Origin of the sequence: Bacillus sp. FJAT-28004 (assembly GCF_001280845.1) — a bacterium.
Classification (GTDB): Bacteria; Bacillota; Bacilli; order Paenibacillales; family Paenibacillaceae; genus Pristimantibacillus.
In genome coordinates this window covers 57,130-114,800 of the sequence record NZ_LGHP01000003.1, presented here as the reverse complement: position 1 = coordinate 114,800, position 57,671 = coordinate 57,130, and the positions used below count along the sequence as shown (strand labels likewise).

The window sequence follows — 57,671 nt, the reverse complement described above, 5'->3', positions numbered from 1 at the left end:
TCTTTCACCTGCAAGGAAGCAACCTCTAGAATCATCTTAATGTCTCCTTTCATTATATCTATCTAGCATGTCCGTTCGATAATAGACTAACCGGATAAATCTACAATATTGTTTTGAACGGTATATATAATATATTGATGATTCCATATTTCCGTTTACACCATTTCATATATATTATAAGTAATCCTGCACATAAGGCAAAGAGACATATTATCGTTGCTAGCGCAATCTTCCATTTTTTATTCTCTTTTCCATTCTACAACCCGCTTATCCTACATTCCTATTCGAGCTAATGAATCAATTCCCTTTTTCTTAAAATGAACTTATGGACGATATAATAAAAAAAGCCTCAGAGAGTGGTCTCTGAGACTTCTGTCGCGATATCTAGGTGGCTGTCTCCACTTTGGGAGCAATTTTCTGAATAAGAGAGATTTGACCTGCATGGATACCGGTGTGATACATTAAACGGCCAACAGCTTCAAGTGGCGTGGAAGCGCCTATCGGGCATTCTACAGTTTGATGCCATTTCTCTTCGGGAAGCTCGGTCATCGCTTTAATCAGATGGTCATTTGAGGATTCCAACAGCTCGATTAGCTCCTGCAAATTATGATACGTTGCTTTGCTCCCGGCAGCGCCCCTGCTTGTCGTGATTTCCAGTCCTTCCGGCATGCTTCTTCCGAAGAACCAGTCCGCGAACATATATTCAACTTCCGCATTGTGACGAAGCATATAACCTATTGAGTACGCCTCAAGCTTTAGTGACAAATCCTGCTCTGGCAATGCTTTGACCGTTTTATGAAATCTTTCCTGAATAGCACGCCAAACAGGCAGTACCGTTGTAATTGTCATAATAAAGTCCGCTCCTCTGCTCTTATTAAGCTTTCTTCGCTTGTGCGTGCCCATCTCTTGCAACATGCTCAAACTTCTCTCCTGACAAGTCGATGTCGTAAGCCTGACCGAAGCCTGCTACATAACGGCCTTCCGAAACCGTCAGCTCAAACAGCGAGAAATCGAGGCCACGAAGCATACCAATCATGTTTTTGCCGAAGGTTTGCTCAAACCGTTCAAATACTTCAATATGTCCTTCATTGCCAATATTGACCGCATTGCATACGAAGCGAGCGCGCTGCCTTGCAAATAAGTTCGTAGTCTGTGACTCGTCCTCGAGCAGCATAACGTCCACTGATGGATTGGCCTCCATGTACCGGAAATGATGAGCGATTCTACTGATATAGATGTAAAGCTTACCGTTGTACTTAACAAAGGGAGCATAGGAGACGAAAGGTTTTCCCTCATCGTCGATTGTACCCAGCACGACCGATTTCAAGCTTTCCGTAAAGTTCAAATAATTTACCTTAATCATTTCAATATCCATTGCCTTCATTCGTCATCCCCGCTTTTCTCATTAAATTTTCTTCAATACGTGAATTCGTGGGCTAGCGTTTTCGGGCATATGCTGAATCTCCGTTTCTACGCCATAGACGTTCCGAATCAGCTCCATCGTGAATACATCCTGCGGCTTGCCAAATACATGTTTATCACCATTCTTAATCACACAAACCCTATCGCTATAAGCGCTTGCATGATTCAAATCATGCAGCACCATGATAACCGTCAGCTTCAATTCACGATTAAGTCTCCGCACCAGCTCAAGCACTTCCAGCTGATGTGCGATGTCCAAATAGGTGGTTGGCTCATCGAGTAGAAGCACCTTAGGCCTTTGGGCGAGCGCCATTGCAAGCCATGCCTTTTGTGCTTCTCCTCCAGAGAGGGATACGATAAGTCTGTCTTTAAAATCCATCATACCTGTCTGTTCAAGCGCCCAATGTACTACCTTATAATCTTCGGCATCAAGTCGCTCATACCATTTTTTATGGGGAATACGGCCATAACCGACCAGTTCCTCCACCGTCATGTCTGACGGACTGACGTTCTTCTGACATAGCATACACAACATTCGTGACACTTGCTTTGTACTTAGAGCGCGCAGCTCCTGATCGGCTATGCATACACGTCCGCTCTCACAAGGAATCATTCTGGAGACCGCTTTGAGAATAGTAGACTTGCCGGAGCCGTTAGGGCCGATAATCGATACGACCTCTCCCTCATTCACATCAAGTGAAAAGTCGCTCACAATCGTACGATCCGCATAACGAATATACAACGATTGAACCTTTAACAATTATACCCCTCCCTTGCGCATCAAATAGAGAAAGTAAGGCCCTCCCGCCAATGCCATAACAATACCCGCAGGCACCCCTACAGCACCGAATGCGGTCCGTCCGATCGTATCTGCGACTAATAGAACTAACGCTCCAAGTATTAAGCTAAGCGGCATCGTATGACGATAATCTGTGCCAATCAGCAGGCGAGCCATGTGTGGTACGATTAAGCCGATGAATCCCACGAGCCCAACCGTCGACACGGAGACCGCAGCTAGAAATACAGCCACAAACGACAGCATAAATCGAATTCGACTAAGATTTTGCCCTAAGTTATGTGCTACCTGCTCGCCAAGGCGTAAAATATTTGCTTGACGTATGCACAGTAGAGCCGCAATCCATCCAGCGATAGAATAAGGCAATATAACTAGCACATCGCCCATTCCTTTACCAGATAAGCTTCCGTTCATCCATTGCAAAGCGCCTGGTAACTTATCACTGTACTTGATGGAGAGCAAGCCGATCACTCCGCCAAATACTGCATTTACAGCTACACCAGAAAGTATGATGCGAACCGGTGTGAATCCCGTTTGCTTGTTCCACGCCCATGCGTACACCATTCCCGCTGCAATGCCGCCGCCAATGATAGCAGCTAACGGAATCATCGAAGAGTAGCTGGGTACCACCAGCATAATGAATAATACTGTAACCGCCGCTCCAGATGACACACCCGTTAATCCTGGGTCCGCCAGCGGATTCAGCATAACGGCTTGAAGCAGCGCGCCAGATGCCGCCAAATTCGCACCGATAATTAGCGCTAGAAACACTCTTGGTATACGAATGTCCCAGAGTACTGAGTTTGAGGCTTCGTTCCCATTCCCCATAATGGCTCGCAAGGTAGAGACTAGGTCAAACTTCGCGCTGCCCAAAGCAACAGAAACTAAAACAGCCACTATAAGGAGCACAAACGAGAGAGCTAGAAGCGTCGTTGTTCTCGTCTTTTTGTTATCCGTCACCTCTAAGCTCCCCCTCATCAGTTGTACAAAATGCTAGCCAAATCTTGATAAGCTTTTGGCGCATTCACCAATGAAGCGATGCCATATAGATTATAATCAAGTGCGATCAGTTTGCCATTTTTGAAAGCGTCCAGCTTCTCCCATGCACCGTTTTTCTTCACATCTTCTTCAAGCTTCTTCGTTACAGCGGAAGGATCTCCGTGAGCAACCAGCAGGATCACATCAGGATTAGCAGTAACGATACTTTCCATATCAAGTGGTATGTATGTTTCTTTCATTTTCAACACGTCAGATAAAACATTGGTTGCGCCGAGTTTTTTCGCCAAGCTGCCTACGAAAGTGTCCTCGTTCATAAACATTAATGATTCAGCAGATCCAAATAACAGCATAACGCTTGGTGCATCTTTGCCTTCTGCAAGCTTAATTGCAGTATTCTCTTGTTCGATCAGCTTCAGCAAAACCTCGTTTGCTTTATCCTCTTTGCCATACACACGGCCCAGTACAACTGTACTAAGCTTCAACTCCTCCAAGGAATCAGCTGGCAGATAAGCAGTTGGTAAATTTGCGGGTTTAAAAGATTTATCAAGACTATCCTTGATTGAGCTCGGTCCAAGGATCACACTTGGCGTAAGCTTCGCAATTTGCTCCAAATCCGGCTGATGTGAGGAACCAATGCGCGGCAAGCTGTCAAAAGCCTCTGGCAATTTGCTCTTAGTCGTCGGTACACCTGCTGGCTCTATCCCCAGCTCATGCAGAAGCTCTGTTATCGCTACCGATATCGTCACGGTAGTTGCCGGAACCTGATTGTTGAACTGTGCAATCAATTCCGCTGCTTTAGTCTCGTCTACTTCTATTTTAGCCTCGGTTACCGGACTATCGCTAGCAGTTGGACTTGGCTGCTCTGTTGCTGTATTCTCAGTACCCTTCTCCGATGTACTCGTATTGTTACCGCATGCAACCGTAGTTGCCAATAATAAAGTCATAATTCCTATCTTCCAATCTGTCAATTTCACTTTACTTCCCCCTGTATGATAATGATAATTGATATCATTCATTTGATACCGTTTCTCATTATACAGCGAATGAAAATCATTTTCAATTAGTATTTTTCATAATAGATAATCCCTCTGAACATTCGTCACATCATACGCTAATCAAAATAAAAAAATGCCAAGGACAGTCGCCTGCTCCCTGGCATCATACAATATTTCTTTTCTTTTTTTCGCTAAAATTCTCTTCCTCGCCTAGCTGTGATCAAGCAACTGTACTGAACAATGCATGTCCATGTTGTTGACATCCTTGCTCTATTTGATTAAGCCTGCATGACAGATTGAGATGATTTCTCGTATGCCTCCGCCAAAAAAAACGTGAAATCCTCACGTTTATTCAAAAACTGCTGATATTGTACCAAAGCGATTTCATCATCCGAGTTTGTCTCCAAATAAATTTCCAACTCCGCTATCGTCTGTTCAATTTCATATAGACTGTCTCTGCTGCTATGACTCTTCTCCATGCTTAGCCGTAATGGCTTCCGTGCTTCGTTCAAATTATATGCCTCCTGCTGCCCTATTCTATTGTTTTGCAAAATAAAGGTGTACTTGCAACAATAGGGCTTCGTTTACTAAGATATTCAGAACTCCGGAAATGAGAACCTCTTTCGTAATAAAACGGGTTAAAACAAACTTTTTTTCTCATTGTAAAATAAAAGCAATGCCAATTCCGCCATTATCCATCTTCCTCATCACAGATTCAATGGTACAAATTGATTAGGTTACCATTTACCTATTTCGACTATTTCCCAAGAAATGATCGAAAAATATCGAGAAATGTACCCTTTTCTAAACATCATTGATTCATCTTCTGCCCGGCAGGGTATTCAATAATAACCAAATCACTGAAGGAGTGATTCAAATGACTACAAGGCAACAAAATTTAGAAATTGAAGAAAGACATGTGGAGAAAAAATCAGATTCAAGCTTAGTGGCGTCAACATTCATCAAATATGCTGCCTACATTATCATCTTCTTCGGGGCTCTTTACTTTCTGGTCCGTTATGTATTTCCGATGTTTTAAGCAAAATAAAAAACAGGCAGCCATCCAGCAGATTAAGCTGCTGGATGGCTGCCTGTTACGTATGTAGAAACAGGAAATTTGAAATAATTAATTTCATGAGACATAAGAAAGCGCGAAAAAACCATTGTAATCCATCGTTAACCTTCTAAAAAAAGAAGGTTTTTAAAACAAATCATCCACAGTTATTGGAAATGATGTTCGGTGCCCTGTTATAAAATACTCATACTTGCCAAACCGCGCCAACGCCGCACTATCCGCTTCCCATACCCACTCGTCTATTTCGGTTTGACAGCGATGCGCACGAAATGCAGCTAGCTTAGCCTCTAACTGATGACGCACATCGATTTTGACAATGTCCTGCTTCGTGTAACCAAATCGTTCCGGGGCATCCATCATATCGCCGAAACTGATGAAATAAAGAGCACCGGGCTGCTTTGTAAGGTGGAAAGCCGTAGTTGTAGCCTTACCGATAGCACAGTGATCAGGGTGCCCGCCTAAAGTTTCATGGAAAGTGAGTACAACATCCGGTTGAATCTCGTTCATTAGTACGCCTATTTTTTCAATGAGGCTCTCCGAATCGTAAAACTCAACCATTTTGTCACGGATATCAAAAAAAATAAGATTCTGAATGCGAAGTGCCTCGCAAGCGTTCCGCAGCTCTTTTTCCCGGATCTCCGGCATAGTTTCTCGATTTACATAGGGTGGGTTACCCATTCGGCGTCCCATTTCGCCACGTGTTGCACTTACGAGAGTTATTTCAACACCCATGCTTGCATACTTTGCCAGCGTTCCACCGCAAATAAAAGACTCATCATCAGGATGCGCAAATACAGCTAATAGCCTTTTAACAGCTTTTTCACTCATTCCGGAAACGGCTCCTTTCCGAGTTGCAGAGCAACGTTCATCCTGCCTTTATCATCATAACCCGCCAGTAAAAGCTTCACATCTACCGTTACTTCATAATGGGTAAGTGCTTCTGTACGCAGCCAACCAAGCTCATCAAACCGGAGAGCTATCCGGTACGGTCCCTCACCAGCTATATGAGCTTCAGTAAGGCTGACTTTGAAATTTCGGACAAAGACGAAGGAGGTTGCTTCACTGTGAATATAGACCTCCTGCGCTATAAATGCTTGAAACGCAGTTTTCAATGCTAAGCTATTTATTTTAATCATAGTCGCTTCATTCCAATTCTATAAATTGATAGGAGCATCTAAGTATGATGAGACCAAAAAAAGAAGGAGTTGTTTCATCAGACCAAAGGCCTTATGTATAAACTCCTCCTTTTTTATAATACGCTGCCTTTTATCGGCTTACGAAAAACGGCAATGTTTCGATTCCAAGCAAGCGCAAATAGATAAACAATTGACCTTTGTGATGAATTTCATGATCCTTGGCATTTTCGAGCAAAACGATTCCGGGCATAATCATGCCATGGAAATCGATCTCTTTATCCAACTGCTCATCCGAAAGAGATTCAAGCAATGCTTTTGTTGAAGCGGTATCCGCTGCTACGATCGTTTTCAGCTCTTCAATCGTTTCAACTTGTTTAGCTGTTGAAGGAGGAGTGAATACGCCGTTTTTCACCGTTTGTGCGAACATATCCATTGCTCCATTGATATGTAATACAAGTGTGGACAACGACATTGCTTTTTCCCAAGGCTTATATTGGATATGCTCATTTTGTACAGTATCTAGCAAAGCAAGCAAAACTTTACGATGGTTTAACCAGTTCGAAACAAAAACATTCATTGTTGTCATAGGATAATTCTCTCCTTTTTCAATCGAAAATTAATTAACAATAAAAAAAATAGTTAATAGCTTATTCATTATACAACGCTTATCCGACAATTGCATTTTTTCCTGAATAATCTACCTCTTATTAATATCCCGTTCGTTTTTAGTTACGGTCATCATCATCATCATTCCTTCAATTGTCCTTATCATGATCACGCCCTTTTCCTTTATCTTTATCATTTTCTTTCTTTCTATCCTTTTCTCGCTCTTTCCGCTCCTTCCTGTCATCCTTCTCTTTTTTCTTATCACGTTTCTTATCAGAATCATCTTCGTTCGATGTATTATTTTTCTCTTTATCCTTATCCTTATCCTTCTTCTTAGGCAAAAGATCCGGTGCCTTAGGAAACGGTATGACCGCCTCATCCTTCAATGCTTCTGCGAATATAGCTTGGAATACGACAGCAGCAGCCTTCGAGCTCGTCGACAAATAGTGGCTGCTGTCACTCTTATCGTATCCGAGCCACACCGCACCTACAAGCTGCGGCGTATAGCCGACAAACCAATTGTCTTTTGCGCCATATCCCGTCGTGCCGAGCATCTGCGTCGTTCCGGACTTTCCAGCAAGAGGGCGACCCTCGAGCAGTGCTGCAGTACCCGTACCTTCTTTGATGACACCCTCTAGCATGGCTGTCATCGTTCGGGCAATTTCAGGCTCTGTTACTTTCACACTGCCTTCGCTCTGCTTGAATTCAGCCAGCACGTTGCCGTCAGCGGATTCAATGCGTGTAATCGTATGCGCATGGTTGCGAACGCCATCACTTGCGAATACACCAAAGGCTTCGGCCATCTGAAGCGGCGATACACCTTCATGAAGACCGCCGAGTGCAAGCCCTAACGAGCGATCCTCATCTGTCAAAGGAATACCGAAACGCGCTGCGGCATCCCTTCCTTTATCAATACCCATTTCGTTAAGTAGTTTCACAGCAGGTATGTTGTAAGAGTTAATCAGCGCTTCATAAAGCGATACCCTTCCATGAAAGGTACCGTCTGCGTTCTGAGGCTCGTAACCGTTAATGTTAATTGGTTCATCAACAAGATTGTCGCTAGGCTTATAACCAAGCTCAAGTGCAGGCGTGTATACAGCGACAGGCTTGATCGTTGAGCCAGGCTGACGTTTCAGCTGCGTTGCTCGATTAAAGCCGCGAAACGGCTGCTCCCCTCTACCTCCTACGATCGCCCGAATCCCGCCGTCACGCGGATCAATCAGAACAGTTCCGCTTTGGATAAGCTGGTCTGCGGCACTTTTCGGGAATAGAGCTTTATTCGCATAAACCTTTTCCGCCGATTGCTGCATTTTCGTATCCAAAGCGGTATAGATCCGCAGTCCGCCCTGCAGCACTTCATTTTCCGATAATCCATATTGCGTCATAGCCTCGCGGATGATCTGATCCACATAATAAGGATAGTTGATGTCATCTACTCGGTTAGGCTTTGAGCTTAATAATTGTACAGGCTCATGAATTGCCTTATTGTAAACTTCCTCACTTATCAACGCTTGTTCTTTCATAAGTTGAAGAACCACATTTCTTCGATTTTGCGCTTTATCCAAATGCTTATATGGAGTTAATGCAGATGGAGCCTTAATCAGACCAGCGAGCAGCGCAGCTTCCGCTACGGTAAGCTGACTTGGCTGCTTGCCAAAATACGTTTTCGCCGCTCTATCAATTCCCCAGGCACCTTCGCCATAATAGATCTGATTGAGGTACATTTCCATAATATCCTCTTTGCTGTAGTTTTCCTCAATCTTCTTCGCAAGAAGCACCTCGTCCCACTTCCGCGACCAGGTTCTCTCATGCGACAAAAAAACATTTTTGGCCAGCTGCTGTGTAATCGTACTTCCGCCCTGTACGGTGCCGCCTGACGTCATATTGGTCCAAAAAGCCCGGCCGATTGCCCGCATGTCCATTCCTTCATGCTCGAAATAACGTCTATCCTCTACCGCAACTACAGCATCCACCATATGCCTCGGTATGTCTGCATAGTTGATTTCTTCGATTTTATTGAAAGAAATACGGGTTGCTTCCGTTCCCTGCTGATCATACAAAATCGTCGCAGCCGGCAATGGCACCTCAAGCTGCCCAATATCCTGCTTGGCGATCAGCAAACGAAATGCTCCCCATCCGCCCAGAACAGCGATGATAAGCAAAGCTGCACCTATGATCACAAAATATTTTATCCTACTCTTTCTCTTTTTCAATGTTTGATTCCTTCTCATCATTTCTCCCCCTTGCACTTGCTTCTCTCGGTTCTACAATATTCGCAGTAGGATTACATTTTTAGTACGTTAGACTCAATAACTGCCTATAGACACAAAAAAACCTCTGTTCCCAATGCCTCTCGTAAAAACGAGAGGCATTGGGAACAGAGGTTTACTAATTGTTGCTCACGCATCATATTAAAGATCAGCGAGCACTTGATACCAGACACCTTTTTTGGAATAAAGGTTTTCTCTAACCTCGGACCAGCCGCCTAAATAGGAAACGTCAAACAGATCATCCGGCACAACATAACGATCTTTGGTGTCCGCAGCTACCTTCTTGTCTACTGAGCGGAATCCATGCTCGACGAAGAGACGCTGCGCTTGCTCCGTTTGCAAATAGGCAATAAAGGCTTCGGCTACCTTGCGGACGCCATGCTTATCCGCATTTTTATCCACGATAGCTGCTGGATTCTCGATCAAAATCGTGCTTTTTGGAACGACGATGTCATAATTGACGCCCTTCTTAATTCGAGCGAGCAGCTCGTTCTCGTAAGTAACGATGACATCGCCAACGCCATATTCGAAAGCCGCCATCGATGCGCGTCCGCTCTTATCAAGCGACTCCACATTGGCATGGACTGCTTTTAGAAAACGTTTGGCATATTCGGCATCCTTCGTACCGGTCTTCTCTTCAGACTGCTTAAGGCCAGCGCCATATATGGCGTTAATGTCCCACTGCGCACCACCCGATGTTTTTGGATTCGGATACAGCACCTTCACGCTCTCGCGTGTTAAATCATCCCAATCCTTAATGCCGAGTGGATTGCCGGTACGGGTCCCTAATACAACAATGGAGTTCGTGATCATGCCGTTATTGTTCTGCGCCTTCCAGTCATGTGTAATGAAACCGGCACTGGCTATTTTGTCGAGGTCGCCTTCCATAGCAAGCACTGCGACGTCGGCTTCAAAACCTCCAGCTATCGATCGAGCCTGCGTTCCTGAAGCCTCATACGATTCCTGAAATACTACCTTCTGCCCCGTCTCCTGCAGCCAATATTTTTGGAATGCAGGCAGCAAATCCGCGAAAGCGTCCTTCACCACCGAATACGCACCGATTACAAGTGTAACATCGCCGTCCTGTACGGTAGACCCAGTCGCATTGCCGCTCGTCTGCTCATCTTTACCGCAGCCAGCCGATACGAGCAGCATAACCGCAGCAAGCAGCAGCACGAACATGCGCTGACTTGTTACCAGATTGATTTTCATATTCGCATACAACTCTTTCTTCATAGCATATTGGTTAAATATGAATAGGCATTGGGTCGACCTTCAATTTATTTTCCGCAATCCAGCTTTCGTTGTCATTGAACAAATAAGCACGATGCACGAGTACCCTTACCTGATCGCCAGGGTGCAGCACTTCTTTCTCAAGCGAACGGTACGTAATCAGCTTCGTATCGCCAACAAGCAGTTCAACCATCCACTCGCTGCCGCGGAAATGCAAATGCTTCACTTTACCGGCAAGCGTTGCGGAAGCCAGCTTGATTTCGCCCGGTTTGCCAATCTCAATGTATTCAGGTCTTATAAGTGCTTTTGTGCCAGGACGGCTTGCTGCATCCTCAAAACCTTTGAGCTCCGAGATATTGTCTACGATTGTAGATTCGCCAATAAAGCTCGCAACAAACGGTGTCTCTGGATTTTTGTAAATGTCCCATGGACTGCCCTTTTGCTCTAGCTTGCCCTTGCTTATAATCATAATCTCATCCGCTACTTCAATAGCTTCCTCTTGATCATGTGTAACAAAAATCGAAGTAATTCCGACACGCTCAATCATTTCCTTAAGCCATGTGCGAAGCTCAGTCCGAATCTTCGCATCGATAGCAGCAAATGGCTCATCGAGGAGCAGCAGCTGCGGCTCTGGCGCGAGCGCTCTAGCGAAGGCAACACGTTGGCGTTGTCCACCTGATAGCTGATGGGCGTAACGATGCTCGAAGCCTTTTAGACCAGTAAGTTCTACCAAGTACATCACTCGTTCGCGAATTTGCTCCTTCGACTGCTTCTTCACCTTTAAGCCAAACGCAATGTTGTCATACACGGTCATATGCTTGAACAAGGCATAGTTTTGGAACACGAAGCCAATGCCGCGTTCCTGCGGCGGCAGGTCATTCACACGTTTGCCGTGGAAAAAAATATCACCTGAGGAAGGAGACTCAAGCCCCGCTAGCATACGAAGTATGGACGTTTTACCACCGCCGCTCGGTCCGAGCAAGCCGATCAGATGACCTTTTTCGATTTCAAAGCTTACATCCTTCACTGCATGAAAATCGCCAAAGTTTTTATTTAAGTTCCGTACTTCAATATGCATGGCTTAATGCACTTCCTTTCGTTTTTTCGCCCATTCCATTAGCAGCAGCAGTCCGACTGAAAATGCCGCAAGAACTAGAGCCACGCCATTCGCGGCAACAACATTAAAGTTTTCAACATCTTGATAAACGAGCGTTGTGGCTGTTTGTGTTTTATTCATAATATTTCCGGAAACGACGAGCACAGCGCCGAATTCACCAAGTGATCGTGCTACAGTCAATACAACGCCGTAGATAACACCCCACCGGATCGATGGCCATGTTACCTTCCAGAACGTGTACCAGGAATATGCGCCAAGCGTAGATGCCGCTTCCTCCTGCTGTGCTCCAATCTCCTGCAGCACGGGCATAACCTCGCGTACCATAAGTGGGAACGTGACGAACAATGTCGCTAATATCATCCCTGGCAGCGCATATACGATTTTGAAACCTGCGTCCTCGAACAATGCGCCAATAATGGTATTAGGTCCCAAAATAAGAACGATCATCAAACCGCCTATAACCGGCGATACGGCAAAGGGCAAATCGACTAAGCTGTTCAGCAGCCGCTTCATCCGCTTTCCAATCCATTCGGCACGGACGAGATACATCGCAAGCATAATGCCAAACACCGTATTCAAGGCTGTAACGACAACAACGATAATTCCTGTCATCATAAGCGCATGCAGCGACTGCGGCCTTGTAATGCCTTCGATAAAGCCGCTCCAGCCATCTGCCCATGAACCTGTGAAAATTTTGATCAATGGCGCGATGAGCAGCAATCCAAAAATCATATAAGTTAATGTAATCCACAATCTTCTCATCATAGGTCACCCCTCCTGCCTTGAATGAGGTTGACCGTCCATAAAATGAGGAAGGACAATGTGAGCAGCAGCACTGATACAGCGGCAGCTCCCTGTGGATTACTGCTTTCAATTTCTCCGAAAATATATACGGATGCTATCAATGTCTTGCCTGGAATATTGCCTGCAACGAGCACGACTGCGCCAAATTCCGCTATTCCGCGAGAGAAAGCGAGCATCGCACCACTTAAAATTCCTGGCAGCATCGTAGGAAAAATAACACTAAAGAACGTTTTCGCGCGCGTAGCGCCTAACGTATATGCTGCTTCTTCCTCCGATTTATCCATCTCCTCAAGCAATGGCTGAATAGCACGAATGACAAAAGGAAACGTAACAAACAACATCGCGACAACAATTGCCGGTTCATGAAATACGATTTCGATGCCAATCTTCTGTGCCAAGCCGCCTACTAAACTATTTGGTCCAAGCAAGATCAGAATCATGAGTCCGCCTACTGCTGTAGGTAATGCAAACGGCAAATCAACTAGACTATTGAGCAAGCGACGTCCTGGAAAACGGTAGCGAATAAGCACCCATCCGATCATCGTCCCAAAAAAAATGTTGAGAACCGTTGCGATAACTGCTAATTTCACCGTAAGCAGCACCGCTTTCCAAGCCAGTGGATCGGATATACTATCCCAGAAAGGGGCCCATCCAAGCGAGAATGATTGCGTGTAAATGCCAACGATTGGTAAAACAATTAAGATGACAAAATAAAGCATTATGGTGCTTCGAAAACCAAAACTCCACCCTTTACCACGAAACAAAGCATTCACTGTGACTTTACCTCCAGACCATCGACTCGTGCCGTAGGTGTAACAAAACAACTAAGAACATAATTCCTATTAAAATACTAGGTATTGATAATGTAGCATCCAAACTGGGATTAAGTCAATAATAAATTTGGAAATTCTTATCGCTTTAATAGCTTTTTCTTATGCGTATTCATTATGTAGATATCCCCCTATACAAAAAAGAGGAGTATCAGCCTAAGCCGATACTCCTCTTCTTATTATTCACCTTCAATATAATAGACATTTTCACCTTCTGAGAGGATAGCTTGTCCTTGTGTCAGATCGGTTACCCAAGCAATAAAAGCATCTGCTTCAGGCTCTTCCGGCAAGCAGCGCACGATGACGCGATCTGTGAAATCCGTTCCGCCTACGCGTGTTCCCTTCGTATGCAGTACATTTTCCAGCTTGCCATACCATGTGTAGTCCACATCAACAAATACTTCGCGATGAAGCACATTGACGATTTCATCGGCTGCCTCGATGCCAGCAACCGCACCATCCGTGTAAGCTCTAACGAGTCCGCCTGCTCCGAGCATAATACCCCCAAAATATCGCGTCACGACGACGGCGACATTTTTAAGACCCTTATGCTTGATGACCTCGAGAATCGGTTTGCCCGCTGTACCGCTTGGCTCACCGTCATCCGATGCCTTTTGGAACTGGTCTCGCTCACCCACCATATAAGCCGAGCAGTTATGAGTCGCCTGCTTATGCAGCTGCTTGATCTCATTGATGAACGAAATAGCTTCCTCTTCGGATTCCACTGGCTTCGCGTACCCAATGAAACGGGACTTTTTAATTACGATCTCTGCGCTAGCCTGCCGCCTGACCGTTCTATACTTCTCAAGCATAGGCTATGACTCCCGTATACCGTTCAAGCCGGTTGATTACAGCCTTGCTTCCAGCTCGGCTTTTTCTTTCTCGAAGCCCGGTTTGCCGAGCAAAGCGAACATGTTCTTTTTATATGCTTCAACACCCGGTTGGTCAAATGGATTAACACCCATCAAGTAGCCGCTGATTCCGCATGCTTTTTCGAAGAAATAAACAAGGTATCCGAATGTGTAAGGCGTCATGTCTTTAATGTTGACGATAAAGTTCGGAACTTGTCCATCTGTATGAGCAAGAAGTGTTCCTTCAAAAGCTTTTTTGTTAACGAAGTCCATCGTTTTGCCAGTCAAGAAGTTCAGACCGTCAAGATCTGCTGCATCGTGTTCGATGGAGATGTGCTCAGCCACTTCTTGTACTTGAATGACCGTTTCAAAAATATTCCGGTTACCCTCTTGGATAAATTGTCCCATCGAGTGTAAGTCTGTCGAGAAATCTACAGCTGCCGGGAAAATACCTTTAAAGTCTTTGCCTTCGCTTTCGCCAAATAGCTGTTTCCACCACTCCGAAACGAAATGTAGGGAAGGCTCATAGTTCACGAGGATTTCCGTTGCTTTACCTTTGCGGTACAGCGCGTTGCGAGCTGCTGCGTATTGGTAAGCTTCGTTCTCAGCAAGATTAGGGTTGCTGTATTCTTTGGATGCGTCTGCTGCGCCTTGCATAATGGATTCGATATCAATTCCTGCAGCAGCAATTGGCAACAAACCTACCGCTGTAAGCACGGAGTAACGTCCGCCAACATCGTCAGGAATAATAAACGATTCATAACCTTCCTCGGAAGATAGCTTCTTGAGTGCACCCTTCTCGCTATCTGTCGTTGCGTAAATGCGTTTACGCGCTTCTTCTTTGCCGTATTGTTTCTCAAGCGCTGCACGGAATACGCGGAACGCGATCGCAGGTTCTGTAGTCGTGCCTGATTTCGAGATTACATTAATCGACCAATCGCGGCCCTCCACCAATTGAAGAAGGTGAGTCACGTAAGTTGAACTGATGTTATTGCCGGCAAACAAAACTTGCGGTGTTTTACGTTGTTCTTTTGGCAAAATATTATAGAACGAGTGCGATAGCGCTTCAATAGCCGCACGTGCACCGAGATAAGATCCGCCGATGCCGATAACGATGAGAACCTCGGAATCCGATTTGATCTTCTCAGCAGCCTTTTGAATGCGAGCGAACTCTTCTTTATCGTAGTTGGTTGGAAGGTCGATCCAGCCCAAGTAATCTGATCCTGTTCCCGTTCCGTTATGTAATTGCTCGTGCGCGAGGCGAACGGACTCTGTCAAATAATCGATTTCATGCTTGCCAATGAAAGTTAGAGCCTTGCTGTAGTCAAACTGAACTGTTTTACTCATGTAAATGTAAACCTCCTAAAAGATTTCTGAATTTGACCTTGATAATGCTTTTCAACTTAGCATCTACAATATCGGATTTACCTTATAAAAACAAGCAACAAACAATGAAAAGTTGATGAATAATCTGTATACTTAACTAAAAAACAGTTCAGAGCGGAGGAAATCTTCATGAAAAAGATCGGTTTTATCGGGTTAGGCGTAATGGGTCTCGGAATGGCGGCGAATTTATTGCGCAAAGGCTTCGAGGTAGCGGTGTACAACCGGACGCCCGGCAAGGCGGATGCTTTGCTGGCGCTTGGCGCAGCGGAGCTTGAATCGCCGGCAGCCGTTGCGAGAGCAGCGGATGTCGTCATCACAATGATCAGCAATGATGCATCCATTCGTGAAGTATACTGGGGGGAAAATGGTGTTTTCGCAGGCGCCCGCAGCGGCAGCACTCTGATTGACAGCAGCACGATTTCGCCCACTCTAGCTAAGGAGCTTGCTTCAGCTTCAGAAGCGCTTGGCGCTGTATTTCTCGATGCACCGGTAACAGGCAGCAAGCCTGCCGCCGAGGGCGGGACACTCGTATTTATGGTCGGCGGCAACAAAGACAGAATCATCGAAGTGGAAGATGTATTGCTCGCTATGGGCCGCAAAATTATACCAATGGGACAGAACGGCAGCGGCTCGATTGCTAAGCTCGCTCACAATACAATCGTCGGCATCAACGTTGTCGCCCTCTCCGAGGGCATGGCTATTGCAGCAAGCGGCGGCATCGACGGTAGCGCGTTTCTCGAGCTCGTACAATCCGGCGGGGCAGCGAGCAAAGCGGCAGAGATGAAGGGGCCAAAGCTGCTTGAAGGCGATTTTGACGTTCAGTTTTCACTGGAGCTTATGTTGAAGGATTTAAGGCTGTCATCGGTTCTATCTGACAGCTTGAACGTGCCTACACCGCTGCTAGAAGCATCCAAAAGTCTATTCCAGATCGGCGACTCAATGGGATTAGGCGCGCTTGATATGTCCAGCGTCGGACAAGCCTACGAGCAATGGATCGGCCGCAAGCTCAGCGGTAAAGCTTAGGGAGTTTCGCGAGACCTCTAAATAAATAAAAAGTTGCCCCTTAAGTAGATTTATCTACCGTCTGGACAACTCCTTATTGGGCCAACCAGACATTGCTGGTTGGCCTTCTTCAATTATAAACGCTTACCAAAGGCTCCTACTTAGCAGCTTCTTGTTTCTCGATGACATCGTCTTTCGTCTCTGCGACGAGCTCCTTGGCAGACGATTTGAACTCATGCAGCGTTCTTCCTACCGCCCTTCCCAGCTCTGGCAGCTTGGACGGTCCAAATATAATCAATACCACTACAAGAATCATAATAAGTCCCGGCAAACCAATACTCTGCAGCATGAACCATCATCTCCGCTTCTCCATTGTTTTTGTATTCGTCCTCTGCGCTTAGTCTTGATTGTGAGGAATCGGATAAGCGGCTACCGCTTCAATCTCAATTAGCCAATCCTTGTTGACAAGGCCTGACACACCCACTGTGGAACGAGCCGGTTTGGTCGGATTCTCCTTCGTGTTGAAGAACTTCGCATAGGCATTGAACCAGCCTTGATAATCAAATTCACTTTTTTTGGCTGCGTCAGGCGTTACATATACCCTGAGATAAATAACGTCCTTCAAGCTCAGCCCTTGCTCTTTAAGCTGCTTCTCGATGTTCAGAAGAATGCCTTCCCCTTGTTTCTCCGTATCGCCGTATCGCTCATACACCGTCTTGCCATCCTTGTTCAGCAGCGGCGGGACGGTGCCGCTCGTTGAGAACGTTGCTGCTCCTGCCGGCAGTGCCACCGCGCTTGCTATAGACGAGCTCGGGCTGCCATAAAATTCAGGCTCGTTTACCGGCGTTAATGGTACTTTATTAGGGGTTAGCGCACTGGCATAGACAGTCGCTCCTAGGAAGCATGACAATAGGGCCGCTCCGATTACGATTTTCATATTGCGCTTCGGCTTTATTTTTATAACCATAATTAGCAATCCTCCTAAAGTTTCATAATATCCACCTGCCTACTCCTTCACGACGCGCTGATGAATATCGGTTACGACTGCCCGGGCCGACTCTATGCCGCCTGCCATCCAGGCCGTAATATAGCTGATATGCTCGCCCGCAAGATAAACTCTGCGGTCCGGCTTGCATAACGTCGGATATACCGTGCTGCGCTGGTCTCCAGTGTAAGAAACCCAGCCGCCTAGATTATACTTAATGCGCTTCCAGTCAACGGAGAATGAAGTTTCGAACTCTTTGTGATATTGCGGATGAATTTTTGCGCCCTGCTGCAGCGCATGAGCCTCCCGCTGCAAATAAGACATCTCGCCAAGCTTGTCTGCGCTTCCGCCGAAAGCATAGTAGCCAAGAAGCAGCCCTTTCTTTTGCATATAGCCTGTCGGCGGATAATAAATTGATGATATATCCATGTTGGTCAGCGTATTGCCGCCGTAGATTTGCTCATCCTCTTCCCAGAATCGGCGCTTGAATTGCAAACCGATCTTGCCTGCAGACGCGTACCCTATACTATCAATCGCTTTCTTCATCTCCGGAGAGAAATCAGCTTTGACCGATTTCAGAACGGATAAAGGAATCGTGCAAATACAATACTCGCCTTCGATCTTGCGCTCCTCGCCCGAAGCAAGATCCTTATAAAGGACGGTAACGCCATTGTCGCTCTGCTTGATCTCAATAACCTCAGAATGGAATTTAATTTTGCCCTTCAGCCGTTTCTCGAACGCATTAGAGATCGCATCCATGCCGCCTATTGGATGGAACATCATCATTTGCTGATCGTAGCCGTATTCGCTGCTGAAGTAATTGCCGAAGCCTGAATTCAAAATTGCTTTCATGCTGAACGGGTCTCTAATGACACCTGCATCAAGCCTTGCACCAGGCTCGTCCTTATAACCCCCGCGAGAGGAGGCCTTGTAAAATAAATCGGCATCCAAGCCGCCTTCCGAACGAAGGTAAGCAACCAGCTTCTCCTTCTCCTCGGCAGTGATCGGCAGATCCAACGCGTTCTGGTTAACCGCCTTAGCCATCAATTCACTAACATAACCGCGAACATCCGCTTTCGCTTCGCGCTTTCTGATTTTCTTGCCAGACAACTCGCCGACTTCCTCGTTATAGTAATAAGCGTGATCATTCACATTGTTGAACGGTTCAATGGGAATGCCGAACTTCCGGATGTACTCCATCGTGACATGGAACTGCGGAATACGCATAGGGCCGCCGTTCAAATATAAGCCGTCCGCGAAGCGCGCGACTTGCTTTGAAGCCCCGATCTCTGCGACTGTTGTGCCGCGACGTACCGACCAGATCCGCCCTCCCGAGCGGGCACGCGCCTCCAAAATCGTACAATCGTAGCCAGCTTGCCCAAGCTCGTAAGCGGCGGTCATCCCCGCGATGCCGGCACCTAAAATAATAATTTTCTTGCCGCCTTTTTTGCTCATCGACAGCTCGTTCCCATCCGGCGGTTCGAAGTCTGCTGCCTTCAACGTCTCCGGTGACAGCAGCCCAAGTGTACCCATTACGCTAAACACGGCTGCTCCCCCACCCAGCTTCCCCACTGTACTCAGAAACTGCCGCCTGGACATCTCGCTTGGCGTTTTCGTCGACTCCATTCCGCTCACTCCATTCGTCGGCTTTGTATGTATCACACCGAAAAGATATCATGGACGGCAGAATAAACTCTATTGTTGTGTTAGGAAAACTAACATAAATATTCTTTATATCTTCCTAGTTATCAATAAAAAAATCATTTATAGTTATATTTCCCTATATGAAATTAGGGTATTATTTACACATTACTAATTCTTAGTCCATCAAGACCATTGTAATCTTATAAGCAGCCTGCTAAAATCTCCATCAAGATCGACATTACGTCAGAAAATCTAACTTAAACCTATCATTAACGCAACAAAAAGCATTCACCTATTCCCATTTGTTCTAGGAGGCGAAGCAATGAGCAGTAAAGTGATTAGAATTGGAACCGTTTGTGAACTAACTGGATTAACGGAGAGACAAATTCGTTATTACGAGGAGAAGCAGCTTATCTTCCCCCACAGGACGCGGGGCGGAGCTAGGACGTTCTCTTTCGAGGATGTGGACATTCTTAAGGAAATTCATTTGAAGATGCAAGATGGCTTTCATACATTCGAGCTCCGCAAGACGTTCTCTCGTCATCAAGTGCGTTCTTAATACTCGGAAAGGACGTGTTTCTTAATGAGCCAACGAAATATCATGTCGTTATTGGAGCATATCGTCGAGCTTCGCAGGCTGCTGATTTGGATTATGGCTGTATTTGCCGCATTCACAGCAGTTGGCCTTGCGGTATCGCCCATTATACTCGATTATATCAAAAGCACCCCGCCGGCCTCGGCGCTCGAATGGAATGTTTTTTCCCCCTTCGACGGAATTCAAATGTATATGAGTATAGCGCTAGCATTTGCAATTACCGTCTCTTTGCCCATTACGCTATATTTGATCTGGGGCTTCGTCAAGAAGGGACTGCATCCCCATGAGCGCAGCGCCGCACTCCGTTACATCCCTTACAGCGTAATCTGTCTGCTTCTTGGACTCAGCTTTGGGTATTATGTCGTGCTGCCAATGAGCTTCTCTTTCATCACTGACATATCCGAAAAGCTGAATCTTGTCGAAACCTACGGTGTTACCCAGTACTTCAGCTTCATGATTAATATCGTCCTGCCAATCGCCGTCGCTTTCGAGCTTCCGATTATCGTCATGTTCCTGACCAAAATTGGCTTATTAACGCCTGATCGGCTTAAAAAATCGCGACGATATGCTTATCTCGTCCTAGTCATCGTAGCCAACGTCATCTCGCCGCCGGATTTTGTATCCGCCTTTATCATCTTGATCCCGCTTGTAGCGCTCTATGAGATCAGCGTATTTCTATCACGGTCTGTGCACCGCAAGAGGCTTGAACTTATCGCGGGCACGACCGCTTAACGGTAATAGATAGACAAGGCCGCCGAGATGTTCTCGGCGGCCTTGTCTGTTTTCTCAATAATACGGTGAAATCATTAGATAAACGACTACACCCGTAAAGCTGACATATAACCAGATTGGCATCGTCCATCTCGCGATTTTACGGTGCTTGTCCACCTTCATTTGTAGGCCGCGAACAGCAGACAGCAAGGCAAGCGGCACGACTACGATAGCGAGCAGAATATGTGTGAGCAGGATGAAGAAATAGATCGAGCGCAGCGCGCCCTCACCGCCGTACTTCGTTGATTCCGTCAAGTAATGATAGGTGACGTAGGAAACAAGAAACAACGTCGTTGATGTAAAAGCAGCCGCGATGAATGTGCGGTGAAGACGAACATTCTTCTTCATAATCGCAACTAATGCAACAAACAGCGCAATAAAGGTAAAGCAATTAAATACCGCATTAAGCAGTGGCAATATCGTAACATCGAATCCTATTTCCCCGTCATACGCCGGCAAAAAGAACAGAACCGTTATGATCGCTACCAAGATCAATGACAAAATCGCTATCAGTGGCCCAACGTTTTTTTCCTTCAAAAACATAACCTCCTAAGTAAGCGCCAAAACTTAAGTGATATGCGCTTCTTTCTCTATTAACCTTATCCGATTTGCATACTCCAAATCAATTTGATTTAACGTTCAGATGTCACGAAAAATCGAATTTTGCCAATCCATTGCATGCAAAAAACCACCGCAGGAAAAACATGTAGTTTTTCCTGCGGCGGTATTTTTAAAAAAGCTGCTTCCTAAAATACTTTAATTATCTCGAACCGCTGCGGGTCGCTTCCCTTGCGCGGGTCATGCTCCGCCTCATCCGTAATATGAACGGACGCAGCTTCTCGATTTCCACCCGTGCCAAAGCCTGCGCTCAGCACTTTCCCGTTAGTACGATTACGAATAATCAACTTGCCTTCGGCATCCGCATTTTCGAGCGACCACTCTATGCAGCTCGGCGTTCCTTGCTGCTCCAGCCGTACTTGCCCATCACCTAGAAGCTCCCCATTTGGATGTTTTGGTACAGCTAGGCACCGACCATCCGCTTTGCTTCTTAGCCGAACATAGTTTGCTTCCACGCTTTGCTCCAAGGTCCATTTCTGCTCCTCGGCCAAGTAAGCGAGTACGCTAGCGTTCACTGCTGCATCCTCGCCAGCTGCTTGATCGACTGTCAAATACCGCTCGCTTCCACAGCTTTTGATGCGAAACAAGCCGCTCTCCTGCACCTTTGTATCGAACAAACCATTACGGAGATCTAATGTTAAGCGGTCAGCCCATTCCAGCTTCAACTCCTTGTCAGAAGGAAAGCTAAGCGGCAAAAACACGTAAGACGATTGATGGTAGCTTGATGGATCCCAGCGATCCCCTACATATAAATAGTCCGTCCCTCTTTTTGTTTGCAATGGCATGATGAATGCCGGCTGCGAATCGTATGTTGTAGAATTTCCGAATGGCAATAACTGCGACCATCTTCCCGTCAGACTATCGGAGTACGCGTAGGCTCCCTGATTCGGGAGCCAGCCCGTACAAGCAGATGTAACAAGGAAATATACGCCGCTGCGTTTCATAACTGCGGGTGCTTCCCGGTATTGCCCAGGCCACATCGTCTTCACGAGCTCGTCGATGCTTAAATAATCATTCGACAGACGATAGACGAGCAGGTCGGCATTATCCCTGGCAGCTGAAATAAAATAAGCGGTACCGTCATCATCCTGGAAAACGGTGCAATCCCTCGACATATGTCCGATTGGATTAAAGCTGCCATGATAAACGTACTCGCCGTCTATCGTATCGGACGTAGCAACCGCGCAGCGGGCATCGCAATAGTTGCGGCCATTTTCCCAGTGCATCCACATGACATATTTGCTTGTTCGCTCATTGTACAGCACCTTCGGACGCTCAATAACGGCTCCTTGTCCATAACCTATGTCAGCCATCTCAGGCGGACATAGCACAAGCGAAGTCCGGTAATATACTGGCTGTACCTTCGAATCCAGCGTCAGCACCGCGCCCCTGTTCTCCCATGTACATAAATCGCTTGAGCGATAACAGGATACCTTTCTGCCCTCTGTCCGATCTTCACCAAACCAGTAAAAATAACCGTCCTGCTGAAGTATCCAACCGCCATGTGCCCTTATCGGCTCTCCATTTGTATCCTTCCACGCAGCTCCGTTATAAATCGTTGCCTCATTTTCCATCTCATTCATCCTCTCCCGGTTAAATGGAATGCTTATCTCTATATTCTTGGGGGGTCATCCCGTATACCTTCTTGAACAGCTTAATGAAATACGGTGCGTTCTGATAACTGAATTTATTGCCGATTTCGTATATTTTAAGATTTGAGGATTTCAGCAAATAAGCCGATTTCTCCATTCGAATGCGAAGCATGTAGTCGGTCAAGCCTTCGCCCGTTACCGCTTTGTACATTTGCGATACGTAAACGGGGTGCAGATGGACGCGATCCGCTATCATTTGCAGCGAAATCGGTTTGTCCAAATGCTCCTCGATAAATCGCTGCACCTTGTTAATCAGCTTGGAATGGCCATCGGCAGCCTCACGTTCAAGAGACGAGCGCATGCGTGCCGCCAAGCGAACCAGACCGTCCCGAAGCTGCCCGTACGTCTCGAACGATTCGAAGGTTAACGTCGCCCGCTCGCTGGGCTCTAAAAAATCAAATAACCCAAATCCGCTTTTATGTGCAATAAAGGTTAACGCCCCCGTCACAGCGCAAAACGTCTCGAAGGCATGCTCGGCTGAATCGCCAAACTCCGTCTCAAGCTCCTTAAAAATAAGAGCGAGCTTTTCTTCGAACGCATCCCAGCGCCCTCCCTCCAGCATATCTTGAAGCGTTGGCGGCTCATAGAGTTGTCTGAGCGTTTGCACGGCCGATTTCTCTTGATGTTCTCCGAGCGATAGCAGATAACCCTTGCCCCTCCCGATATGCTTGCGGAACGCCGCGAGCGCCCTGCTATAGGAAACAGCCAAATGTTCGGGAAATGCGCCTTCCTCGCCGATTACGATCGAGACCGCACCCTTCAAATAGTTTTCGACCTGCCGCTGAATCAGCTCGCCAAGACGCTCAAGCTGTTCTCTCGCATCGGTTCGATTCATGCGTTGCAGCTTTGTTTGCTCTCTTTTTACGGCAAAAGCTAAATAGCCGTGTGCTTCCTTGCACATCCACACTTGGCAGCTCTCGCGCAGCACTTCCTCGGCAACGTTGCTGACAGCATATTCAAGGAGCGTCCGATCCTTGTAATCATAATGAACGAACGGTTCCTCCAGCCTTATGAGAAATAAAGCGACTGCATCGTTTTTGGAGAAAGGAAGCATGAACTGAGAGAGCTTGTCTTTTAATACATCCGGCTGAACCGTATGCCCTTGCAGCAGCTCTAGCAGCAAATCTCTTCGCAGCAGAGGAAGGTTTTCCCGCATGGTCTTTAGCGTATTGTCGCGGGAGACGAGCTCCTCCCACTCTTTTCGAACGGTATCCAGCGCCTTATGAACCGCTTGAATCAAATCTTCGTCATTTACCGGTTTAAGCAGGTAGTCGGATGCGCCGCCAGTAATTGCGCGCTTGGCATACTCAAACTCAGCATGGCCTGTCAATAAGATGCACTGCGTAGAAGGTGACGCTTCATGAACCTTGTCCATCAGCTCTAGTCCGGAAATACCCGGCATGCGGATATCCGTTATTACAAGATCGACTGGATGCTTTCTCATAATGGCAAGCGCATCCGTTACGGAAAACGCCTTGTGCACCATGCCTATTTTCAGATCATCGCATGGCAGCGTAGCAGCAACTCCTTCAACGACCGATCTTTCATCATCCACGATCAATATTTCGTACATGCTCATCCTCCTCCTTCCACCGCACAATTACTCTCAAGCCGCCTGCTGGAGAATGCTCAAGCGCAAGTCCCGAGCTTCCTCCGTATTTATGGACAAGCCGTTGATGGATGTTGCGCATGCCGCAGCTTCCGTTCACCTCGCCTGCTATCCGTATCGTTTCTCTCAGATTGACGAGCTCCTGCTCGCTCATGCCAATCCCGTCATCGTCAACCATAATGGCATAACCGTCTGTTGATGACATGCCTTTAATGGTAATTACCCCGGCATCCTCCTTCTGCTCAATGCCATGAATGATCGCATTTTCGACGATTGGCTGAAGTAGCAATCGCGGCAGCGCAAGCTCATCCATAGACTGCGGAATGTTGATATCGAACTGAATTCGGTTCATACGCATGTTTTGAATCGATAAGTAATTGTAGATTAGCTTCATTTCATCCTTGACGGTCGTATCCTGCTGATCCACATGCGTCGTATAACGGTAATACTCGCCCAGTTTAACCGCCATCGCCATGACGGCCTCATGCTCGCCGAGCCTCGTCATATTTTTCATAAAAAATAAGCAGTTGTACAAGAAATGAGGATTAATTTGCGATTGAAGCTGCTTTAGCGTTGCTTCTCTGGACCGCAGCTTTTCCTCGAATACACGATCGATAAGATCTTGAATCTGCTCACTCATCAAATTAAATTGGTCAAATAAATAACCGAATTCGTCCCGCTTGCCGCTGTCGACACGAACGGTATAGTCGCCCATTCGCAACTTTCTGGCAGCTAAGAACAGCTCGCGAATAGGTACCTGGACATTTTTGTAGAGCAGGAATGCAGCCAATACGCTAATGATGGCAATTACGCTCATCGATAGCCAAAACCAATTGCGGCTGGACGTGATCGGATACAAAATACTTTCCAGCGGCACATATTCCACCAAGTACCAACCGATCGTATCCGATTTGATAAAAGTGACCATATAACTTTCATCCTGAAGCGATGTAATAAACGTTCCTTGCTCCTGTGTCAGGCCGCTGTTCTTCGCAAATAAAGGAATAAGTTCCTTGATCCGGTCCATATTCGCTGTACGCGTCACGATTGGAGCAAAATCCGGATGAAACAGAAACGGATCGCCCGAGCTGTCTGACTTAAAAGAGGTCAGCATATCTCCGATATCCTTTACGTCTACGCGAATTTCGCCAATTAGACCAGCATCCTTCGGATGATCATAAGCCGATAACGGTTCGACCGTCCGAAATACGAACGAATCGGGAACACGCGAGTTCGTCATAGGCTCAAATTTCCATATAAAAGGATCGACAGGCTTATTAGCGATCTCATCACGAAAAAGCTTTTTAAACGTAATCGATCCATGAGTGCTGACGACCTGATCCGATAAAGGAGCATAGAGCGTGTACGCATGCGACCATCCGCCTGTCTTGCCTCGCCGCTCCAATTCCTCCTGCAGCTCCAGCTTTAACTGGAAGGAGGCATATTCACTAGACTTCGGATCAAGCGCGATAAAAGATTTTACTCTCGGCTCGATACCTAGGTTGTTGACCGAGTTCATAAACTTATCGAATTCATCATCGATCTGCTGGACGAGGAAGGAGAGCTTGTTGCGGTTATTTTGCTGAATTTCTTCCTGTACGACCTTAACGCTGACTTGATTGGAATAGGTATAAAGCGCCACGAATGAAAGGAGCAGCAGTCCCATAATGGCCAATATTTTTTTGAAAATATTCGATTTTTCCACTAGGTATACAGCCCTCTCTGACAAGGAAAAGCACCGATTCCCCTTTAGGAGGAACGGGTGCCAGCCTTGAACCCGATGTCACTTTTTAATTGGATTTAACTGAATCGTACCATTCATTAATTTCATCTGTAATCGTATCACCGCCGGACGATTTCCACTGCGTCACGAACGTGTCGAACGCATCAATTGGACTTTCGCCGTAAATGATCTTGTTGAACGTTTCCTTCTCGCTCTTGTTCAGGAAATCCCAACGCTTCTTATATGTTTTCGTAGGGGAACCATTGTATAAATTCGGCATCGCATATTCAATTTGACCGAAGTTAACAGCGCCGGCATGAATGTTTTTATCCAAATCCATTGACGATTTTTTCTCGAACGCGGTAGTCGGTTCCTTGCCGCCATCTAGATCGCTCATCGTCTTCATAACTAGCGACGGTATGCGAGCGCCATCGAACAGCAGCGTATACTTGCCGAGGTTCATCATTGGCTTATCTGCAGGGAATAACGCGGAATCCCACGTAGGCTGACCATCTTTAATCAAGTAATCATAACCCTCTTCAAAGCCGTATTCAAGCGGGCTTCCAGCTTGTGGATCGCCTTGATTTTCATAAAGGTAATTGGCATAAAGGAAGAACGCTTCCGGGTGCTCGAAATTTTTGTTGATCAAAATAACTCCGTTGCTCACGCCCGATTGGCTGCGGCCGATCTGTCCGTCAGGTCCCGCCGGCAGCGGATAAGCGCTGTAGTCCGCGTTTTTGTCCACTTCCTTAACTGCAGGAAGCGGCCAGCCTCCAGCCCAGTATGGCGCGGCTACGATACCTGCTTTGGCTGAGGAGAACAATTCCGCTGCTTTGCCCTCATCATGCAGTCCAGCTTCCTTATGAATATAGCCCTTCGCCATCCAATCCTTCAGCTTGCCCAGCACCGTCTTCACAGCTGGTTGAATCGAGCCATAAGCCAGCTTGCCCTCGCTGTCGGCATTCCATTGTCCCGGCATTACGCCATAGGCGCCGAATATGAAATCCGCATCCGCAAGTCCCCATGTGTTCATTCCGTTTTTCAAGCCAACCGCGAGTCCTACTGTATCCTTCTTGCCGTTGCCGTCAGGATCTTGATTCGCGAAAACGTCCATCATCTTCTCCATATCGTCGATCGTAGCAGGCGGCTGCAAATTAAATTTTTTCATCCAGTCGTCTCGGATCCAAAGGACCGTATCGTTGTTGTTAGCGTAGTCTAAAATAGGAATCGCGTATTTCTTGCCGTCGCGAACGTTAGGATTCCAGACGCTCTCATCCTCGGCCATCGCCGCCTTATAGCGCTCGCTAGCGTACTTTTCAAACAAATCGCCAACCTCTACAAATTTACCCGAGTCGATCAACGCATCGACGACATCCTGCGAACCGCGATATTGAACGACATCCGGCAGATCTTCGTTCGCTGAGAGCAGCAGTCTGATTTTCGTATCGATCGAGCTGCTGTCAGCCGTCCATACGTAATTCAGATCGATATTAAACGCATCTTTTGCCCATTTTACATGAGGATTATTGTTAATGTCCTCTCCATCGCGAAACTTAACGTCGGTCGTCATTTGACGAACGATATCCATTTTGACCGGCTCGCTGAATTTCCCTGTATCAAGAACGTTCTCTACAGCGGCCTGCTTCTCGGGATCGGCAGTCGCTTCACCAGCATTGCCTCCGTTTCCATTTGAGCTTGCACAAGCGCCTAACAGACCCGTGCAGATGACGAGCGACGTCATTAAACTAGTCCATTTGATCCATCGTTTATCCAAAATGAGCTCCCCCTTAGCGTTCTTCTATTGGTTTAAACCATTATTCCTTCACAGAGCCAAGCACGATCCCCTTGACGAAAAACTTTTGCAAAAATGGATAGACTGCAATAATCGGCAGCGTTGCAATAAAGATTTGCGCCGTCTTGACCGTCCGGTTAGAAAGCTCCTTCATTTCTTCCGCATTGACGTTCATGCTGCTAAGATCCCGCTGCACGACAAGCGTTTGCAGCAAAGTCGACATCGGATACTTGTCCGTTTGCGTCATATAAATGAGTCCGTCAAACCAAGCGTTCCAGTGTCCAACCATCGTAAATAACGAAATCGTGGCAAGCGAGGGCAGCGAGATCGGCAAGTAAATTTTCCACAATGCCCGGAAATGTCCCGCACCATCGATGAATGCGGCTTCCTCCAGCGCCTTCGGCACCGAGGTCCGAAAAAAATTCATCAACAAGATCGTATTATACACGCTAACCGCCCCCGGCAGCACGAGCGCCCAGATCGAATTCAGCAAGCCAAGCTTCTGAACGACCATATATCCGGGAATGAGACCGCCGCTGAACAGCATAGTGAACACAAAGAACCAAGCATACATATTGCGTCCTTTAAACTCATTGGTTTCCTTGGACAGCGAATAGCCGATCAATATGGACAAGCCCACAGCTATAGATGTGCCGATCACGGTTCGTAAAATGGAATTGATGAACGAGCCTACGAAATTCCCATTGGTTAAAGTCACCTTATAAGCTTCAAGTGAAAAACCAATTGGCCACAGTTTCACGATGTTCGCATCCGCAGCCGCCGATGAGCTGAACGACACCGCAAGCACGTGAAGAAGAGGAGCGATACATAAGAAGGACAGAAGGGCTAGAAACACTCCGTTTCCTACTGAGAAAATGCGATAAGTTAACGATTGATGATGCATCTGACTCCCCCCTTTTTAGAAGATGCGGTAGTTGGCCAGCTTATAAGCGAGCCGGTATGAGATTACGATCAGAACAAAGCTGACAAGTGATTTGAATACGCCAACTGCGGTTCCAAAGCCAAAATCACCGCCAATTAGCCCTACGCGATACACATAAGTGTCGATGATATCGCCTTTTTCATAGACAAGCGGATTGTACAGGTTAAAGATTTGATCAAAGCCTGCGTTTAAAATATTTCCGAGAGACAACGTCGCGACTACGATCGTAATCGGGATAAGCGACGGAATCGTAATCTTCAAGGTCTGCTGCCAACGATTGGCTCCATCGATAAGCGCAGCCTCGTAAAAATCAGGATTGATGCCGGAGAGCGCTGCCAAAAAGATGATCGTGGAGAAGCCGAAGTCCTTCCATACATCACTGACGATGACCGTAAATCGGAACCAATCGCCATTGCCGAGAAAAAAGATCGGCTCAATCCCAAACCAGCCAAGCGCCTGATTAACAAGTCCGCCGTCGGTCGACAGCATGTCCAGCAAAATGCCCCCGAGAATAACCCAAGATAAAAAATGGGGCAAGTACACGAAAGTTTGCACAAATCGCTTGAACACCATTTTCCGCACCTCATTAAGCAGAAGCGCAAATATTAACGGCACAATGAGGTGAGCGACAATTTTAATGACTGCAATGAGCAAGGTGTTCCAAATCACTTGTCTGGCGTCCGGGTATTCGAACATGAGCTTAAAGTTTTCAAACCCAATCCAGTCGGATCGGAAGAACCCAAGCTGCGGCTGAAAGTCCTGAAAGGCCATAACAAGGCCCAGCATCGGCAAATACGAGAATATTAGGACGAGCACAATGCCTGGAACCAGCATGACATGCAGCGGCCAGGTTAGCTTGAAATTCCACCTCCGTGCAATCTGTTGTTTCAATAGGTTCTCCCCCTTCCACCCTTTTCGTTCTGTTTATGTTAGCGATTACAAAACTAATTGTAGCGGTTCGGAGTCAGGTCCTTATATAACAATGTTTTAAGATTGGTAGCACGATATTAGGGGATTGTGAATAGGCAAGCAAAAACGCCTTCGGCGTCCTCTGGACGCTGAAGCAGCTTTGACGGAGAAATATAAGCCCTTTATAAGCTAACAAACTTATAAATTCTTATATTTCAAAAAAAAGAGGCCCCCCGCAGGCGAATGTTCGCCGGTGCAGGAGAGGCCTCCTTTTAACGATCAAAGAAAATATTATTCGTAGATGTACGAGCAGCAATAATCCGAAACTTCAGCAACCTGAAGCTTGAATTTTGTGTTCGCAGGGACAGTGAATTCGCCTTCGCCTTGAATGTGAATCCACTCCGACTCGCCAGGGAGCAGCACTTTCAAATCGCCAGCCAAAATCTCCATGATTTCAACGCAGTCCGTTCCAAACTCGTAGTCGCCCGGCAGCATGATGCCGAGTGTTTTTTTGGTGCCGTCAGCGAACAATACAGCTCGGCTTGTTACTTTACCGTCGAAGTATACATTAGCTTTCTTGACGATCGATACATTATCGAATTGAGACATCGTAGACGTAATCTCCCTTATATATCGGATGCTAAAGCTTTGAAGATCTGTTGAACCAGCTATTACAGCAATGCTTTCACTTTGCTAACAACGTTTTCGACCGTAAAGCCATACTCTTTGATTACGCGATCGCCAGGTGCGGATGCGCCGAAACGGTCGATAGCAAGAATATCGCCTTGATCTCCTGTGTAACGCTCCCAGCCAAATGGATGAGCCATTTCGATGGCAAGACGGGCTTTAACTTCAGGAAGAATGACGGAATTTTTGTATTCCTTCGATTGTTTCTCGAACAAATCCCAGCTCGGCATGCTGACAACACGAACTTGAATCCCCTCTTCTGCCAAAGCTTTTTGAGCTGCAACAGCGAGTTGAACCTCGGAGCCTGTTGCAAGGATTTGTGCTTGCGGCTTGCCATTTGCTGCATCAGATACAACGTATGCGCCGCGGCGCAGGTTTTCGTGAACATCGTTCACTGTGCCTTCAAGAATCGGCAGGTTTTGGCGAGTAAGCACAAGTGCTACCGGGTTGCCTGTGTTCTCAACTGCATAAGCCCAAGCAGCAGAAGTCTCGTTGCCATCAGCCGGACGAATAACAGTCAGATCAGGAATGATGCGGATCGAAGCAAGCTGCTCGATCGGCTCATGCGTAGGGCCGTCTTCGCCAACTGCGATGCTGTCATGCGTCAATACATAAACGACAGGAAGCTTCATCAATGCAGCAAGACGAACAGCAGGACGAAGGTAATCCGTGAATACGAAGAATGTACCGCCGAATACTTTCAAACCGCTGTGAAGAGCAATACCGTTCATTGCAGCAGCCATACCGAATTCACGTACACCGTAATAAAGGTTGCGGCCATCGTAGCTGCCTGGTTTGAATTGCGTCAAACCTTTTAGGTGAGTCATTGTCGAGCTCTCAAGGTCAGCAGATCCGCCGAAAATAGTCGGTACGTTTTTTGCAAGGCCGTTAAGTGCGTTTCCAGAAGCTACGCGAGTTGAAACTGCGTTGTCTGCAGTTGTATATGCAGGAAGGTCAGCATCCCAGCCCTCAGGCATTACGCCAGAGATTGCTAGCTCAAACTGAGCTGCAAGCTCAGGGAAAGCTTCTTTATAAGCTGCGAAGTTAGCATCCCACTGTGCGTTTGCTTGCTCGCCGCTGCTTTTCACATCTGCAAAGTGAGCGCGAACTTCGTCAGGCACATGGAATTGAAGCTCTTCAGACCAACCATAAGCTTGTTTAGTCAATTTTGTTTCATCAGCGCCAAGCGGTGATCCGTGAGGACCAGCATGTCCGCCTTTGCCGCCCTTATTCGGGCTGCCGTAGCCGATTACTGTTTTTACTTCGATCAAAGTCGGTTTGGATAGATCCGCTTGCGCCTCAGCAACTGCTTTGGACAGGGCATCTAGGTCGTTTCCGTCTTCTACGCGAAGCACTTGCCAGCCGTAGCCTTCAAAACGTTTTTGAACGCTCTCGGAATACGAAAGACTCAGTTCGCCATCAAGCGAGATATCGTTGGAATCATATAGAACGACCAATTTGCCAAGCTGCAAGTGACCTGCGAAGGATGCAGCCTCGTGTGAGACGCCTTCCATCAAATCGCCGTCGCCACAAATGGAGTATGTGAAGTGGTTAATAAGCTCGTGGCCTTCTTTATTGTAAGTAGCGCCCAGTTGTGCTTCCGCAATTGCCATACCAACCGCCATTGCAATCCCTTGTCCAAGTGGACCCGTTGTTGCATCAACGCCGGCAGTGTGGCCAAACTCAGGGTGTCCTGGTGTTAGGGAGCCCCATTGACGGAAGTTTTTCAATTCTTCCATCGGCAAATCATAACCAGAAAGGTGAAGTAGGCTGTAAAGCAGCATAGAGCCATGACCCGCAGACAAAACAAAACGATCGCGGTTTACCCAAGTAGGGTTCGATGGATTATGCTTCATATTTTTAGCAAATAATTGATAGCCCATTGGAGCAGCGCCCATTGGCATACCAGGGTGACCTGATTTTGCTTTCTCGATGGAATCGATCGCAAGTGTACGGATCGTATCGATAGAAAGCTGTTCAACCGATTTTTGTGTAACAGACATTACAATTTCCTCCTATAGTCTAAGCTTGTCTAATTTCGTTTCGTTGTATGGTTTCTAAAAATAACGATACAGCGTCATACCAGTACGCAATAACTTTGAATATTGTATCACTCTGCATGTTTGTTTTCCATCAATAAAATGGATTTATCGCATAAAAATACAGTTAGTTGAATACAACGGTTTTATTATTATGCACGATTACACGATCTTCAATATGCCATTTCACAGCTCTTGCAAGTACGACCCGTTCAATGGTCCGGCCTATTCTTTTCAAATCATCGACGTTATCACGATGGCTGACGCGTTGAACGTCCTGCTCGATAATTGGCCCACCGTCTAACTCTTCAGTCACATAATGCGCTGTTGCTCCGATAATTTTCACGCCGCGTGTATAAGCCTGTGCATACGGTTTGCCGCCAACGAAGGCTGGAAGAAACGAGTGGTGAATATTAATGATCCGATTTGGAAATTGTTCGATAAACTTTGGCGAAATGATTTGCATATAACGTGCCAATACAATGATATCCGCTTTATCTGCAACAACTTCCATCTGCTTGCGCTCGGCTTCTGCTTTTGTAGTCGCAGTCACTGGGATATGGTGATAAGGTATGCCAAAGGATTCTACCAGTTCGCGCATATCAGGGTGATTGCTTATTACCATCGAAATATCAGCATCAAGGTCCCCTGCCTTCCACTGCCAAAGCAGCTCAAGCAAACAATGATCCTCTTTAGAAACAAATACTGCAAGACGTTTCTTGCGGCTGGCACGGAATGTATGCCATTTCATGTCAAATCGATCCGCTACTCTGGTGAAGTCCTCCATGAGAACTGGAAGCTCCTTGTCCAGATCAATCAGATCAAATTCAAAACGGATGAAAAACATACCGCCTTCCGGGTCCATCGTGTATTGATCTGATTGTACAATGTTAGCCCCGTGCTCATATAAGAAATGAGATACAGCAGCTACGATGCCCGGACGGTCCGGACATGAAATAAGCATGCGCGCACGCCCGCTCTTTCCACCTGCTTCAATGGTAATTTCAGATGGGGTGGATTGTGATGACATGGACTTCAAACTTCCTTTCGCAATGATATATGAAATAATCGTTAGCTAATATTAAAGTCTAGCAAGCAGCTCTTTGCCGCCAAACCAAGCTATAATGCGCTGATTGATTTGTTCTTCTGTTAGACCAGTCGGCAATGCTTCGCCTGCCATTACAAGATCGTACAGACGCTCCATTGGCTCGCGCGGGTCTGCTTTTTTTGCTTTCGCATCATTTTTAAGCAAATCCCAAGTAGAGAGTACAAAACCTCTGGAATCAATCTCTTGCTTGCCGAAGAAATGATGAAGGCGCTCCACATCTTCAAAGAAACCTTCTCCTAAGCGAGTTCTTCCATTGCCGCTCAGCAAAGCGATCTCCGCTTCATACATCGGACGCTCTGTCTTGTCTTCTTTGCCAATCCAAGGCGTTTCAAGAATAAATGGACGTCCCTTAAGACCTTCATGTTGAACGATTCTTTGAATCGCGTCATGACCAAGCCAGCCTGCGCCAACCGGAGCATGTCTGTCTTTTCCAGCGCCACGTGAGTTTTTACTATCGTTTACATGTACTACAGCAACACGATTCAGTCCAACCACACGATCGAACTGTTCGAGAACGCCATCAAGATCATTAACAAGGTCGTAGCCAGCATCATGCATGTGGCAAGTATCCATACATACTGTTAAACGTTCATTATCCTGAACTTTGTCAATAATCGCCGCAATCTCTTCAAAGCTGCGTCCAATTTCCGTGCCTTTGCCCGCCATTGTCTCAAGTGCGATGTTAACATTCGTTTCTTTTGTGCCTGCAAGCACTTCATTTAGGCCTTCTGCTATCCGAGCGATGCCGTATTCTGCATCCTTATCCGTATATGCACCGGGATGAAGGACAATATTACGAACACCAATATAATCGGTACGACGAATTTCTTCTTGTAAAAAAGAAACCGCAAGCTCGAACGTGGAATCCTTATACGAGCCAAGATTCACAATATAAGGTGCATGAACGACAATCTCATTGATGCCGGATTGTTCCATTAGCGCTTTGCCTTCTTCAATATATAACGAATCGATCGGCTTCCTTCTTGTATTCTGAGGTGCGCCGGTGTAGATCATAAATGTGCTTGAGCCATACGATACCGCTTCTTGTGCTGCAGTCAGCAGCCCCTTGTCCGAAAATGATACATGGGAACCTATTTTTAACATAAATATTACGCCCCTTTCGGTTGATCAAACCTTATTTTACAAGGAATGTCGAAATAAATCTAGGAATACGGTATAATTCATTATTGAGGTGAAAGACACATATGAAAGTTGCCCCCGATTGGTTTATGTATTTTATCGTTTTTTGGGCAATCGTCATGGTTGTGGCTATGTCGATTGGCGGATTTTTCATGTTTCGAAAATTTCTCAAGGTGCTTCCGATGCGAGACGGCAAGTCTAAGCTCGATTGGCAAAACTACTGGGTAGATCGCAGTCGCAGCATGTGGAATGATGATTCCAAGGATCTGCTTGACGAGCTTGTTTCCCCAGTGCCAAGCGCTTTTCGTGATATAGCTAAACATTCCATCGCAGCCAAAATTGGTCAAGTGGCGATTGAACATGGCGCATCATCCGTTACGCGTGAGCATTGTATCGAAGGTTACATACGAGCAACTCCTAAACGTGATTACCGTAGTCTTGTTACATTTCTTGACCGCCAAGGAATCGACTATACTCCCTATAAGCATCTACTTAATAAATGAGTTTAAGCCGCATCATTGCGGCTTAAACTCATTTATATTTTAATCGTTAGTTAAAGATCCCTTTTTCGTCCATGCTTCATACCCATATTTTGTGGTTATATATAAAAATGTAACCTTATACTCATTCATTTCGTTATTAATATCAGGAGGTGGTTCTAATGATGAACTCATCGAAGAGAAGAAGAAACAAAAAAGCAGCTACAGCAGGAGCCCTTCTTCTAGCTGTTATGCTCGCAACTTCAGCATGTGGTGGCAATGCAAACACAGGAAATAACACAGGAAATGAACAACAAGGTAGTGCGACCGACGGACCCATTGTCAGCCAGTTGCCAGAAGATAACGGTGTAATTGAACCTGATGTATCTTCGCCGGAACCAACAGATGCTACAACCAACAACAATGGTACAATCGAGGATCCAGCAGCGCCAAACAAAGTGAATGAAGGTACTTATAGCGGTCTAAGTGACTCGCACTCTATAGAAATTGAAACGGCTACCGGGGCGATTGCGCTTCAAGTAACAGATGAGCAAAAGAGTACGTTAGAAGCGTTACCCGATGATGCAAAAGTAAAATTCGAGTATTCGGAGAAAGCAATCGAAGGTGAAGCTACTCTTAAACAAAATTGGCTTGTCAAAATTGAGGAAATAAAGTAATCAATGAATTAAAGTAATGGGTTAATTGAAGGAGCGAACGAAGATGCGGGTTGCGATAGCTGGTGGAACTGGGTTTATTGGAAGTGCGCTTACAAAGGCTTTGCTTGAGAGAAATGATGAGGTATGGATTATTTCCAGAACTAGCCCAAAAAATCAATCCAAACGCGCTGGGTTTAACCAAATGACTTGGGATGAGCTTGAAGCTTCTCCCTCTTTACTGGAAGGCATTGATGCCATAGTCAATCTCACAGGCGAATCCATTAATCAACGATGGAATCAAGCCGCCAAGCAGCGTGTCATGGACTCAAGACTAACAGCAGCAGCCCGCATCTCGAAGCTTGTTCATTCGCTCAACCACAAACCGCCGCTTGTTATTAACGCATCCGGGATTTCCGCGTACGGCATATCAGCAGACGGTATTTTTGATGAATCAAGCCCAACTAGAGTTACCGATTTTTTATCGGAGGTTGTTCAGAAATGGGAACAGGCCGCAGACAGCATACCAGCTGAGCGACTTGTTAAACTCCGCGTGGGCGTCGTTTTAGACAAAAAGGAAGGCGCCTTTCCTTTAATGGCTATGCCATATCGCTTGTTCGGTGGCGGTAAAATCGGCAGCGGAGAACAATGGCTGTCATGGATTCATCTCGAGGATATGATTCGGTTAATCCTATTTATTTTGGACAACAACTTCATTGAAGGACCTATCAATGCATCTTCGCCCGATCCTGTATCGAATGATTCATTTGGACGTGCAATTGGCAAAGCAATGGGAAGGCCTCATTGGTTTCCAGTTCCTGCTTTTGTGATGCGAACATTATTCGGTGAAATGTCAACACTGCTGTTAGACGGACAGCGAGCTTTGCCTAGCAGAGCGCTTGAGAACGGGTTCGTATTCCGGTATCCAACTGTTGAAAGCGCCATGGAAGAGCTGGTAGGACGAGGTTAATTTTCTTCCTTATCCCGATTTCAGCTCATAGGCTGGTCCTTGTTCGCCTGCAAGATGGATAATATCACCTATTGTTAGCTTATAGCTCTTATAAGGGATCATCATTTGTCCATTAAGCAGGCTCCCATTTCTGGACCCTAAATCCTTCCCTTTATATTCACCCTCTGTGCACTCAATTTCCAAATGAAGCCGCGATATACCTCTTGCAACCTCTGCATAGCTCACCTGCTCACCCATACGCCTAATTTTGAAGCAACCTTCATTTAACTCTAACTTACTCTCGTGACCCTCCCATCTTCTTTGAATCCATATTGACGGTTCACTCAAGTGCTCTATTGCATGTTTATTTCCTAGCAGAACGGTCGGTTCCACTATATACGATACGGGATTTGCTGCAACTACATGTAATGAAGCAACCATATGATCATCGTTTTGTTTATTTAGATCCTCTGGTATTTTTTGCGGAGTTCCTTCGGTAGAATTATGATCCTCATATACTCTATTAAGCCCAGGAAATAATCCAGCGTTAAACTTAGATTGTTCTAATTCCTCTTCCGAATCTTCATCGTATGTATCACGGTTCGTTTTCTTTCTCCAAACGAGCATAACAGATGCAAGAAGCAGCAAGGAAATGCCTAGGCTGATCAATAAGCTCTGCCTTGAAGCAGCTTCAAAATAAACAAATCGCCAAACGCATGCAAGTGCGACGACAAGAACAGCTGTTGCGATCCATCTTTTCTTCGTTTCCGGCTTACCCTCCTCCGTATATAAAGGATCAGCAAAATGATTTTTTGAAGAGAATGACTGATCTTTAAAATCATCCATTTGTGGAGATGAAAAAGGCTTCCAAAGTGGGTTTGAGATTTGATCCTGTCCTTCTCCATCAAGGCTCGTGCACTCGGATTGATGCTGCCATTCTAAAAGTGAATTTTTTTCGGCGGAGCTGGTTTTTCTGCTTGCTGCTTCTCGAACTTCTCCTCTAGTTCGCTTCTCAGTTTCGAAGGAGTTTCTCCTATTAACTCCAACAGAGTCGACCGAAGCTCTTCCAGTGGCCACCTCTTGCCGGATAAATGCTGCAGCACACGCTTCAAGCCTTCTCCATCAATGCGATCTACATAAGATGTGAATCGAACGATTAACGACAAAAGATCTCCCGCTCCCTTTGTTTGTTCAGCAGTACCTGTTTTTATAGGCACATATGCAAGCCGTATATCATGCAGCTTCTCTCCGATAAAAATATATTGTTCATCAAGCAGGCAGCCTTCTGGTCGCAGCATGTAATGCCTACATTCGAATAGCGCATCCGCAACGCCTAATATAAGCGTATAATATTGCTCCATCGTGAGCTGTTGCTGCTGCAGCCTGTGCAGAAGCATTCTCATTCCTGACAGCTTGTATCGGAACGTAACTTTGCTGTCCAGCTCGAACCAATCAATCGGCAGCAGGTAGGGAATTCGCTCACTATGTAGCATATGAAGCTCTATCTCATCAAGCTCGCTTCTATACAAGCCGCTCTCACGATCTATAATCATCTCATGCGTCTGATTCATAGCAAAATCAATTCGAAAGTTTTGCATTTCTCAAATCCCCCTTATCACATGCAAACTTAGCTGAACATGGACCATACCGTAACTGCTGCTGGTACAACCGCCAGCATAAACGGAAATTTTTTACCAGACTCCGCCCATTGCAGCCACTGAAGCTTCCTATATCCTGCCTCTCGCACAATGATTGCCGATACACCTGCAGCAACCCTCTTCCCAAAAGCACGATTAACAATGACTAGACACACGCCAATTGCACCCGCATACAAAATGGCATAAAGCATCATTTGCAGCACAATCCATACCCCCACTAAGGCCCCTAATGCTCCAAACAGCTTTACATCTCCAGCACCTATCCCTCGCGCGAAATGCAGCAGCAGCAAGGGAATAAATCCTGCTGATGCGCCCACTGCTGCTGTTACCGCCCCTTCGATTCCGCTAAGAGCAATATGATAAATAAATGCAGCAGTAAAAAAGGGCACAGTCAGCCAATTAGGAATAATTTGAGCTTTTAAATCCGTATAGAGAGCTATCATTAAAAACACTGCAACAGCAGCTGTTTCAATAAAATCCATGGCGACTCCCCCTCCATCTTAGCTATGTCTTCTCCTACTTGCCTCCGCTGCTCTTCTCAACGACAAAATGCATGGATACTTGATTATTTTGCTTGGTCACCTCTGAAGCTTTAAGCTCCCACATACCCGGAGTCGTATTGCCCGATACATGCCAGGTCCATTTTATATAACCATCCGTATCGGCAACCGCTTCACCAAGATGTTTCGCTTTACTTGAGCCGCTCTTATATGTAACACCCAAAGAAATGGCAGCGCCTGGCAACGTTTTTACTGTAACAGCAGCCTTCTTGCCAGGACGAAGCGGATTTGGCTCTATAGAAACGATTTGGATTGGAATGTTCTCTTGATCAATCTTGTTTTCACCATATGCAGCAGGAGCCGCATCACTAATCCAAACACGTTCGGAGGCCTGCTCCTTCAGAACAATGGGCTTACCGTAAAAAGGCAGCTTTAAAGGAAAGTCATATTCCACCTCTATAGCCAAATAAGGCTCATGTTCTTTCCCTAAATCAGGCAGTGATAACCAGTTTAGCCTTAACTTTGGAGGATCAATAATGGCTACATCAGAAAACTCTCTTAGTAATGGCTCGATAACTGATCTTCCCATTTCCGTTGCAGCCATATTTTGAATCGGACGGAAGTCACCTCGCAATGTGGACGAAACCAAAGATCCTACGGGTGAAGGGAACCATTCCGCGGCTTCTGCTGCAATCTCACTCCATGAGGACAAAGGAATAGTTCCTTTGGAAGGCAAAGGAACAGCGGCTGATGCCTGCTGCCAGGCAAGTTCTACCGGATGAATATGTGCTGCCATTTGCCTTACCGTCTGAGAAGCGGCAGAATGCAGTGCCATCTGTACCGCACAGAGACGAATGAGCATGACAAAAACCAACAACACAACGATAACCATGGGCATCACTAACGCAGCTTCTACGACTATTGAACCTTGTTCATGCTTAATATGCCTAGGTTTAATAAGACCAGCCCATCGTTTGTGTCGTCTCATAACGGTTGCCTACAACCTTTCCTTCCAGAAGTCCGACCGCGCCAAGCGTCCGAATTAATCCGGGAATGAACCAAAGCTCCATCGAAACGGTTGTTTCACCTGTCACTCCGCTTGGAACGGCAGAAAGCGTCGATCCAATGTTTTGCTCGATGGCTGCAATCATCCGAGCCAAACTTGCCCCGTCATCCGCACCATGCATCAGTGTAAAGAGCCGTAAATAATCTGTATAAGTAAGCTCTACCTTTACGTACTTAGACAATGGAGCTGATCCTCGCTCAGTGAAAGCAAGCATGTCCTCGATCGATTTCTCTAATCCATAAATAAGTGCTGCTGATAAGATAAGCAGTGGATGCCCTAACGATTTGCTTTCAAGCAGCCCTTCCATCGTCCTCACAGCCAGCCGTGTTGCAAACAGTTCGCCATATGCAGCAGCTATATTCCCAACTGGATTATTGAAGCCGTAAATAATATATTCCGCTTCCTGATTATTAAATGAAATGGCATGTGATAGCTCTGATAGATCTCCGCCAGTCATCATGGAACGTAAATGCTGTGGAGCAAACGCGGTAAAACGATGAATGACGTATTCGCCAAAGTACAGCGAATCTCTTGTTTTCTCCAGCATCCCGGCCATACCTGTAAACAATCCGCCCATAAAGGCAGTAGACTGCTCAGCTGCCATATGCGCATCACTAGCCTGCTCCATACTCTCTATTGTCGTTGCCTCATCAGACTGCTTATTGAATAATAAATTATCGTTATAACGTTGCTTTACCCGTTCGAACACCTTTTGATGCTCTTCAGATTGCGGGATACTTGTCAATCCATGCAGCAAACTTCGCGCCTGTTTCCACAGCGAACCCGCTTGCTCCTTCTGCTGCTTAAGCTGTGTCGTTATCTGACCTTGATCAAGTGCTTTCTGTCGATCAACTATGACACTAGCAGGACGAATATATTTCTGTTCATATGCCCCATAAGCAAGTCGTAAGCTAGTAACCCCTTCAAGCAATGTATCAGCAGCTTTGCTTGTGATAGGCTTGTTAATAGAAGCAAGGCTGCTGGATTGATAGCTGCCTGCTTCCATATCGATTGAAGCTGCAGATGAGCCCTGCACCTCCAGCTCCTGCCGATACTCATTAAACCATCCATCCGTCTTTACAAGCTCATCTGCAGCTTTCCTCACCTGCTCAATATCAGAAGCAGCATCAGCTGGAACCTGGTGCTGCTCCGCATTAGTTGATTTATGCTTGGACACGGCATCATATCCACTATACTCAGGCTGCTGATTTGCTTGTTGAACCAGTCTCAGCATATCCTCATTTAATCCCCTGGCAGCTTCCAGCTCCCGAATAGAGTCCCCATGCAGTTTCACATGCTGTCTGTGCATATCATCGCTCACTTTACGCAGCTCCAAAGTAAACGCTCTGACTCTTGCCTCGTATGCTTCTATTTCTTTTGTATGCAACATTTTATCCCCAGCAGTTAACGATTGATTATACATAACTTTGGCAGCATAGGCGCCGTATTCCGAAGCGATGCTCAGAGCAGAATCGCCTTCTATTGTTATGACATCCGTCTGGACTGGTATTAATATAGGAATACGGCTTCCACTTATGGTCGAGGCCATCTGCTTTTGCAGTTGAAGCACATTAGCTAGATGTTCTTCCCGCTTCTCGTAAAACTTCCTCATACTCTCCAGCAGACTCATTGCAATAGACGCCTCCTTCATGGCATCTGCCATCGGCACAAACCTCGCTGCGAGATCTAAAGTAAAATCTACTGGGGCCTTATATTTCATCTCCTCCAGTACCTGTCTTGAAAATACATCATGGCTGCCTAGAAACGTCGCCGCGTGCAGCGCCGTAGCTTCAGACTTAGCGCGAACCAGCTTCATGCCTGTTCGAGCCGAGCCTTCAGCTGCTTCTGTATTAGCCGTCATCATTTCCTTAAAAATCGTTTGCCCATCTGTTCCGCCACGACCAAACAATCCGTATCGCTCATAAAGAGCAGCATCATAGGCAGAGAGCACAGATCTTACGCTGGACCTTACAGCATCCTCAGTTAACTTATGCAAAGCCGCAATACGGGCATAATCAATAAGCAAAGAGAAAAACAACAGCAGCGAGGATAATACAATAACCGAAAACACGGTTACTGCCCCATCTTCTCGAAATAAAAGTTTGCAATTGGATAACTTGAATCTATGTCTCGATGCTTTATTCACGATCATAGCTGCCATGCACCTCCATCATTACCTATCGCAATCCCACAATTGCTGCTTCATTATGGCTTTGGCGCCTTTCCGGCACCTTTATAAGAGTCCAGCACCTGTCCGGCCTGAGTTTTCGCTTGCCCAGCTCCTCCTGCTCGATTGGCGAACCTAGATGAATAATAGCGAACAAGATCAACGCTCCGAATAAATTCAGTTGGATCAACTATCGTGGCGGATGATACGGTTTTAGGTTCTCGTTTCAACCAGCTCTTCTCTACAATTCCAACCGATAAGGATTCTTTTAATTTGACCAAGATCACTCTTTTGAGAACACTGCCCGAATAGCTGATTTGTCCTTCGTATGTTAAGCCTGCTTGTTCCAGCCAACGAGCTGACTGCTCCATTTTGCGTACAGATAAAGCGTTATTGCTTCCATCAACCGTCTCCGCAAGGGGAAGTACAACTTTCGCAGCTGCATTCTCCCCTCTCAGACCAAACAAGCTGCTAAGCATTCCATCTTCGCCAATTCGCCAATATAAGCCATCATAGTCTGGTTCAATAAGCATGCCGCTCCTTGCCTCTCGATTACTGTTGTCCCAGCTGAAAGCAGCACGCTCAGCAGTTGAAGAGGCTGCATAATAGACGATAACTTTCTCGTACATATACATACCGAACAAGATAAACAACAATATAAGCCCGAACAGCATTGGAAATACGATCGTAGACTCCAGCGTGAAGCTGCCTTGCTCCTTCTTCAGCCAGCCCAGCAGCCTTGCTTTTATTCGCAATCTGTTCATCAGCCCCACCTGCTAACTAAAAATTTTGTCCGCCTCGTCATCTGCTTTGCCCATCAACCGTTCGATCAGCTCAATAATCCAGTCTTTAAAGAGCAGTGCAATAATAATAACAACCGCAATAATCAAAATAATTTCGAGCGTTCCCAAACCATCTTCCTCTTTCCAAAATGAGCGAATCGTTTGACCTATTTTGTTCATCTTTCATCTTCCTCTCGGGTTTAGTTAAGACATGAGCAGCATTGCCGGTGCAGCTACCAAAATCATAAGCACTAATAAAATTCCTACAAGCGGAAATACGAGCTTTGAGGAGGCTTGCTCCCCACGCGATCTAGCGATTGCCTTGCGCTTCTCCCATAAGGTATAGGAAAGCTCTCGCAATGCGAGAATAAAATGCTCTCCTCCTCGGCGATAATTCAGAAGGAGCACCGTTGTGAAAATCGATACTTCCTGCACAGCGCATCTTCTATTAAACCGCTCCATCACTGTACTGAATGATTGACCATTGCGAAGCATGGACACCGTCTCTCCCCATTCCTTATAGAGAGGGTGCTGCATGGTCTCTTTTCCTTCCAAGCATCTTGCCAATGCTTGCTGCACGGTCTCCCCGGCACCTACGAGCAGCATCAACTTACTGAGCATAACGGGCAGCTCGATAACCATTTGCTGCTTTCGTTCTTCAACGCGCCGACCCGCTTCTACGAAAGGACGTATCGTTAATACGATGCCGAATACAGCGCCCATCAGTAATAGTATTGGCTCCTGTCCAAGCAAACTCAGCCATACACAACCCGTTAAAGCTGCATAACCAGTACCTAAAGCGGATGATGCTTGAGCTTTCGTCTGCTCGATTGACCAATTGCTGTCTTTCAACAAAAGCAGCTTCATATGGTAACTGCCCATTGGCATATGCAGCGTTTCAAAAAGCTGGAACCGCTCAAGCACACGCATAAATGGATTAATCAAACTTAGCTGCACAAGCTGCTGGCGTGTTTGGTCATCAGCTTGTTTTCTTCGTTTCAGTTGAAGCCATATTGCATGAAGTGCTCCTCTTCCTGCCAAGTAAATCCATATCGCTGTAAGAGTGACAGCTACAATTGCCGCAATCATGCATTGTCTCCCTTCTTTGCTACATTCGGATTCTCATCATTTTTCCCATTACCCAGAAGCATAGGAGCAGCAGAAGCAGAGCACCCGTCAACAATAAATAACCGATGCCTCCATATAAAGGTTCCATATAGTCGGGTGCAGCTAGGCTTAAGAAAGCTAAAAATACAAACGGAACTGCCATCATAATTTGTCCTTCGAATTTTTTTTGAGCAACCATTACGGCGATCTCCTGCTCAATCTCCAGCTTCTCTCCGATAATGATCGAGGTTTGTTTCATCACCTCCAGCAAGTCACCTCCAGATCGCTTGCAAGCTGAAAGAGCGTCAACGAACTGAGTGATCTCATCAATGCCAGCACGATTAGAGAAGTTACGCAGCGCATATTCTAAAGGTTCGGCGTTATCTAAGCGGAAGCGAATGATTTGAAATTCCAGCAACAGTTCTGTTCGAGAATCAGGGTATATTAGCTTCAAATCATCATGGGTAGACAAAAATGCATTTTCGAGAGAACGACCCGCAGCAAGTGAGGAGGTCAGAGAAAACAAAGCTTCCTTAAATTGCAGTTTGAGCCGCTCTTTGCGCTGCTGCAGGAGCGATTCACGTCTAATTCTTGGAGCGATTATACCGAGGCTCGCAGCTGCAAATGATAGGAGTACAGAATGATAGAATAAAAAGACAGCGCCATACAAAAGCACCGCTGCTGCTAAAGCCGTGGCAATAAACTGTTTTCGGTTGAGATAGTATTGCTCATAGTTCGTGAGGATTCGGCCAGCTCGGATATTATCCATCGTTGCTTCGCTCTCCCAGCCGCACCATGTGAGCATCCTTTCCATTCGCCCTCCGTGCAAACGATGGAAGCTGTTGCTTTTATTCACGCCATTTAAATTGCTCATATCGCCACCCCTTCGCCCGTTTTTTTCCCAGCCAGCGTCAGCTTGTCCATTCTCATCACCGGATTCGCAGTTCGCTTTAGTCCGCCAAGCACTCTACCATCCCGTTCTCCCTCCTCCTCGAAAGTAAACAGCGGATTAAGTAGAATTTCGCCTGCTTCAACACCAATGACCTCACATATCTCGGTCACTTTGCGGGTTCGATCACGAAACCTCGATAAATGGATGACGATATCGATAGCCGAGGCGATTTGCTGACGAATAACCAGCATGGGCAGCTCAGCTGCACTAAGCACCATCGTCTCAAGTCGAGCCATCATATCCTTCGCACCATTGCTGTGCCCAGTTGACATGCTTCCGGCATGTCCAGTATTTAATGCTTGCAGCATATCGAGCGCCTCTCCGCCACGCACCTCGCCGACAATAATTCGATTGGGACGCATCCGAAGCGATGCACGTATAAGGTCACGAATCGTAATCTCGCCTTTCCCTTCCGTATTCGCATTTCTTGTCTCCATCGCTACTAAGTTAGGAATCGAGCGAATTTGCAGCTCAGCAGAATCCTCGATCGTAACAATTCGTTCATCCGACTGGATAAACTGCGACAATGCATTTAGAAAAGTTGTTTTACCCGTTCCTGTTCCTCCGCTTATGAACATGTTATATTGCGCCCCAACAAGCTCTTTCAGAAACGATGCTGCTTCAGGCGATAGCGAATGGATGGCAACTAGCTCCTCCATCGTTAGCGGCTGATCAGGAAACTTCCGAATCGTCATGCATGGTCCTTTGAGTGCTACTGGCGGCAGTACGACATGCACCCTAGAGCCATCCTTTAGCCGCGCATCTACGATTGGCGTAGACTCATTGACGACACGATTCACGCTAGCTACAACAGTCTGGATTAAATCCTCGAGCCGTTCTCTACTTTCAAAAGAAACCGGCAGAAGTGTCATTCGTCCCCTGCGCTCAACAAATATTTCTGCATGATGGTTAATCATAATTTCACTAATTGAGGCATCTTCCATCAACGGCTGCAAAATATCAAGACCTCTAAACGAATGGAACAGCCTACGTACAAGCTTCACTTTCTCGGTGGCCGTAAGAGGATGATGATCGCACCATTCGAAAACGATCTCTTCAGCGATTCTCATAAGGCTGTCATCCGATAGTGAACCGCTAAAATCAATTTTTGCTCGTACCTTATTACGCAGTTCAAGCACCGTCTCATCGCTCAGCAAGCATTCCCCCTCCTTCCAAATAAAGCTGTTTGAATAATTGATCTGCCGCTGCCCTGTATAAAGGTGATGACAGTAGAGCGACATGGCTTGCTCCCCGCCATTCTGGAATTTCTGGAAGTCCCACCTTGGCACATGCAATGCCATCCATCTCACTAGTTGAGGCTTGTATAGGGCGGGCAACATGGTTTTTTACGCTTATGAATTTATTGCCCAAACGGCTAAATCTATTGCTCCATTTTTGCGCTCCATATCGAAGAGCCATTCTTTGTTTATTTCTAACGGAAGCATCATCGTTTACTACCCAGATCACCTGACTTGATCGTTCAAAAATAGTAAGGTGCAGCTCATCCAGCCCATTATCCAAATCAACAATTATCAGATCGTACTGCCCGCTTTGGGCAATGGTATCCAATAATCCAGCCGCATCTTCCTCATGAAGCGTCAATCGATCCTCCAGATTTGTCCAGGAGGCCAAATAATCGCCCTTTAGCTGTGAGTCCCGCTTCCGATGCTCCATAAGCCAATTCACGGATTGCCCAGGCAGTGATTTGAGACCGTACAGCAGTTCTGACATACCCTCTTCTTTGATCTCGCTATCCTTCAAACCACCTAGCCACGCTTCCGATGTGTTCCACCTCTCAAGGTTCAAATAAAAAGTTCGACATTGATACATACTCGCGGCATGTACTAAATGCAGTGCCAAAGCGGTTTTCCCTGTTCCCCCTGATGCCGAGTAAACAGATATAATCCTCACGTCAGACGGCCTCTCAGAAGTTCCAAACGACGAAGCAGCATGAGCTATCCCTTGGGAATGAATCTCCGTAAATCGCTGCAGCAGCTGGGGAATCGGTTGGTATTGCAAAAGCTCATGCTTCTCCTTGCTTTCTCCGTGCTGCATCACGAGCGCAACTACAGGGATATTCGGAAGCTCAGCTTTCATCTCCACAAGCAGCTCAGGCTGTGCAGCGAGCAAATCGATCTTGTAGCCTTGCTTCACATAGAGCTTCAAAGCATCCGCGTGCGTGAATGCGATAATCTGCCATTGCTCGCCAAGCTTGCTGTCCCGAATATAATCAGCTAACCGCTTCAAGTATTCCGGCTCCTTCACCGCTACCGCCAGTTGATATTTGTTCAGCACAATCACCATCCCTTCCACTGCGAAAACACAAAAAAAGCACCGTAGAAGGCGCAGATATCTGCGTCCTTATACGGTGCTTCCGTGTTTGAACATTAACTTTGTATAAAATTTACCATACCCATATTCCATTCGTCAACTAAGGAATTTACTTCTGTTTTACCTCATCGCTCAAAAGCTATTCGATTCCTTCGACTGTTGGAAAAAGAGTTTGATCTCGCGCTCCGCACTTTCAATAGAGTCTGAGCCATGAATGATATTGCTAGCTACGTCGATTGCAAAATCTCCACGGATTGTACCAGCAAGGGCTTCAGATGGATTCGTTGCGCCAATAAGCCCCCGTGCGTTTTTAATAGCGTCTTTGCCTTCCCATATCATTGCGAATATAGGCCCCGAAACAATAAAATCGACCAACTCGTCAAAAAATACCTTTGAACGCAAATGCTCATAATGTTGCTCAGCATGCTCTCTTGATAGCTGCATGACCTTTGCATCTACTAGTTTAAAGCCCTTTTCTTCAAATCGAGCAACAATACGACCTACTAAACCACGCGCATAACCATCTGGCTTTACCATTACAAACGTTTTATCCATGTTGAATCCCCCTTTGTCTCTATCGGTATAGCCATTTATTTGTTAAGCCATTCAGCAATAATACCTGCAGTCTCTTCAATAGCACGATTTGTAACATCTATAATAGGACAATTCAATGATTTCATGACCGCTTCTGCATAATCAAGCTCTTCTTGAATACGCTCGGTTGTCGCATACTGAGCGGATGCCGGAAGTCCAAGCGTCTTGAGCCGTTCAGAACGGATCTCCGTAAGATGCTCAGCTTGCATCGTCAAACCAATAATCAACCGACCAGGAACGGGCTGCTTTAGCTCTTCAGGCGGATTAACCTCCGGCATTAGCGGTAGGTTGGCTGTCTTAATTCCTTTATGAGACAAGAAGATGCTAAGCGGCGTCTTCGACGTTCGAGATACGCCGATTAAGACGACCTGTGCTTGTACAAAACCACGAGCATCCTTGCCGTCATCATATTTTACAGCAAACTCAATCGCATCCATCCGGCGATGGTAAGCATCATCAATGGAGTGCAGCAGTCCCGGCTCCCGCTTAGGGAAACTTCCGAATGTATCTACGTACGCCTGCATCATCGGTCCCATGACATCAACCGCTCGAACGCCAGCTCTATACGCCTCTTCTTTCATTTGCTCCCGAAGCTCCGGCTGGACTAGCGTGTAGCTGATAAAACCACCTGTGCTAGCCGCTTCCGCGACAATACGTATAATTTCATCCTCGGACTTGATATGTCCGTAACGTTTAATTTTCACGTGCTCCGACGAGAATTGGCGCAAGGTCGCCTTAGCCACCGCTTCCGCCGTTTCACCTACAGCATCGGAGCATACATAAATAATCTGCTGTCTCATAACTCTGGCTCCCCCAATTTCCCATCCATTGCGATGTCCGCCATCAGACGTATAATGTTCGACTTCGATACCCAGCCGGTAACCTCAGGATCATTCGCTTGATCCTCGCGAGGAACGATAACCGGTAAACAATCTACCTGATGGAGCGACATTTTGCGAATGGCTTCCATCACAGATTCGTCGGGCATTAGCGTCACAATATTGGGATAACGGGTCATCACCATACTGACAGGAATAGATGCAGCACCAGCGTTGCCAAGTGTTATTTTGAGCAAATCCTTCGGAGTGACGATTCCAACAAACCGCTTCTGTTCATTCACGATCAGTAGAGTATCCGCATTTTCAGTGAATAACGTAATTACAGCATCATGCACAGACAAAGAGTCCGGTACATTAACGGGAACACCCTGAACTTCTCTCACCTTCATATTGTTCAATTGCTGCAAAGGCTCGCTGCTGGAACGATAGGTGTTGCCTAAGAAATAACCGACCTTGGGCTTCGCATCAAGCAAGCCAAGCATGACGAGAAGGGATAAGTCTGAGCGCAGCGTGGGTCTGCTGACACCTAAAGATTCTGCCAGCTGCTCACCGGTAATCGGCGCGTGCCTCTTCACAAGCTCAAGAAGCTCCAATTGCCGCGTGGATAATTGAATCGGACTCTCCTCCATCCTCTATATGAGTCATACATAAGTTTAATAGTACTATTATTTGAAAATAATATATCATATTAACGAATGATGTACAATATATAGTCGTCCTACTCTTTAAATATAACTTTATATAACGCTTGTGTACCACTATTTTCTTCTCCAAGTGATATAAGTTGCTCGTACAATGAGCGTGCCAGCGCTAAGCCTGGCAAGGGAAGACCCATCTCATCAGCCGATTCGATTGCGATTTTAATATCCTTTATGAAATGTTTCACGTAAAAACCTGGCGCAAAATCTCCATTGATCATGCGAGGCCCCAAATTCGATAAAGACCAGCTCCCTGCCGCGCCAGCCTCAATGCTTTTCAGCACCTTACTCGGCTCCAGCCCTGCTTTCTTGGCATAAGCGAGAGCCTCGCTCACGCCAATCATATTGGTGGCAATCGCAATTTGATTGCACATTTTGGTGAATTGCCCTGCGCCCGCCTCGCCTTGATGGACGATGTTTTTGCCGATAATCATAAACAATGGCAGCACCGCATCATAGGCTTGTTCTGATCCTCCGACCATGATCGACAGCCTGGCCTCCTTAGCGCCGACATCTCCGCCTGAGACAGGGGCATCGAGCGCCATAAGCCCCCTATTGCCAGCTTCTAGCGCAATCCGTTTTGCAAGCGCCGGGCTTGAGGTGGTCATATCAATAAGGACAGAACCGGGCCGTGCATTTTGTAATAGACCTGAGGCTCCAAAATACACCTCTTCCACATCAACGGGATAACCTAACATTGTGATTATTACATCCGATTGCTCCGCAACCAATTTCGGCGTATCCTGCCAAATAGCTCCCTTCGATACCAAGGTGTCTGTTCTTGATTTCGTTCGGTTAAACACATTAACCTTATAGCCGTTATCCAGCAAATGACCCGCCATACTCGCGCCCATAATACCCGTTCCAATAAATCCGACCACTTTTTGACTTGTCTGCTCTTTCATTTTAATTCCGCCTCTCTTCGTTTTCCTGTAATCGAACATTCTCTTATTATAATATAATCTGCCCTGCTTCCCACAAAACAAAGAGATGCACTTCTGTTTTTGCAGAAGCAAGCATAATTTCGAATCCAATTTTTCATAAAAAATAGCCATAGACAAACGGTTTCCCCCTGTCTACGGCTACTGTTATGACTGCCCTTCCGAAGAAGCGCTTTACTCGTTTGTCATTTCGATGAACTGATCTACATCAACTGCAGTCAGCGCAACTGCATCGCGCCAGAAGTCCATCTCCTCTACATTTACGCCTAAATGTGCCTGAGCAAGCTGCTCAACGGTCATCCGTCCGGTGTCGCGAAGCAATGCAACATACTTATCTTTGAAATCTGGACCTTCCTTTAGCGCCTTCGCATAAATACCCGCACTGAATAGATAGCCAAATGTATAAGGGAAGTTGTAGAAAGGAACGTCAGTTAAGTAAAAATGCAGCTTCGATGCCCAGAAATGAGGATGCACCTCACCTAGCATATCGCAATATGCTTCCCGCTGCGCCTCTTCCATTAAGGAATTAAGCTCTTCGACTGATACTAGACCTTCACTGCGACGCGCGTAGAAGCGAGTTTCGAATAAAAAACGCGCATGAATGTTCATAAAAAATGCCACAGACCGCTGAATTTTGTCTTCAAGCAATCCAAGCTTCTCCTCGTCCTCTGTTGCTGTTTTTAACGCTTGATCAGAAACGATCAGCTCCGCAAACGTAGAAGCCGTCTCAGCAACATTCATCGCATATTCTTGCGACAGCGCTGGCAAATCATTCATGACATGCTGATGATACGCATGACCCAGCTCATGCGCCAGCGTCGAGATGTTTGAAGCAGTACCCGAATACGTCATAAATACCCGAGTTTGACCACTCTTTGGAAAAGAGGTACAGAAGCCGCCTGGACGTTTCCCAGGGCGATCCTCGGCCTCAATCCAGCCATCGCGGAATGCAAGCTCCGAGAAGTCTGCCAGATCCGGACTAAACGTTCGGAACTGCTCTATTATAAAAGCAGCGGCTTCGTCATAAGGAATCGTTCTCGTAGCTGATCCGATTGGCGCTTCAACATCATGCCAGTCCAGCTTCTCAACACCGAGCAGCTTCGCTTTGCGCTCTAGATAACGAACGAGAACCTGTTTGCTCTCTTGTATAGCAGACCACATCGCTTGCAGCGTAGCCTCACTCATACGGTTCATTTGCAACGGCTCCTGCAGCACCGAATCCCAGCCACGCTTGTCGTACAGCTTTAAACGAAAGCCTGAAATTCGGTTTAACGTTTCGGCACATAAATCTGCCTGCTCTGACCATTCCCGCTCCCACTCGGCAAAAGCAGCCTTTCGAACTTCACGGTCCCCGTCAGATAAACGGTTATGCATTTGACCCGCGGATAGAACTTTCTTCTCTCCGTCTGTACCAACATCGTTAAATTTTGCTCTGGATACGATTACATTATAATAATCTCCCCAACCGTGGTAACCATCTACTGCCAAATCTCCTGCCAACGCTTCCAGCTCAGGAGCCATTTTTTGCTTCGCAAGCTCGCGGCGCTCAGTCAAGCTGAACGCAACCTCAGACAGTTGTTTATGCGTAAGCAGCTTTTCCCATTCAAGGTCATCAAGTCCTCGCAGTACGTTGTCGAAACGAGTGAGCACCCCAAGAAACTTCGCAGCTAGCGTCTTTACGCGATCACTGCGTGAGTTTGCGGCTGTGTCTCGCATGTTTTGAGCCAGCAAGCAAGAAACAAACGACTCTGTCTCACGCAACCTGATGATGATGCTTTGCAGCAGCTCCGTCATCGACGCAATTTCAGAATCTCCAATGCTCGCTTCCGCGGATAGCGCGGTATCCAGCCTCTCAATGTCTTCGTCCATTCCCTTCAGCTCTTGCAAAAAAGCTGCCGAGTTAGAGCCTCCCTCATAAAAAACTTCTAAATCCCAACTTTGCGGATATCCCTTATTCATTTGCGATCATCCTCTCTTCCATAAAAAAAGCCAAGATGCGGCCGCGTTTTTATTTGCGCAAACCTTCTCGGCAGTGTATAACTTAATTATATCCAGATTGGAGGAATTACACCATGTCTAAACCGTTGCAGATTTCTGCTGATACAGCTGTTAAGCTATCTGAGCAGCTTGGCGTCCCGATAGAGCACTTAATGCATATGCCGCGCCATATTTTATTGCAAAAGCTCTCTGAGCTTGCTAAGCCAGATACAGCACCTGCCCCCGAGAGCGATAACAAATCATGATTCCGTTCGAAAAAGCCTGGCCTTATGACATTATTATGGGTGATCTTTATGTATCAAGCTGTCCGTTCTGCCATGCAGACAATGTACTGCTTCCAGTAAGACCAGCAGAGCTTCAAGACATACAGGACGGTATGAAACGATTGCTCGTTTTCCCTTGCTGCCGAAATAAAGTGACGATTGTTGATGCAGATCCTGATTATTTGCTAACAGACCGTGTTCTAAAAAAAGCTATACGCTAAGCGGACGTAGAAACCGACTGCTTCGATAAGCTTGTGCCCTCGTCTAGAGTTAGGTTGCCGGATGCATGTTTTGATCTGGCTTCCTGCTCCTCGCGAATAAGCTGCCACTGCTCGCGACTAGCACGAATCATTGCAGCATCCACGATTTTTTTGTCATTTACCACGCGAGAGAACCAACGTACAGCATCGTTTAATTCACCGATACGACGATTCAACTCCCCTATTAGAAACATAAGTTTGGCGTTGTTAAGCGCAACACCCTCTGCCTCATATACCCGTATATATGCCTGAAGTGCAAAGCGGAGAAACCGTTTCTCGTCTTTCTCATTGTCTTCATAACGATAAAGCCAAGCGATATGATGCAAAATACCAGCAAGCACGCGCTCCTTCTCGTCAATGGCTTGGGCTGATAAGAGAGCTAGCTTATAGCTGGCCATCGCCTTCTTCAAATCACGCTCTCCGCCATAATCTTGATTTTTCCAATGAATTCCGATTTCTTCATGGTATTTCTTTTTTTGCCGATCGTTCAACCGCTCCATTCCGTTCTCAGTTGAGGCAAAGCCGCAATTAGGACAAACCCTGACAACATAAAAATCAGGATTTACATCCGTTTTATAATATCCGCAAAAGTCAGAGTCCATTTTAGCTGCTCTTTTGAAGCTTGGTCTAACGCGCGATGTCATAAATGTGTTTTCACAGCAAATGCATATGATTTTGGATAGGTAGAGCGGTTCCATACAATCACGTCTCCTCTTCAGATGTGTTTACAAAGTGGTGTGCAGGTCCGGATAGTCTGTTTATAACGATCTCTTGCAGCTCTTCATTTATGCCTACCTCTTGCAAGGCTCTGTGCATGCAGTCCAGCCACGCACCAGCATGCTCAGGGGTTATCGGAAAAGGCATATGCCTTGCTCTCATCATGGGATGTCCATATTCATCTGAATATAACGAAGGCCCACCAAAAAACTGGGTCAAAAATAAATATTGTTTTTCTATAACAGGATCAATATCTTCCGGGAACAAAGGCCCAATTAGTGGATGGGCTTGTACTTTAGGGTAAAAAGAGTTAACAATCAGCCTTAAAGTCTCAGATCCGCCTAACGCGTCATAAAGGCTTATATTCCTATTCATCGTCAAATTCATCTCCATTGTGTAGGTATTTAGTATTATATCATAAAAAATTACCGGAATGAACATAAAAAAGCCCGCGGCATGCTTATCCGGGGCTCATCATATAGTGCGTATTACCCATCAACCTTCATAGTCCTCTTCCCCTGGTGCTGTAAGAGATTCTCGAATGACATAGACGAAAGCACAAACCAAGATGCCAGCGATTATACTCATACCCATCACTCCAACCATTTCAAAGGTAATTCCATTGTACCATAAAAAAAACAGGAATCCATCGTTTTGCAAGCGTTTTCTTTATCAAACTTATTTATTTTTAAAGCATCTCCAGTGATGTATGTGCTTATTCATACATATACGTTTAGGAGGGGTTGTACAGCATCTCATTTCGGCTGCAAGTTACCCTTTCCAACAAATGAGGAGGCGGTCTATCTGCTGCGAACTTTAATCCATCCCTTATCCATAACCGCGCTTGGCGCCTTTATAATCGTGCTCTTAATGACCGTCTTTCCTACTGAAACACTTCACTCCTCGCTCCGCGGGCTTTCTATTTGGTGGCAGGTGCTGTTCCCAGCACTGTTTCCCTTCTTCGTTATTTCGGAATTACTGCTCGGTATCGGCATTGTGCATTTCTTCGGCAAGCTGCTCGATCCGCTCATGAGACCTATATTCCGGCTTCCCGGAATCGGAGGTTTTGTAGTGACTATGGGTTACATTTCTGGTTATCCTGTAGGCGCAAAGCTTACAGCTCAGCTCTTTGAGCAGCGGCTCATCAATCGAGCTGAAGGCGAGCGGCTAGTAGCCTTTACGACGACGTCTGATCCTATTTTCCTGATTGGTGCGGTTTCAGTTGGCTTCTTCCAAAATGTAGCTATAGCGCCCATACTCGCTGCTGCCCATTACGGCGGGGGGCTGCTTATCGGCTTTCTCATGCGCTATCATGACAGACATGCCCTGCCATCCGGAACAAAAAAAACAACGGAAACAAGGGACGGTTTCAGAAAACGTCGTCCCTCTCGAATCTCCGAAGCGCTCAAGGCGATGTATGATGCTCGCTTGCTGGATGGGCGCGGACTAGGACAGCTGCTGCAAGATTCTATTCAATCCGCACTGCGACTCATGATCGTCGTTGGTGGACTTGTCGTATTTTTCTCAGTCGTGATGGAAATGCTGACCCACGCAGGTATCGTTGAAGCTATGGCTGAAGGTCTCCGATTTTTGTTCGGTTTAATCGGACTGCCAAAACCGCTTGCAGACGCAGGAATATTTGGATTGTTTGAGGTAACGCTTGGCTCACGCTCGGCGGGAACAGCAGGCACAGGACTTATGCACCAAGTTGCAATCGCCGCATGGGTGCTCTCTTGGGGCGGATTATCGGTTCATGCCCAAATAGCCAGCCTGCTCAGTAAAACTGATCTGCGCTATCGTCCTTTTTTTATAGCAAGAATGCTTCACGGTTTTATTGCTATCGCTCTCGTTTACTTGTTATGGGGATGGCTCGGGCCATGATTAGCCCCGCTCATTGAATTTAAAGTCAATTTCCTTTATCATCTTAAGTACTATGGAGATCGGAAGGAGATTTACTTTTGAAGTATGCGGTTATTGATCGAGGCGATTCTTTATCTAAATCGTTAGCAGAAAAATTTCATACATTAGCCGGGGAGCGAGGCTTCATTCGGCAAGATGAATCACCGGAAATCGTTATTTCCATCGGAGGCGACGGGACATTGCTGCTCGCTTTTCATAAATATGTAGATCAAATTACGAATGTTGCATTTGTTGGCATTCACACCGGCCATCTTGGATTTTATGCCGATTGGAAGGCAGATGAGCTTGAAGACCTTGTAGCGATGATGGCCGAGGAAACTCCTCGAATCGTTAGATATCCGCTTGCCGAGATTGAAGTTGAGACACCGAGTGAGACCCGTCATTACTTATCATTAAATGAATTCACGTTGAAAGGCGTTGACGGGACGCTGGTTGCCCAAATTAATATAAATGATGAAATGTTCGAAATGTTCCGCGGAGACGGGATTGTCATTTCAACCCCATCAGGCAGCACCGCATACAACAAAAGCTTAGGCGGTGCGATTGTCCATCCATCGATAGAATCGCTGCAAATTGCGGAAATTGCTTCCATCAATAATCGTGTTTATCGTACACTTGGATCGTCAGTGCTGCTGCCGCAGCATCATCACTGCGATATCATTTCCAAGAAAGAGCAACGGCTGCAGCTCGCTATCGATCATATCAGCATTATGAGCAGCGACATCCGTTCCATTCGCTGCAGCGTATCCAGTCGTAAGGTCAGCTTTGCACGATATCGGCCGTTTCCTTTCTGGAACCGGGTACGCGAAGCATTCCTTGGTTACGACGTGCGTTAAGCCAAACTTATTATTACCGACATTTATTGCAAAAAAAAGACACGCAGCGCATTTATACGCGCTCCGTGTCTTTTTTGTTTGGTCGATTCGTTTCTGCGGATGCAGCCGCGGTTTCATTGGCTGCAAGGCGAAATGGCTTCTTGGAACGGTTGTCGTTGCCTTTATAGCCGCCTTTGCGCTGCTGTTGCTGCTCACGTTTCCCGTTGCCCTGTTGTTCGTTATTATTTTTGCCTTCGCCAGCATTGGCACTGTCGTTGCCGCTATTGGCGTCATTTTTGCTGCGGTTGGAGCTTCTATGGCGATTTTCTCTTGTATGATTACGAGTATGTCTTTCATGCATTGGAGCAGCACTTTCTTCCTTAGCGGTCGCAATCTCATCTTGCTCAAGACCTTCGGAAACATCCACAAAGCCAGCAGCCGCTGCAAGAAGATCAGCCGCTTCTATACGTGGCCGCTCATCATCTGCATCCAAGTCATAGTCACCTGGCTCACGTACAGTGCTCTGAGTTTTTTCTAAAATAAAATAAGCACAGCCAAAGTTGCAATATTCATTGATGTAATCCGGCATGCCGGATAGGTTGCTTTCCTTCGTTGCCTTTTGGTGGTTATCACGAAAAAAACCTTTCAGCCTCAACTGGCTATAGCCCCAGTCACCAACAATATAATCGTAACGCTCGAGCACCTCGCTGTATCGATCACGAAATGCTTCAGGATTCCAGCCGTTCCTATTTTCAAGTACAATTTCATAAGATTTTCCGCCGATATGAATCAAAGCCATATTCTCCACCTCATCTTGAGCGTCAGTTACAAGCTGCTTGAGCAAGCACCGGACGAAATCTCACGGGTCGCTTCAGCTTCCGCAGCAATTGCTGCGTGTGCCGAATCGGTCTGCTCATGTGCATGATAAGAGCTGCGTACTAATGGTGCGGATTCTACATGCCTAAATCCGCGTTTCAGCCCTTCTTCTTTTAGTTTTGCAAATTCGTCTGGGTGGACATAACGTACAATCGGCAAATGTTTAGGCGATGGCTGCAAGTATTGACCTAATGTCAAAATATTCACATCGTTTGCACGAAGATCATCCATCGTCTGCAAAATTTCATCCCATTCTTCACCCACGCCAAGCATAATGCTTGATTTGGTTGGAATTTTGGGCTTCATTTCTTTGGCGCGCTTCAACAGCTCCATCGTACGGCTGTATTTGGCTTTGGCACGAACACGATC

61 protein-coding genes and 1 pseudogene (2 of these 62 only partly in view) are annotated in these 57,671 nt (G+C 46.3%); 11 read left to right on the top strand and 51 right to left on the bottom strand.

Annotated elements, in window-relative coordinates; genetic code table 11:
* From AC787_RS28345 to AC787_RS28315, 7 genes are all read right to left on the bottom strand, one after another.
* Positions 1-35, bottom strand: the start of a protein-coding gene (locus AC787_RS28345) for an antibiotic biosynthesis monooxygenase family protein (protein ID WP_054028323.1). The gene continues 262 nt to the left of window position 1, outside the view; only the first 35 of its 297 coding nucleotides appear in the window; its start codon is at positions 33-35; the stop codon falls past the left edge of the window.
* 349 nt (positions 36-384) lie between these two features.
* Positions 385-915: a DinB family protein gene (locus tag AC787_RS28340; protein WP_235561150.1), complete on the bottom strand. Its 531-nt coding sequence runs from the start codon at positions 913-915 to the stop codon at positions 385-387.
* Positions 875-1,384: a HugZ family protein gene (locus tag AC787_RS28335; protein ID WP_054028322.1), complete on the bottom strand. Its 510-nt coding sequence runs from the start codon at positions 1,382-1,384 to the stop codon at positions 875-877. Before AC787_RS28335 ends, AC787_RS28340 begins: the two co-directional genes overlap by 41 nt.
* Before the next feature lie 21 nt (positions 1,385-1,405).
* Positions 1,406-2,182, bottom strand: coding sequence for an ABC transporter ATP-binding protein (locus AC787_RS28330; RefSeq protein WP_054028321.1), 777 nt, complete (start codon positions 2,180-2,182; stop codon positions 1,406-1,408).
* Positions 2,183-3,178, bottom strand: a complete 996-nt coding sequence (locus AC787_RS28325) for a FecCD family ABC transporter permease (protein WP_082361227.1) — start codon at positions 3,176-3,178, stop codon at positions 2,183-2,185. It abuts the gene before it with no gap.
* Between the two features lie 17 nt (positions 3,179-3,195).
* Positions 3,196-4,191, bottom strand: a complete 996-nt coding sequence (locus AC787_RS28320) for an ABC transporter substrate-binding protein (RefSeq protein WP_054028319.1) — start codon at positions 4,189-4,191, stop codon at positions 3,196-3,198.
* A 299-nt stretch (positions 4,192-4,490) separates the two neighbouring features.
* Positions 4,491-4,724 carry a hypothetical protein gene (locus AC787_RS28315; protein WP_054028318.1) on the bottom strand — a complete coding sequence of 78 codons (234 nt, stop codon included), beginning with the start codon at positions 4,722-4,724 and terminating at the stop codon, positions 4,491-4,493.
* A 365-nt stretch (positions 4,725-5,089) separates the two neighbouring features.
* On the opposite strand from AC787_RS28315, the gene AC787_RS34540 reads away from it, so the two are divergent.
* Complete coding sequence (locus AC787_RS34540; protein ID WP_162839334.1) at positions 5,090-5,251, top strand: hypothetical protein; 162 nt, start codon at positions 5,090-5,092, stop codon at positions 5,249-5,251.
* Between the two features lie 162 nt (positions 5,252-5,413).
* Here AC787_RS34540 and AC787_RS28310 read toward each other — a convergent pair whose 3' ends face one another.
* The 10 genes from AC787_RS28310 to AC787_RS28265 all read right to left on the bottom strand — a co-directional run bounded on the left by AC787_RS28310 (position 5,414) and on the right by AC787_RS28265 (position 15,481).
* A complete protein-coding gene (locus tag AC787_RS28310; RefSeq protein WP_054028317.1) occupies positions 5,414-6,115 on the bottom strand; it encodes a PIG-L family deacetylase in 702 nt (233 codons plus the stop codon).
* On the bottom strand, positions 6,112-6,423 hold the full coding sequence (locus AC787_RS28305; RefSeq protein ID WP_054028316.1) for a DUF1806 family protein: 312 nt from the start codon (positions 6,421-6,423) through the stop codon (positions 6,112-6,114). The genes AC787_RS28310 and AC787_RS28305 overlap by 4 nt, the downstream gene beginning before the upstream one ends.
* Positions 6,424-6,553: 130 nt before the next feature.
* Entirely contained in the window at positions 6,554-7,009 is a 456-nt protein-coding gene (locus AC787_RS28300; RefSeq protein ID WP_054028315.1) for a DinB family protein, read from the bottom strand.
* Positions 7,010-7,178: 169 nt separating this feature from the next.
* Positions 7,179-9,263 carry a transglycosylase domain-containing protein gene (locus tag AC787_RS28295; protein ID WP_235561149.1) on the bottom strand — a complete coding sequence of 695 codons (2,085 nt, stop codon included), beginning with the start codon at positions 9,261-9,263 and terminating at the stop codon, positions 7,179-7,181.
* 177 nt (positions 9,264-9,440) lie between these two features.
* Complete coding sequence (locus AC787_RS28290; RefSeq protein WP_054028313.1) at positions 9,441-10,511, bottom strand: sulfate ABC transporter substrate-binding protein; 1,071 nt, start codon at positions 10,509-10,511, stop codon at positions 9,441-9,443.
* A gap of 34 nt (positions 10,512-10,545) precedes the next feature.
* On the bottom strand, positions 10,546-11,610 hold the full coding sequence (locus AC787_RS28285; RefSeq protein ID WP_054028312.1) for a sulfate/molybdate ABC transporter ATP-binding protein: 1,065 nt from the start codon (positions 11,608-11,610) through the stop codon (positions 10,546-10,548).
* Positions 11,611-11,613: 3 nt separating this feature from the next.
* Positions 11,614-12,411, bottom strand: coding sequence for a sulfate ABC transporter permease (locus AC787_RS28280; RefSeq protein ID WP_054028630.1), 798 nt, complete (start codon positions 12,409-12,411; stop codon positions 11,614-11,616).
* A complete protein-coding gene (gene cysT, locus AC787_RS28275) occupies positions 12,411-13,172 on the bottom strand; it encodes a sulfate ABC transporter permease subunit CysT (protein ID WP_054028629.1) in 762 nt (253 codons plus the stop codon). The genes AC787_RS28280 and cysT overlap by 1 nt, the downstream gene beginning before the upstream one ends.
* A 290-nt stretch (positions 13,173-13,462) precedes the next feature.
* On the bottom strand, positions 13,463-14,095 hold the full coding sequence (locus tag AC787_RS28270; protein ID WP_054028311.1) for a YigZ family protein: 633 nt from the start codon (positions 14,093-14,095) through the stop codon (positions 13,463-13,465).
* 36 nt (positions 14,096-14,131) lie between these two features.
* Positions 14,132-15,481, bottom strand: a complete 1,350-nt coding sequence (locus tag AC787_RS28265) for a glucose-6-phosphate isomerase (protein WP_054028310.1) — start codon at positions 15,479-15,481, stop codon at positions 14,132-14,134.
* A gap of 150 nt (positions 15,482-15,631) precedes the next feature.
* Here AC787_RS28265 and AC787_RS28260 point away from each other — a divergent pair.
* A pseudogene (locus AC787_RS28260) lies at positions 15,632-16,543 on the top strand (NAD(P)-dependent oxidoreductase); the annotation flags it as partial.
* Between the two features lie 136 nt (positions 16,544-16,679).
* Here AC787_RS28260 and AC787_RS28255 read toward each other — a convergent pair.
* The 3 genes from AC787_RS28255 to AC787_RS28245 are packed head-to-tail and all read right to left on the bottom strand — an operon-like array spanning position 16,680 to position 19,133.
* Positions 16,680-16,871, bottom strand: a complete 192-nt coding sequence (locus AC787_RS28255) for a twin-arginine translocase TatA/TatE family subunit (RefSeq protein ID WP_053374451.1) — start codon at positions 16,869-16,871, stop codon at positions 16,680-16,682.
* A 48-nt stretch (positions 16,872-16,919) separates the two neighbouring features.
* On the bottom strand, positions 16,920-17,489 hold the full coding sequence (locus tag AC787_RS28250; RefSeq protein WP_235561147.1) for a RidA family protein: 570 nt from the start codon (positions 17,487-17,489) through the stop codon (positions 16,920-16,922).
* Positions 17,490-17,528: 39 nt separating this feature from the next.
* Positions 17,529-19,133: a flavin monoamine oxidase family protein gene (locus AC787_RS28245; protein ID WP_054028308.1), complete on the bottom strand. Its 1,605-nt coding sequence runs from the start codon at positions 19,131-19,133 to the stop codon at positions 17,529-17,531.
* A gap of 340 nt (positions 19,134-19,473) precedes the next feature.
* Here AC787_RS28245 and AC787_RS28240 point away from each other — a divergent pair, with 340 nt between their 5' ends.
* On the top strand, positions 19,474-19,710 hold the full coding sequence (locus tag AC787_RS28240) for a MerR family transcriptional regulator (RefSeq protein ID WP_054028307.1): 237 nt from the start codon (positions 19,474-19,476) through the stop codon (positions 19,708-19,710).
* A gap of 24 nt (positions 19,711-19,734) precedes the next feature.
* Positions 19,735-20,478, top strand: a complete 744-nt coding sequence (gene tatC / locus AC787_RS28235) for a twin-arginine translocase subunit TatC (protein ID WP_054028306.1) — start codon at positions 19,735-19,737, stop codon at positions 20,476-20,478.
* Between the two features lie 54 nt (positions 20,479-20,532).
* Here the strand turns inward: tatC and AC787_RS28230 are convergent, their stop codons facing one another.
* From AC787_RS28230 to AC787_RS28180, 11 genes are all read right to left on the bottom strand, one after another.
* Positions 20,533-21,060: a DUF420 domain-containing protein gene (locus tag AC787_RS28230; RefSeq protein ID WP_054028305.1), complete on the bottom strand. Its 528-nt coding sequence runs from the start codon at positions 21,058-21,060 to the stop codon at positions 20,533-20,535.
* Between the two features lie 203 nt (positions 21,061-21,263).
* Positions 21,264-22,709: a family 43 glycosylhydrolase gene (locus tag AC787_RS28225; RefSeq protein WP_054028304.1), complete on the bottom strand. Its 1,446-nt coding sequence runs from the start codon at positions 22,707-22,709 to the stop codon at positions 21,264-21,266.
* Positions 22,710-22,728: 19 nt separating this feature from the next.
* Complete coding sequence (locus AC787_RS28220) at positions 22,729-24,360, bottom strand: response regulator (protein ID WP_054028303.1); 1,632 nt, start codon at positions 24,358-24,360, stop codon at positions 22,729-22,731.
* Positions 24,335-26,101 (bottom strand): histidine kinase, encoded by a 1,767-nt coding sequence (locus AC787_RS28215; protein WP_054028302.1) that lies wholly within the window; start codon positions 26,099-26,101, stop codon positions 24,335-24,337. The genes AC787_RS28220 and AC787_RS28215 overlap by 26 nt, the downstream gene beginning before the upstream one ends.
* 85 nt (positions 26,102-26,186) lie before the next feature.
* Entirely contained in the window at positions 26,187-27,893 is a 1,707-nt protein-coding gene (locus AC787_RS28210) for an extracellular solute-binding protein (RefSeq protein WP_152970792.1), read from the bottom strand.
* A 40-nt stretch (positions 27,894-27,933) separates the two neighbouring features.
* Positions 27,934-28,815, bottom strand: a complete 882-nt coding sequence (locus tag AC787_RS28205; protein ID WP_054028301.1) for a carbohydrate ABC transporter permease — start codon at positions 28,813-28,815, stop codon at positions 27,934-27,936.
* A gap of 15 nt (positions 28,816-28,830) precedes the next feature.
* A complete protein-coding gene (locus AC787_RS28200; RefSeq protein WP_082361296.1) occupies positions 28,831-29,688 on the bottom strand; it encodes an ABC transporter permease in 858 nt (285 codons plus the stop codon).
* A 366-nt stretch (positions 29,689-30,054) separates the two neighbouring features.
* A complete protein-coding gene (locus AC787_RS28195) occupies positions 30,055-30,372 on the bottom strand; it encodes a pyrimidine/purine nucleoside phosphorylase (RefSeq protein ID WP_054028299.1) in 318 nt (105 codons plus the stop codon).
* Positions 30,373-30,434: 62 nt separating this feature from the next.
* The gene (tkt, locus tag AC787_RS28190; RefSeq protein WP_054028298.1) at positions 30,435-32,453 is read right to left on the bottom strand and encodes a transketolase; all 2,019 of its coding nucleotides are present in this window, start codon (positions 32,451-32,453) and stop codon (positions 30,435-30,437) included.
* Between the two features lie 163 nt (positions 32,454-32,616).
* Complete coding sequence (purU, locus tag AC787_RS28185; protein WP_054028297.1) at positions 32,617-33,519, bottom strand: formyltetrahydrofolate deformylase; 903 nt, start codon at positions 33,517-33,519, stop codon at positions 32,617-32,619.
* A gap of 51 nt (positions 33,520-33,570) precedes the next feature.
* A complete protein-coding gene (locus AC787_RS28180) occupies positions 33,571-34,701 on the bottom strand; it encodes a deoxyribonuclease IV (RefSeq protein WP_054028296.1) in 1,131 nt (376 codons plus the stop codon).
* A 101-nt stretch (positions 34,702-34,802) separates the two neighbouring features.
* Between AC787_RS28180 and AC787_RS28175 the strand changes: the two genes are divergently transcribed.
* The 3 genes from AC787_RS28175 (at position 34,803) to AC787_RS28165 (ending at position 36,839) form a co-directional block, all read left to right on the top strand.
* Positions 34,803-35,240 carry a DUF2621 domain-containing protein gene (locus AC787_RS28175; RefSeq protein ID WP_054028295.1) on the top strand — a complete coding sequence of 146 codons (438 nt, stop codon included), beginning with the start codon at positions 34,803-34,805 and terminating at the stop codon, positions 35,238-35,240.
* 158 nt (positions 35,241-35,398) lie between these two features.
* The gene (locus AC787_RS28170; protein ID WP_054028294.1) at positions 35,399-35,893 is read left to right on the top strand and encodes a hypothetical protein; all 495 of its coding nucleotides are present in this window, start codon (positions 35,399-35,401) and stop codon (positions 35,891-35,893) included.
* Between the two features lie 43 nt (positions 35,894-35,936).
* On the top strand, positions 35,937-36,839 hold the full coding sequence (locus AC787_RS28165; protein ID WP_054028293.1) for a TIGR01777 family oxidoreductase: 903 nt from the start codon (positions 35,937-35,939) through the stop codon (positions 36,837-36,839).
* A 9-nt stretch (positions 36,840-36,848) separates the two neighbouring features.
* Here the strand turns inward: AC787_RS28165 and AC787_RS28160 are convergent, their stop codons facing one another.
* From AC787_RS28160 to AC787_RS28085, 16 genes are all read right to left on the bottom strand, one after another.
* Positions 36,849-37,664 carry an FHA domain-containing protein gene (locus AC787_RS28160; protein WP_054028292.1) on the bottom strand — a complete coding sequence of 272 codons (816 nt, stop codon included), beginning with the start codon at positions 37,662-37,664 and terminating at the stop codon, positions 36,849-36,851.
* 92 nt (positions 37,665-37,756) lie between these two features.
* A complete protein-coding gene (locus AC787_RS28155) occupies positions 37,757-38,416 on the bottom strand; it encodes a DUF6382 domain-containing protein (RefSeq protein ID WP_054028291.1) in 660 nt (219 codons plus the stop codon).
* Between the two features lie 29 nt (positions 38,417-38,445).
* Complete coding sequence (locus AC787_RS28150) at positions 38,446-38,958, bottom strand: prepilin peptidase (RefSeq protein ID WP_054028290.1); 513 nt, start codon at positions 38,956-38,958, stop codon at positions 38,446-38,448.
* A gap of 34 nt (positions 38,959-38,992) precedes the next feature.
* A complete protein-coding gene (locus AC787_RS28145; RefSeq protein WP_152970791.1) occupies positions 38,993-39,964 on the bottom strand; it encodes a TadE/TadG family type IV pilus assembly protein in 972 nt (323 codons plus the stop codon).
* The gene (locus AC787_RS28140; protein WP_161807577.1) at positions 39,930-42,194 is read right to left on the bottom strand and encodes a hypothetical protein; all 2,265 of its coding nucleotides are present in this window, start codon (positions 42,192-42,194) and stop codon (positions 39,930-39,932) included. Before AC787_RS28140 ends, AC787_RS28145 begins: the two co-directional genes overlap by 35 nt.
* 53 nt (positions 42,195-42,247) lie before the next feature.
* On the bottom strand, positions 42,248-42,973 hold the full coding sequence (locus AC787_RS28135) for a TadE/TadG family type IV pilus assembly protein (RefSeq protein WP_054028287.1): 726 nt from the start codon (positions 42,971-42,973) through the stop codon (positions 42,248-42,250).
* Positions 42,974-42,985: 12 nt separating this feature from the next.
* Positions 42,986-43,171 carry a Flp1 family type IVb pilin gene (locus AC787_RS28130; protein WP_054028286.1) on the bottom strand — a complete coding sequence of 62 codons (186 nt, stop codon included), beginning with the start codon at positions 43,169-43,171 and terminating at the stop codon, positions 42,986-42,988.
* Positions 43,172-43,195: 24 nt separating this feature from the next.
* Positions 43,196-44,080, bottom strand: a complete 885-nt coding sequence (locus AC787_RS28125; protein ID WP_054028285.1) for a type II secretion system F family protein — start codon at positions 44,078-44,080, stop codon at positions 43,196-43,198.
* A 19-nt stretch (positions 44,081-44,099) separates the two neighbouring features.
* Positions 44,100-44,972, bottom strand: coding sequence for a type II secretion system F family protein (locus AC787_RS28120; protein ID WP_082361224.1), 873 nt, complete (start codon positions 44,970-44,972; stop codon positions 44,100-44,102).
* The gene (locus AC787_RS28115; RefSeq protein WP_235561162.1) at positions 44,969-46,204 is read right to left on the bottom strand and encodes a CpaF family protein; all 1,236 of its coding nucleotides are present in this window, start codon (positions 46,202-46,204) and stop codon (positions 44,969-44,971) included. Before AC787_RS28115 ends, AC787_RS28120 begins: the two co-directional genes overlap by 4 nt.
* The gene (locus AC787_RS28110; RefSeq protein ID WP_152970790.1) at positions 46,194-47,345 is read right to left on the bottom strand and encodes a hypothetical protein; all 1,152 of its coding nucleotides are present in this window, start codon (positions 47,343-47,345) and stop codon (positions 46,194-46,196) included. The genes AC787_RS28115 and AC787_RS28110 overlap by 11 nt, the downstream gene beginning before the upstream one ends.
* A 168-nt stretch (positions 47,346-47,513) precedes the next feature.
* Positions 47,514-47,936: a nucleoside-diphosphate kinase gene (gene ndk / locus AC787_RS28105; RefSeq protein WP_054028283.1), complete on the bottom strand. Its 423-nt coding sequence runs from the start codon at positions 47,934-47,936 to the stop codon at positions 47,514-47,516.
* 35 nt (positions 47,937-47,971) lie between these two features.
* Entirely contained in the window at positions 47,972-48,775 is an 804-nt protein-coding gene (locus tag AC787_RS28100; protein WP_054028282.1) for a pyruvate, water dikinase regulatory protein, read from the bottom strand.
* The gene (locus tag AC787_RS28095; RefSeq protein ID WP_054028281.1) at positions 48,772-49,443 is read right to left on the bottom strand and encodes a CBS domain-containing protein; all 672 of its coding nucleotides are present in this window, start codon (positions 49,441-49,443) and stop codon (positions 48,772-48,774) included. The genes AC787_RS28100 and AC787_RS28095 overlap by 4 nt, the downstream gene beginning before the upstream one ends.
* Positions 49,444-49,532: 89 nt before the next feature.
* Positions 49,533-50,417, bottom strand: a complete 885-nt coding sequence (locus tag AC787_RS28090; protein WP_054028624.1) for an NAD(P)-dependent oxidoreductase — start codon at positions 50,415-50,417, stop codon at positions 49,533-49,535.
* A 210-nt stretch (positions 50,418-50,627) separates the two neighbouring features.
* The gene (locus AC787_RS28085) at positions 50,628-52,412 is read right to left on the bottom strand and encodes a M3 family oligoendopeptidase (protein ID WP_054028280.1); all 1,785 of its coding nucleotides are present in this window, start codon (positions 52,410-52,412) and stop codon (positions 50,628-50,630) included.
* A 113-nt stretch (positions 52,413-52,525) separates the two neighbouring features.
* On the opposite strand from AC787_RS28085, the gene AC787_RS33040 reads away from it, so the two are divergent.
* Positions 52,526-52,696, top strand: a complete 171-nt coding sequence (locus AC787_RS33040) for a YycC family protein (protein ID WP_069188209.1) — start codon at positions 52,526-52,528, stop codon at positions 52,694-52,696.
* The gene (locus AC787_RS28080) at positions 52,693-52,935 is read left to right on the top strand and encodes a hypothetical protein (protein ID WP_054028279.1); all 243 of its coding nucleotides are present in this window, start codon (positions 52,693-52,695) and stop codon (positions 52,933-52,935) included. Before AC787_RS33040 ends, AC787_RS28080 begins: the two co-directional genes overlap by 4 nt.
* Here AC787_RS28080 and AC787_RS28075 read toward each other — a convergent pair.
* Entirely contained in the window at positions 52,932-53,672 is a 741-nt protein-coding gene (locus AC787_RS28075; protein ID WP_152970789.1) for a DUF2225 domain-containing protein, read from the bottom strand. The genes AC787_RS28080 and AC787_RS28075 overlap by 4 nt on opposite strands.
* Before the next feature lie 4 nt (positions 53,673-53,676).
* Positions 53,677-54,066: a globin gene (locus AC787_RS28070; RefSeq protein ID WP_054028278.1), complete on the bottom strand. Its 390-nt coding sequence runs from the start codon at positions 54,064-54,066 to the stop codon at positions 53,677-53,679.
* 429 nt (positions 54,067-54,495) lie between these two features.
* Between AC787_RS28070 and ylbJ the strand changes: the two genes are divergently transcribed.
* Together ylbJ and AC787_RS28060 are read left to right on the top strand one after the other, a co-directional pair.
* Positions 54,496-55,572: a sporulation integral membrane protein YlbJ gene (gene ylbJ / locus AC787_RS28065; protein WP_054028623.1), complete on the top strand. Its 1,077-nt coding sequence runs from the start codon at positions 54,496-54,498 to the stop codon at positions 55,570-55,572.
* 77 nt (positions 55,573-55,649) lie between these two features.
* Complete coding sequence (locus AC787_RS28060; RefSeq protein ID WP_054028277.1) at positions 55,650-56,447, top strand: NAD kinase; 798 nt, start codon at positions 55,650-55,652, stop codon at positions 56,445-56,447.
* A 52-nt stretch (positions 56,448-56,499) separates the two neighbouring features.
* Here the strand turns inward: AC787_RS28060 and AC787_RS33430 are convergent, their stop codons facing one another.
* Positions 56,500-57,225: a YutD family protein gene (locus tag AC787_RS33430; RefSeq protein ID WP_235561146.1), complete on the bottom strand. Its 726-nt coding sequence runs from the start codon at positions 57,223-57,225 to the stop codon at positions 56,500-56,502.
* A 26-nt stretch (positions 57,226-57,251) separates the two neighbouring features.
* On the bottom strand, positions 57,252-57,671 hold the end of the coding sequence (gene lipA / locus AC787_RS28050) for a lipoyl synthase (RefSeq protein ID WP_054028276.1). Its footprint extends 516 nt past the window's final position; the window shows 420 of its 936 coding nt (coding positions 517-936); its start codon lies beyond the right edge, outside the window — the gene reads right to left on this strand; the stop codon is at positions 57,252-57,254.

Coding starts and splice junctions, on each gene's coding strand:
- AC787_RS28340 (WP_235561150.1), bottom strand. CDS start 915: ATGTTGCAAGAGATGGGCACGCACAAGCGAAGAAAGCTTAATAAGAGC.
- AC787_RS28335 (WP_054028322.1), bottom strand. CDS start 1,384: ATGAAGGCAATGGATATTGAAATGATTAAGGTAAATTATTTGAACTTT.
- AC787_RS34540 (WP_162839334.1), top strand. CDS start 5,090: ATGACTACAAGGCAACAAAATTTAGAAATTGAAGAAAGACATGTGGAG.
- AC787_RS28310 (WP_054028317.1), bottom strand. CDS start 6,115: ATGAGTGAAAAAGCTGTTAAAAGGCTATTAGCTGTATTTGCGCATCCT.
- AC787_RS28305 (WP_054028316.1), bottom strand. CDS start 6,423: ATGATTAAAATAAATAGCTTAGCATTGAAAACTGCGTTTCAAGCATTT.
- AC787_RS28300 (WP_054028315.1), bottom strand. CDS start 7,009: ATGACAACAATGAATGTTTTTGTTTCGAACTGGTTAAACCATCGTAAA.
- AC787_RS28295 (WP_235561149.1), bottom strand. CDS start 9,263: ATGATGAGAAGGAATCAAACATTGAAAAAGAGAAAGAGTAGGATAAAA.
- AC787_RS28290 (WP_054028313.1), bottom strand. CDS start 10,511: ATGAAAATCAATCTGGTAACAAGTCAGCGCATGTTCGTGCTGCTGCTT.
- AC787_RS28285 (WP_054028312.1), bottom strand. CDS start 11,610: ATGCATATTGAAGTACGGAACTTAAATAAAAACTTTGGCGATTTTCAT.
- AC787_RS28280 (WP_054028630.1), bottom strand. CDS start 12,411: ATGAGAAGATTGTGGATTACATTAACTTATATGATTTTTGGATTGCTG.
- cysT (WP_054028629.1), bottom strand. CDS start 13,172: ATGCTTTATTTTGTCATCTTAATTGTTTTACCAATCGTTGGCATTTAC.
- AC787_RS28270 (WP_054028311.1), bottom strand. CDS start 14,095: ATGCTTGAGAAGTATAGAACGGTCAGGCGGCAGGCTAGCGCAGAGATC.
- AC787_RS28265 (WP_054028310.1), bottom strand. CDS start 15,481: ATGAGTAAAACAGTTCAGTTTGACTACAGCAAGGCTCTAACTTTCATT.
- AC787_RS28255 (WP_053374451.1), bottom strand. CDS start 16,871: ATGCTGCAGAGTATTGGTTTGCCGGGACTTATTATGATTCTTGTAGTG.
- AC787_RS28250 (WP_235561147.1), bottom strand. CDS start 17,489: ATGGTTATAAAAATAAAGCCGAAGCGCAATATGAAAATCGTAATCGGA.
- AC787_RS28245 (WP_054028308.1), bottom strand. CDS start 19,133: ATGGAGTCGACGAAAACGCCAAGCGAGATGTCCAGGCGGCAGTTTCTG.
- AC787_RS28240 (WP_054028307.1), top strand. CDS start 19,474: ATGAGCAGTAAAGTGATTAGAATTGGAACCGTTTGTGAACTAACTGGA.
- tatC (WP_054028306.1), top strand. CDS start 19,735: ATGAGCCAACGAAATATCATGTCGTTATTGGAGCATATCGTCGAGCTT.
- AC787_RS28230 (WP_054028305.1), bottom strand. CDS start 21,060: ATGTTTTTGAAGGAAAAAAACGTTGGGCCACTGATAGCGATTTTGTCA.
- AC787_RS28225 (WP_054028304.1), bottom strand. CDS start 22,709: ATGGAAAATGAGGCAACGATTTATAACGGAGCTGCGTGGAAGGATACA.
- AC787_RS28220 (WP_054028303.1), bottom strand. CDS start 24,360: ATGTACGAAATATTGATCGTGGATGATGAAAGATCGGTCGTTGAAGGA.
- AC787_RS28205 (WP_054028301.1), bottom strand. CDS start 28,815: ATGCATCATCAATCGTTAACTTATCGCATTTTCTCAGTAGGAAACGGA.
- AC787_RS28200 (WP_082361296.1), bottom strand. CDS start 29,688: ATGCTGGTTCCAGGCATTGTGCTCGTCCTAATATTCTCGTATTTGCCG.
- AC787_RS28195 (WP_054028299.1), bottom strand. CDS start 30,372: ATGTCTCAATTCGATAATGTATCGATCGTCAAGAAAGCTAATGTATAC.
- tkt (WP_054028298.1), bottom strand. CDS start 32,453: ATGTCTGTTACACAAAAATCGGTTGAACAGCTTTCTATCGATACGATC.
- purU (WP_054028297.1), bottom strand. CDS start 33,519: ATGTCATCACAATCCACCCCATCTGAAATTACCATTGAAGCAGGTGGA.
- AC787_RS28180 (WP_054028296.1), bottom strand. CDS start 34,701: ATGTTAAAAATAGGTTCCCATGTATCATTTTCGGACAAGGGGCTGCTG.
- AC787_RS28175 (WP_054028295.1), top strand. CDS start 34,803: ATGAAAGTTGCCCCCGATTGGTTTATGTATTTTATCGTTTTTTGGGCA.
- AC787_RS28170 (WP_054028294.1), top strand. CDS start 35,399: ATGATGAACTCATCGAAGAGAAGAAGAAACAAAAAAGCAGCTACAGCA.
- AC787_RS28165 (WP_054028293.1), top strand. CDS start 35,937: ATGCGGGTTGCGATAGCTGGTGGAACTGGGTTTATTGGAAGTGCGCTT.
- AC787_RS28160 (WP_054028292.1), bottom strand. CDS start 37,664: ATGGATGATTTTAAAGATCAGTCATTCTCTTCAAAAAATCATTTTGCT.
- AC787_RS28155 (WP_054028291.1), bottom strand. CDS start 38,416: ATGCAAAACTTTCGAATTGATTTTGCTATGAATCAGACGCATGAGATG.
- AC787_RS28150 (WP_054028290.1), bottom strand. CDS start 38,958: ATGGATTTTATTGAAACAGCTGCTGTTGCAGTGTTTTTAATGATAGCT.
- AC787_RS28145 (WP_152970791.1), bottom strand. CDS start 39,964: ATGAGACGACACAAACGATGGGCTGGTCTTATTAAACCTAGGCATATT.
- AC787_RS28140 (WP_161807577.1), bottom strand. CDS start 42,194: ATGATCGTGAATAAAGCATCGAGACATAGATTCAAGTTATCCAATTGC.
- AC787_RS28135 (WP_054028287.1), bottom strand. CDS start 42,973: ATGAACAGATTGCGAATAAAAGCAAGGCTGCTGGGCTGGCTGAAGAAG.
- AC787_RS28130 (WP_054028286.1), bottom strand. CDS start 43,171: ATGAACAAAATAGGTCAAACGATTCGCTCATTTTGGAAAGAGGAAGAT.
- AC787_RS28125 (WP_054028285.1), bottom strand. CDS start 44,080: ATGATTGCGGCAATTGTAGCTGTCACTCTTACAGCGATATGGATTTAC.
- AC787_RS28120 (WP_082361224.1), bottom strand. CDS start 44,972: ATGAGCAATTTAAATGGCGTGAATAAAAGCAACAGCTTCCATCGTTTG.
- ndk (WP_054028283.1), bottom strand. CDS start 47,936: ATGGATAAAACGTTTGTAATGGTAAAGCCAGATGGTTATGCGCGTGGT.
- AC787_RS28100 (WP_054028282.1), bottom strand. CDS start 48,775: ATGAGACAGCAGATTATTTATGTATGCTCCGATGCTGTAGGTGAAACG.
- AC787_RS28095 (WP_054028281.1), bottom strand. CDS start 49,443: ATGGAGGAGAGTCCGATTCAATTATCCACGCGGCAATTGGAGCTTCTT.
- AC787_RS28090 (WP_054028624.1), bottom strand. CDS start 50,417: ATGAAAGAGCAGACAAGTCAAAAAGTGGTCGGATTTATTGGAACGGGT.
- AC787_RS28085 (WP_054028280.1), bottom strand. CDS start 52,412: ATGAATAAGGGATATCCGCAAAGTTGGGATTTAGAAGTTTTTTATGAG.
- AC787_RS33040 (WP_069188209.1), top strand. CDS start 52,526: ATGTCTAAACCGTTGCAGATTTCTGCTGATACAGCTGTTAAGCTATCT.
- AC787_RS28080 (WP_054028279.1), top strand. CDS start 52,693: ATGATTCCGTTCGAAAAAGCCTGGCCTTATGACATTATTATGGGTGAT.
- AC787_RS28075 (WP_152970789.1), bottom strand. CDS start 53,672: ATGGAACCGCTCTACCTATCCAAAATCATATGCATTTGCTGTGAAAAC.
- AC787_RS28070 (WP_054028278.1), bottom strand. CDS start 54,066: ATGAATAGGAATATAAGCCTTTATGACGCGTTAGGCGGATCTGAGACT.
- AC787_RS33430 (WP_235561146.1), bottom strand. CDS start 57,225: ATGGCTTTGATTCATATCGGCGGAAAATCTTATGAAATTGTACTTGAA.